This window comes from Amycolatopsis plumensis (assembly GCF_042652605.1).
Lineage (GTDB): Bacteria > Actinomycetota > Actinomycetes > Mycobacteriales > Pseudonocardiaceae > Amycolatopsis > Amycolatopsis plumensis.
In genome coordinates, this window is sequence record NZ_JBHSJY010000001.1 from 7,595,033 (window position 1) to 7,650,521 (window position 55,489).

Annotated in this window: 53 protein-coding genes and 1 pseudogene (1 of these 54 only partly in view); 36 read left to right on the forward strand and 18 right to left on the reverse strand. The window is 71.7% G+C overall.

Features of this window, described 5'->3' with window-relative positions; translation table 11 throughout:
• The first annotated feature begins 75 nt into the window (after positions 1 to 75).
• Both ACFPLC_RS36610 and ACFPLC_RS36615 read left to right on the forward strand, forming a co-directional pair.
• Positions 76 to 1,398: a M20/M25/M40 family metallo-hydrolase gene (locus ACFPLC_RS36610; RefSeq protein WP_378192680.1), complete on the forward strand. Its 1,323-nt coding sequence runs from the start codon at positions 76 to 78 to the stop codon at positions 1,396 to 1,398.
• On the forward strand, positions 1,398 to 2,279 hold the full coding sequence (locus tag ACFPLC_RS36615) for an alpha/beta fold hydrolase (RefSeq protein ID WP_378192682.1): 882 nt from the start codon (positions 1,398 to 1,400) through the stop codon (positions 2,277 to 2,279). The genes ACFPLC_RS36610 and ACFPLC_RS36615 overlap by 1 nt, the downstream gene beginning before the upstream one ends.
• Here ACFPLC_RS36615 and ACFPLC_RS36620 read toward each other — a convergent pair.
• Entirely contained in the window at positions 2,257 to 2,955 is a 699-nt protein-coding gene (locus ACFPLC_RS36620) for a methyltransferase domain-containing protein (RefSeq protein ID WP_378192684.1), read from the reverse strand. The two genes, ACFPLC_RS36615 and ACFPLC_RS36620, sit on opposite strands and share 23 nt — an antisense overlap.
• Before the next feature lie 28 nt (positions 2,956 to 2,983).
• On the opposite strand from ACFPLC_RS36620, the gene ACFPLC_RS36625 reads away from it, so the two are divergent.
• From ACFPLC_RS36625 to ACFPLC_RS36640, 4 genes are read left to right on the forward strand one after another with little or no spacing between them, the layout of a single operon-like run.
• Complete coding sequence (locus ACFPLC_RS36625) at positions 2,984 to 3,361, forward strand: MerR family transcriptional regulator (protein WP_378192686.1); 378 nt, start codon at positions 2,984 to 2,986, stop codon at positions 3,359 to 3,361.
• A gap of 31 nt (positions 3,362 to 3,392) precedes the next feature.
• On the forward strand, positions 3,393 to 3,980 hold the full coding sequence (locus tag ACFPLC_RS36630; protein ID WP_378192688.1) for an ArsR/SmtB family transcription factor: 588 nt from the start codon (positions 3,393 to 3,395) through the stop codon (positions 3,978 to 3,980).
• 1 nt (position 3,981) lies between these two features.
• Complete coding sequence (locus tag ACFPLC_RS36635) at positions 3,982 to 4,710, forward strand: SRPBCC family protein (protein WP_378192690.1); 729 nt, start codon at positions 3,982 to 3,984, stop codon at positions 4,708 to 4,710.
• A gap of 31 nt (positions 4,711 to 4,741) precedes the next feature.
• Positions 4,742 to 5,239: a DUF2975 domain-containing protein gene (locus ACFPLC_RS36640; protein WP_378236058.1), complete on the forward strand. Its 498-nt coding sequence runs from the start codon at positions 4,742 to 4,744 to the stop codon at positions 5,237 to 5,239.
• A gap of 15 nt (positions 5,240 to 5,254) precedes the next feature.
• Here ACFPLC_RS36640 and ACFPLC_RS36645 read toward each other — a convergent pair whose 3' ends face one another.
• The 3 genes from ACFPLC_RS36645 to ACFPLC_RS36655 form a co-directional block, all read right to left on the reverse strand.
• Positions 5,255 to 5,479, reverse strand: coding sequence for a DUF5703 family protein (locus ACFPLC_RS36645; RefSeq protein ID WP_086863416.1), 225 nt, complete (start codon positions 5,477 to 5,479; stop codon positions 5,255 to 5,257).
• Positions 5,476 to 6,489 (reverse strand): YncE family protein, encoded by a 1,014-nt coding sequence (locus ACFPLC_RS36650; protein WP_378192694.1) that lies wholly within the window; start codon positions 6,487 to 6,489, stop codon positions 5,476 to 5,478. The genes ACFPLC_RS36645 and ACFPLC_RS36650 overlap by 4 nt, the downstream gene beginning before the upstream one ends.
• A 98-nt stretch (positions 6,490 to 6,587) precedes the next feature.
• On the reverse strand, positions 6,588 to 7,556 hold the full coding sequence (locus tag ACFPLC_RS36655; RefSeq protein WP_378192696.1) for an aldo/keto reductase: 969 nt from the start codon (positions 7,554 to 7,556) through the stop codon (positions 6,588 to 6,590).
• An 87-nt stretch (positions 7,557 to 7,643) separates the two neighbouring features.
• Here ACFPLC_RS36655 and ACFPLC_RS36660 point away from each other — a divergent pair, with 87 nt between their 5' ends.
• The 4 genes from ACFPLC_RS36660 to ACFPLC_RS36675 all read left to right on the forward strand — a co-directional run bounded on the left by ACFPLC_RS36660 (position 7,644) and on the right by ACFPLC_RS36675 (position 12,492).
• Positions 7,644 to 8,681 carry an LLM class F420-dependent oxidoreductase gene (locus tag ACFPLC_RS36660; RefSeq protein ID WP_378192698.1) on the forward strand — a complete coding sequence of 346 codons (1,038 nt, stop codon included), beginning with the start codon at positions 7,644 to 7,646 and terminating at the stop codon, positions 8,679 to 8,681.
• 1 nt (position 8,682) lies between these two features.
• Complete coding sequence (locus tag ACFPLC_RS36665) at positions 8,683 to 9,525, forward strand: undecaprenyl-diphosphate phosphatase (RefSeq protein WP_378192700.1); 843 nt, start codon at positions 8,683 to 8,685, stop codon at positions 9,523 to 9,525.
• Positions 9,526 to 9,639: 114 nt separating this feature from the next.
• Positions 9,640 to 10,344: a histidine phosphatase family protein gene (locus tag ACFPLC_RS36670; protein WP_378192702.1), complete on the forward strand. Its 705-nt coding sequence runs from the start codon at positions 9,640 to 9,642 to the stop codon at positions 10,342 to 10,344.
• A gap of 93 nt (positions 10,345 to 10,437) precedes the next feature.
• Positions 10,438 to 12,492 carry a M3 family metallopeptidase gene (locus tag ACFPLC_RS36675; RefSeq protein ID WP_378192704.1) on the forward strand — a complete coding sequence of 685 codons (2,055 nt, stop codon included), beginning with the start codon at positions 10,438 to 10,440 and terminating at the stop codon, positions 12,490 to 12,492.
• Between the two features lie 125 nt (positions 12,493 to 12,617).
• Here ACFPLC_RS36675 and ACFPLC_RS36680 read toward each other — a convergent pair whose 3' ends face one another.
• From ACFPLC_RS36680 to ACFPLC_RS36690, 3 genes are all read right to left on the reverse strand, one after another.
• Positions 12,618 to 13,199 (reverse strand): ClpP family protease, encoded by a 582-nt coding sequence (locus ACFPLC_RS36680; RefSeq protein ID WP_378192705.1) that lies wholly within the window; start codon positions 13,197 to 13,199, stop codon positions 12,618 to 12,620.
• 124 nt (positions 13,200 to 13,323) lie between these two features.
• Positions 13,324 to 14,310, reverse strand: a complete 987-nt coding sequence (locus ACFPLC_RS36685) for a malate dehydrogenase (RefSeq protein ID WP_191306007.1) — start codon at positions 14,308 to 14,310, stop codon at positions 13,324 to 13,326.
• A 99-nt stretch (positions 14,311 to 14,409) separates the two neighbouring features.
• Positions 14,410 to 14,841 (reverse strand): MarR family winged helix-turn-helix transcriptional regulator, encoded by a 432-nt coding sequence (locus tag ACFPLC_RS36690; RefSeq protein WP_378192708.1) that lies wholly within the window; start codon positions 14,839 to 14,841, stop codon positions 14,410 to 14,412.
• A 94-nt stretch (positions 14,842 to 14,935) separates the two neighbouring features.
• On the opposite strand from ACFPLC_RS36690, the gene ACFPLC_RS36695 reads away from it, so the two are divergent.
• The 4 genes from ACFPLC_RS36695 (at position 14,936) to ACFPLC_RS36710 (ending at position 17,423) form a co-directional block, all read left to right on the forward strand.
• Positions 14,936 to 15,334 carry a nuclear transport factor 2 family protein gene (locus tag ACFPLC_RS36695; RefSeq protein ID WP_378192710.1) on the forward strand — a complete coding sequence of 133 codons (399 nt, stop codon included), beginning with the start codon at positions 14,936 to 14,938 and terminating at the stop codon, positions 15,332 to 15,334.
• Entirely contained in the window at positions 15,331 to 15,696 is a 366-nt protein-coding gene (locus ACFPLC_RS36700; RefSeq protein WP_378192711.1) for a VOC family protein, read from the forward strand. Before ACFPLC_RS36695 ends, ACFPLC_RS36700 begins: the two co-directional genes overlap by 4 nt.
• Before the next feature lie 2 nt (positions 15,697 to 15,698).
• The gene (locus ACFPLC_RS36705) at positions 15,699 to 16,550 is read left to right on the forward strand and encodes a TIGR03560 family F420-dependent LLM class oxidoreductase (RefSeq protein WP_378192713.1); all 852 of its coding nucleotides are present in this window, start codon (positions 15,699 to 15,701) and stop codon (positions 16,548 to 16,550) included.
• 243 nt (positions 16,551 to 16,793) lie between these two features.
• Complete coding sequence (locus ACFPLC_RS36710; protein ID WP_378192715.1) at positions 16,794 to 17,423, forward strand: DUF4360 domain-containing protein; 630 nt, start codon at positions 16,794 to 16,796, stop codon at positions 17,421 to 17,423.
• 62 nt (positions 17,424 to 17,485) lie between these two features.
• Here the strand turns inward: ACFPLC_RS36710 and ACFPLC_RS36715 are convergent, their stop codons facing one another.
• The 3 genes from ACFPLC_RS36715 to ACFPLC_RS36725 form a co-directional block, all read right to left on the reverse strand.
• Positions 17,486 to 19,573 carry an FUSC family protein gene (locus ACFPLC_RS36715; RefSeq protein WP_378192717.1) on the reverse strand — a complete coding sequence of 696 codons (2,088 nt, stop codon included), beginning with the start codon at positions 19,571 to 19,573 and terminating at the stop codon, positions 17,486 to 17,488.
• Positions 19,570 to 22,692, reverse strand: coding sequence for a GH92 family glycosyl hydrolase (locus ACFPLC_RS36720; protein WP_378192718.1), 3,123 nt, complete (start codon positions 22,690 to 22,692; stop codon positions 19,570 to 19,572). Before ACFPLC_RS36720 ends, ACFPLC_RS36715 begins: the two co-directional genes overlap by 4 nt.
• An 82-nt stretch (positions 22,693 to 22,774) precedes the next feature.
• The gene (locus tag ACFPLC_RS36725; protein ID WP_378192768.1) at positions 22,775 to 23,170 is read right to left on the reverse strand and encodes a RidA family protein; all 396 of its coding nucleotides are present in this window, start codon (positions 23,168 to 23,170) and stop codon (positions 22,775 to 22,777) included.
• Positions 23,171 to 23,264: 94 nt separating this feature from the next.
• On the opposite strand from ACFPLC_RS36725, the gene ACFPLC_RS36730 reads away from it, so the two are divergent.
• Positions 23,265 to 24,209, forward strand: a complete 945-nt coding sequence (locus tag ACFPLC_RS36730; protein WP_378192720.1) for a helix-turn-helix transcriptional regulator — start codon at positions 23,265 to 23,267, stop codon at positions 24,207 to 24,209.
• 129 nt (positions 24,210 to 24,338) lie between these two features.
• Here the strand turns inward: ACFPLC_RS36730 and ACFPLC_RS36735 are convergent, their stop codons facing one another.
• Positions 24,339 to 28,664, reverse strand: coding sequence for a GH92 family glycosyl hydrolase (locus tag ACFPLC_RS36735; RefSeq protein WP_378192722.1), 4,326 nt, complete (start codon positions 28,662 to 28,664; stop codon positions 24,339 to 24,341).
• A gap of 207 nt (positions 28,665 to 28,871) precedes the next feature.
• On the opposite strand from ACFPLC_RS36735, the gene ACFPLC_RS36740 reads away from it, so the two are divergent.
• Complete coding sequence (locus ACFPLC_RS36740) at positions 28,872 to 29,510, forward strand: class I SAM-dependent methyltransferase (RefSeq protein ID WP_378192724.1); 639 nt, start codon at positions 28,872 to 28,874, stop codon at positions 29,508 to 29,510.
• Here the strand turns inward: ACFPLC_RS36740 and ACFPLC_RS36745 are convergent.
• Positions 29,500 to 30,261 carry a helix-turn-helix transcriptional regulator gene (locus ACFPLC_RS36745; protein ID WP_378192726.1) on the reverse strand — a complete coding sequence of 254 codons (762 nt, stop codon included), beginning with the start codon at positions 30,259 to 30,261 and terminating at the stop codon, positions 29,500 to 29,502. The genes ACFPLC_RS36740 and ACFPLC_RS36745 overlap by 11 nt on opposite strands.
• Positions 30,262 to 30,315: 54 nt before the next feature.
• Here ACFPLC_RS36745 and ACFPLC_RS36750 point away from each other — a divergent pair, with 54 nt between their 5' ends.
• Both ACFPLC_RS36750 and ACFPLC_RS36755 read left to right on the forward strand, forming a co-directional pair.
• Positions 30,316 to 31,281: a zinc-binding dehydrogenase gene (locus ACFPLC_RS36750; protein WP_378192728.1), complete on the forward strand. Its 966-nt coding sequence runs from the start codon at positions 30,316 to 30,318 to the stop codon at positions 31,279 to 31,281.
• A gap of 24 nt (positions 31,282 to 31,305) precedes the next feature.
• Positions 31,306 to 32,031, forward strand: coding sequence for a dienelactone hydrolase family protein (locus ACFPLC_RS36755; RefSeq protein WP_378192730.1), 726 nt, complete (start codon positions 31,306 to 31,308; stop codon positions 32,029 to 32,031).
• On the opposite strand, the gene ACFPLC_RS36760 is transcribed toward ACFPLC_RS36755, so the two are convergent.
• Positions 32,028 to 33,326: a M20/M25/M40 family metallo-hydrolase gene (locus tag ACFPLC_RS36760; protein WP_378192732.1), complete on the reverse strand. Its 1,299-nt coding sequence runs from the start codon at positions 33,324 to 33,326 to the stop codon at positions 32,028 to 32,030. The two genes, ACFPLC_RS36755 and ACFPLC_RS36760, sit on opposite strands and share 4 nt — an antisense overlap.
• The gene (locus ACFPLC_RS36765) at positions 33,319 to 34,146 is read right to left on the reverse strand and encodes a M55 family metallopeptidase (RefSeq protein WP_378192734.1); all 828 of its coding nucleotides are present in this window, start codon (positions 34,144 to 34,146) and stop codon (positions 33,319 to 33,321) included. The genes ACFPLC_RS36760 and ACFPLC_RS36765 overlap by 8 nt, the downstream gene beginning before the upstream one ends.
• A gap of 181 nt (positions 34,147 to 34,327) precedes the next feature.
• Between ACFPLC_RS36765 and ACFPLC_RS36770 the strand changes: the two genes are divergently transcribed.
• The 5 genes from ACFPLC_RS36770 to mptB all read left to right on the forward strand — a co-directional run bounded on the left by ACFPLC_RS36770 (position 34,328) and on the right by mptB (position 41,408).
• The gene (locus tag ACFPLC_RS36770) at positions 34,328 to 36,160 is read left to right on the forward strand and encodes an ABC transporter substrate-binding protein (RefSeq protein WP_378192736.1); all 1,833 of its coding nucleotides are present in this window, start codon (positions 34,328 to 34,330) and stop codon (positions 36,158 to 36,160) included.
• A gap of 3 nt (positions 36,161 to 36,163) precedes the next feature.
• Positions 36,164 to 37,189: an ABC transporter permease gene (locus ACFPLC_RS36775; RefSeq protein ID WP_378192738.1), complete on the forward strand. Its 1,026-nt coding sequence runs from the start codon at positions 36,164 to 36,166 to the stop codon at positions 37,187 to 37,189.
• A complete protein-coding gene (locus ACFPLC_RS36780) occupies positions 37,186 to 38,082 on the forward strand; it encodes an ABC transporter permease (protein ID WP_378192740.1) in 897 nt (298 codons plus the stop codon). The genes ACFPLC_RS36775 and ACFPLC_RS36780 overlap by 4 nt, the downstream gene beginning before the upstream one ends.
• Positions 38,079 to 39,731 (forward strand): dipeptide ABC transporter ATP-binding protein, encoded by a 1,653-nt coding sequence (locus tag ACFPLC_RS36785; RefSeq protein ID WP_378192741.1) that lies wholly within the window; start codon positions 38,079 to 38,081, stop codon positions 39,729 to 39,731. Before ACFPLC_RS36780 ends, ACFPLC_RS36785 begins: the two co-directional genes overlap by 4 nt.
• Before the next feature lie 141 nt (positions 39,732 to 39,872).
• On the forward strand, positions 39,873 to 41,408 hold the full coding sequence (gene mptB, locus ACFPLC_RS36790) for a polyprenol phosphomannose-dependent alpha 1,6 mannosyltransferase MptB (protein ID WP_378192743.1): 1,536 nt from the start codon (positions 39,873 to 39,875) through the stop codon (positions 41,406 to 41,408).
• Positions 41,409 to 41,463: 55 nt separating this feature from the next.
• On the opposite strand, the gene ACFPLC_RS36795 is transcribed toward mptB, so the two are convergent.
• Genes ACFPLC_RS36795 through ACFPLC_RS36805 form a run of 3 tightly spaced genes read right to left on the reverse strand, consistent with a single transcriptional unit; the run spans position 41,464 to position 44,677 of the window.
• A complete protein-coding gene (locus ACFPLC_RS36795) occupies positions 41,464 to 41,865 on the reverse strand; it encodes a TIGR03668 family PPOX class F420-dependent oxidoreductase (protein WP_378192745.1) in 402 nt (133 codons plus the stop codon).
• The gene (locus ACFPLC_RS36800; protein WP_378192747.1) at positions 41,862 to 42,761 is read right to left on the reverse strand and encodes a S66 peptidase family protein; all 900 of its coding nucleotides are present in this window, start codon (positions 42,759 to 42,761) and stop codon (positions 41,862 to 41,864) included. The genes ACFPLC_RS36795 and ACFPLC_RS36800 overlap by 4 nt, the downstream gene beginning before the upstream one ends.
• Positions 42,758 to 44,677 (reverse strand): prolyl oligopeptidase family serine peptidase, encoded by a 1,920-nt coding sequence (locus tag ACFPLC_RS36805; RefSeq protein ID WP_378192749.1) that lies wholly within the window; start codon positions 44,675 to 44,677, stop codon positions 42,758 to 42,760. The genes ACFPLC_RS36800 and ACFPLC_RS36805 overlap by 4 nt, the downstream gene beginning before the upstream one ends.
• A 77-nt stretch (positions 44,678 to 44,754) precedes the next feature.
• On the opposite strand from ACFPLC_RS36805, the gene ACFPLC_RS36810 reads away from it, so the two are divergent.
• The 7 genes from ACFPLC_RS36810 (at position 44,755) to ACFPLC_RS36840 (ending at position 50,314) form a co-directional block, all read left to right on the forward strand.
• Positions 44,755 to 45,333 (forward strand): DUF3090 domain-containing protein, encoded by a 579-nt coding sequence (locus ACFPLC_RS36810; protein WP_378192751.1) that lies wholly within the window; start codon positions 44,755 to 44,757, stop codon positions 45,331 to 45,333.
• A gap of 2 nt (positions 45,334 to 45,335) precedes the next feature.
• Positions 45,336 to 46,133, forward strand: coding sequence for an SCO1664 family protein (locus ACFPLC_RS36815; protein ID WP_378192753.1), 798 nt, complete (start codon positions 45,336 to 45,338; stop codon positions 46,131 to 46,133).
• The gene (locus ACFPLC_RS36820; RefSeq protein WP_378192755.1) at positions 46,118 to 47,005 is read left to right on the forward strand and encodes an aminoglycoside phosphotransferase family protein; all 888 of its coding nucleotides are present in this window, start codon (positions 46,118 to 46,120) and stop codon (positions 47,003 to 47,005) included. The genes ACFPLC_RS36815 and ACFPLC_RS36820 overlap by 16 nt, the downstream gene beginning before the upstream one ends.
• Before the next feature lie 51 nt (positions 47,006 to 47,056).
• Positions 47,057 to 47,872 carry a DUF3097 domain-containing protein gene (locus tag ACFPLC_RS36825; RefSeq protein WP_378192757.1) on the forward strand — a complete coding sequence of 272 codons (816 nt, stop codon included), beginning with the start codon at positions 47,057 to 47,059 and terminating at the stop codon, positions 47,870 to 47,872.
• Between the two features lie 84 nt (positions 47,873 to 47,956).
• A complete protein-coding gene (locus tag ACFPLC_RS36830) occupies positions 47,957 to 48,391 on the forward strand; it encodes an NfeD family protein (RefSeq protein ID WP_378192759.1) in 435 nt (144 codons plus the stop codon).
• Positions 48,388 to 48,876, forward strand: a complete 489-nt coding sequence (locus ACFPLC_RS36835; RefSeq protein ID WP_378192761.1) for an SPFH domain-containing protein — start codon at positions 48,388 to 48,390, stop codon at positions 48,874 to 48,876. The genes ACFPLC_RS36830 and ACFPLC_RS36835 overlap by 4 nt, the downstream gene beginning before the upstream one ends.
• A gap of 16 nt (positions 48,877 to 48,892) precedes the next feature.
• Positions 48,893 to 50,314, forward strand: a complete 1,422-nt coding sequence (locus ACFPLC_RS36840) for an SPFH domain-containing protein (protein ID WP_378236059.1) — start codon at positions 48,893 to 48,895, stop codon at positions 50,312 to 50,314.
• A 55-nt stretch (positions 50,315 to 50,369) separates the two neighbouring features.
• Here ACFPLC_RS36840 and ACFPLC_RS36845 read toward each other — a convergent pair whose 3' ends face one another.
• Complete coding sequence (locus tag ACFPLC_RS36845; protein WP_378207448.1) at positions 50,370 to 51,740, reverse strand: MFS transporter; 1,371 nt, start codon at positions 51,738 to 51,740, stop codon at positions 50,370 to 50,372.
• A 164-nt stretch (positions 51,741 to 51,904) separates the two neighbouring features.
• On the opposite strand from ACFPLC_RS36845, the gene ACFPLC_RS36850 reads away from it, so the two are divergent.
• From ACFPLC_RS36850 to ACFPLC_RS36875, 6 genes and pseudogenes are all read left to right on the forward strand, one after another.
• A complete protein-coding gene (locus tag ACFPLC_RS36850; RefSeq protein ID WP_378207451.1) occupies positions 51,905 to 52,528 on the forward strand; it encodes an acyl-CoA-like ligand-binding transcription factor in 624 nt (207 codons plus the stop codon).
• A gap of 76 nt (positions 52,529 to 52,604) precedes the next feature.
• Positions 52,605 to 53,956, forward strand: a pseudogene (locus ACFPLC_RS36855) (FAD-dependent monooxygenase).
• 26 nt (positions 53,957 to 53,982) lie between these two features.
• Complete coding sequence (locus ACFPLC_RS36860; RefSeq protein ID WP_378207454.1) at positions 53,983 to 54,369, forward strand: VOC family protein; 387 nt, start codon at positions 53,983 to 53,985, stop codon at positions 54,367 to 54,369.
• Positions 54,369 to 54,689: a metalloregulator ArsR/SmtB family transcription factor gene (locus tag ACFPLC_RS36865; RefSeq protein WP_378207457.1), complete on the forward strand. Its 321-nt coding sequence runs from the start codon at positions 54,369 to 54,371 to the stop codon at positions 54,687 to 54,689. Before ACFPLC_RS36860 ends, ACFPLC_RS36865 begins: the two co-directional genes overlap by 1 nt.
• Complete coding sequence (locus ACFPLC_RS36870; RefSeq protein ID WP_378207460.1) at positions 54,686 to 55,156, forward strand: SRPBCC family protein; 471 nt, start codon at positions 54,686 to 54,688, stop codon at positions 55,154 to 55,156. The genes ACFPLC_RS36865 and ACFPLC_RS36870 overlap by 4 nt, the downstream gene beginning before the upstream one ends.
• On the forward strand, positions 55,140 to 55,489 hold the 5' portion of the coding sequence (locus ACFPLC_RS36875; protein ID WP_378207463.1) for a TetR/AcrR family transcriptional regulator. 256 nt of this gene lie beyond the right edge of the window; the window shows 350 of its 606 coding nt (coding positions 1-350); it begins with the start codon at positions 55,140 to 55,142; its stop codon lies off the right edge, out of view. Before ACFPLC_RS36870 ends, ACFPLC_RS36875 begins: the two co-directional genes overlap by 17 nt.

A 55,489-nucleotide genomic window follows, 5' to 3' on the forward strand; every position in this document is an offset into this window, starting at 1 on the left:
GACCGCGGCGGCTCCGGTCGGTCCCAGCAGGCGCGCGGCCAGCACACCCGGCCATCCGGGTGATAGGAATGGCCGGTGACCGAACCGAACCTGATCGAAGCCGCCGCGGCCGAGGCCGTCACGCTGACCAGCGAGCTCATCCGCATCGACACGACCAACACCGGCGATCCCGACACGCTGGTCGGCGAGCGGGCGGCGGCGGAGTACGTGGCGGAAAAGCTGACCGACGCCGGGTACGAGATCACCTACGTCGAGTCGGGCGGGAAGAACCGGCACAACGTGATCGTCCGGCTCGAAGGAGCCGACCGCTCCCGGGGCGCCCTGCTCATCCACGGTCACCTCGACGCCGTGCCCGCCGACGCCTCCGAGTGGTCGGTCCACCCCTTCTCCGGCGCGATCCAGGACGACTACGTCTGGGGGCGCGGCGCGGTCGACATGAAGGACATGTGCGCGATGGCGCTCGCGCTGGCCCGGCACTACAAGCTGAACAACGTCGTGCCGCCGCGCGACCTGGTCTTCGCCTTCCTGGCCGACGAGGAAGCCGGCGGCAAGTACGGCGCCCAGTGGCTGGTCGAGAACCGGCCGGAGCTGTTCGAGGGCGTCACCGAGGCGATCAGCGAGGTCGGCGGCTTCTCGATCACGCTCAAGGACGACGTCCGCGCCTACCTGATCGAGACGGCGGAGAAGGGCATCCGCTGGATGAAGCTGCGGGTGCGCGGCACCGCCGGGCACGGCTCGATGATCCACCGCGACAACGCGGTCACGAAGCTGTCCGAGGCCGTGGCGAAGCTCGGCAACCACCGGTTCCCGCTCGTGCTCACCGACTCGGTCAAGGAGTTCCTCGCCGGCGTCACCGAGATCACCGGCTGGGACTTCCCCGAGGACGACCTCGAAGGCTCGGTCGCCAAGCTGGGCAACATCTCCCGGATGATCGGCGCGACCCTGCGCGACACGGCCAACCCGACCATGCTCACCGCCGGGTACAAGTCGAACGTCATCCCGTCGGTCGCCGAGGCCGCGGTCGACTGCCGGATCCTGCCGGGCCGGCTGGAGGCCTTCGACCGCGAGCTCGACGAGCTGCTCGGCCCGGACATCGAAAAGGAGTGGATGGAGCTCCCGCCGGTCGAGACCACGTTCGACGGCGCGCTCGTGGACGCGATGACCGCCGCGGTCCTGGCCGAGGACCCGGGTGCGAAGACGCTGCCGTACATGCTCTCCGGCGGCACCGACGCGAAGTCGTTCCAGGAGCTGGGCATCCGCAACTTCGGCTTCGCGCCGCTGAAGCTGCCCGCGGACCTCGACTTCTCGGCGCTCTTCCACGGCGTCGACGAGCGGGTCCCGGTCGAGGCGCTGAAGTTCGGCACCCGCGTACTCGACCGGTTCCTGCGCACGTCCTGATGACCGGGTTCGCGCTCGCCGACGGCACGCTCCTGCAGGTGATCCGCAGGGGCGACCCGGCCGCGCCGGTGACCGTGGTGTTCGTCCACGGCTACGCGCTCGACCAGCGCAGCTGGGGCCGCATCGCGCCGCTGGTGCCCGACGCCGCCGACGGGCCGGTGGCCGTGCTGACCTACGACCAGCGCGGGCACGGCGGATCGGGGCGGGCGCGACGCGGCACCGCGACCATGGCCCGGCTCGGCGACGACCTCGCCGAGCTCCTCGAACGCGAGGTGCCCGAGGGCCGGGTGGTGCTGGTGGGCCACGACATGGGCGGCCTGGCGATCATGTCGCTGTCGCAGCGGCACCCGGACCTGTTCGCCGCGCGCGTGTCGGGACTGGTGCTGCTGGCGACGTCGTCGGGCACCCTGGCCGCCGAGGTGTCGGCGACCTGGCCGAACGCACTCGGGAAGCTGGCGCGCGACCTCGAGACGGTGCTCGGCTCGAAGCTGTTCGGCGTGGTGCGCGAGCACACCAGCCGGGCGGTCAGCGCGGGCCTGCGCTGGTGGCTGTTCGGCGACGACCCGGACCCGGACCTGGTCGAACTGACCGTGAAGATGATCCGCGGCAACTGGCCCCACACGGTGGCCCTGTTCCGCCCGGCCATGGACGCCTACGCCCGTGACGCGGCGTTGACGCAGGTGGGCGACCTGCCGGTGACGGCGATCGTGGGGGAGCGGGACCGGATCGTCCGCGCGTCCGATGTGGAGCAGTGGGCCCGCGGCCTCGGCAACGGGACGGCGGTGGTGCTGCCCGGGGTGGGGCACGTCGTACCGCTGGAGGCCGCGGCCCAGGTGCTGCCGCGGGTGGTCGCGCTGGTCAACGCGAGCCTGCGGCGGTAGTGCCCGCGGCGACGAACATCGGCACCGCCACGAACAGCCGGTCGTCGCGGGCGCGGGCCTCCTGCTCCTCCAGCCAGGCGCCGTCGCCGCCGAGGTTGGCCAAGACCGGCAGCGCCGCCGCGTCCGTCCACACCACGGTGTGAACCTCCACCGTGACCTCCGTGAACCCGTGGTCCAGCAAGAGGTTGCGGTACCTCCGCGCGATCCGCGGGTGGGGCATGCCGTCCGCGCGCGCGTGGACGATCGACCGGGTGCGCGCGGGATCGTCGGAGTCGATCACGATGGTGTCCCAGTCCTGGCCGGTGAGCACCGCGCGGCCGCCCGGAGCCAGGACGCGGCGGGCCTCGGCGACCGCGCGCGCGGGATCGGGCAGGACGTGCAGGACCTTGTCCGCGCGGTAGCCGGTGATCGAGCCGTCGTCGAGGGGCAGGGCGGTCGCGTCGGCGACGTGGAATTCGCCGTCCGGCCAGCGGGCCGCCGCGACCGAGATCATGGCCGGGTCGGCGTCGACGCCGATGGCCCGGGCCCCGCGTGCGGCCAGCTCGCCGACGGCCCGCCCGCCGCCGCAGCCGACGTCGACCACGACGTCACCGAGTCTGTCGTAAGTGCGTTCCCGCAGGTGGACGGCTTGCGGGCGGTCGTCGAGGGCGTCGAGGAGAGGAAGCAACGTGGACATGCCGCCCATCCTGCGACTTAATGTCGGGATGAAGTCAATCGGCGAGGTGGCGGCCCGCTTCGGGCTCCCGGCGCACGTGCTCCGGTACTGGGAGGCGGAAGGGCTGCTGAGCCCCGCCCGCGTGGGCACCCGGCGCCGCTACACCGACGCGGACCTGCGGCGGGTGGCCGCGATCCTGGTCGCCAAGGAGGCCGGGTGGGAGCTCGCGGACATCCGGTCGATGCTGGCCGACCGATCCGCGTCCGGCCGGGCGGCGATGGCGGCCCGCCAGCGCGAGCGGTTGCGGATCCGGATCGCCCGGGCGCAGGCCGCGCTCGAGCTCCTGGAGGGCGACTGCACACACGACGATCTCATGGCCTGTCCGCACTTCCAGCAGCTGCTGGACCGACAGCTCGAGCATTCTTGACAACTTCTCTGTTCGGCTGGATGCTGGTCGCATGTTTCCCGTGGCGGTGATCGAAGACGCGGCGGCGGCCGAGGTGTCGCTGGACCCGGTCCGGGCCCGGCTGCTGGCCGAACTGGCCGAGCCGGCCTCGGCGACGATGCTGGCCGCGCGGGTCGGCCTGCCCCGGCAGAAGGTGAACTACCACCTGCGGGCCCTGGAGAGCCACGGCCTGGTGGAGCTGGTCGAGGAACGCCGCAAGGGCAACGTCACCGAGCGGATGATGCGGGCGACGGCGGCGTCGTACGTCATCTCGCCGACGGCGCTGGCCGCGGTCCAGCCCGACCCGGCCCGCTCGCCGGACCGGCTCTCGGCGCGCTGGCTGCTCGCCGTCGCCGGACGGCTCGTGCGGGACGTCGGCCTGCTGATCACCGGCGCGGCCAAGGCCAAGCAGCGCCTGGCGACCTTCGCGCTCGACGGCGAGGTGCGGTTCGCCACCGCCGCCGACCGGGCCGCGTTCGCCGAGGAGCTCACGGCCGCCGTCACCACGCTGGTCGGGAAGTACCACGACGAGACGGCCGAGAAGGGCCGCTCGTACCGGGTGGTCGTCGCCGTGCACCCGAGCGTCCCGGAGGAGTCCTGAAGTGGGGTACGAGTTCGAACTGACCGACGTCGCCGACGTCGGGGCGACGCCGGAGCAGGTCTGGGAGGCCATCGCGACCGGGCCGGGCATCGATTCGTGGTTCATGGGCCGCAACGAGGTCGAAGGCGGCACCGGCGGCACGATCCGCGGCGCCTTCGGCGGGTACCGACCCGAATTCCGGATCCGCGAGTGGGACCCGGCGGAGAAGCTCGCCTACGGCAGCGACCCGGCGCCGGACGGACGGCGGATCGCCTACGAGTTCCTCATCGAGGGCCGCGAGGGGGGCAGCACGGTGATCAGGTGCGTTACCAGCGGCTTCCTGCCGGGCGACGACTGGGAAGACGAGTTCGAGGCGATGACCGCGGGCGGCGAGCTGTTCTTCCGCACCCTGGTCGAGTACGTGACGCACTTCGCGGGCCGGACGGCGACGCCGGTGACCGCGTTCGGCCCGCCGGTGGGGGACTGGGACGAGGCCTGGACCCGGCTCGGTGCGGCACTGGGCCTGCCGGCGCGCCCGGCCGAAGGCGACCGGGTCCGGATCGGCCGAGAGGGCGTGGTCTACGCGGTGAACGACCAGACGGTGGGCGTGCGGACGGCGGACGCGATGTTCCGGTTCGTGCGCGGCATCCAGGGTGTGATGGTCGCCTGCCACCACCTGTTCACCCCCGGGGCCGACGCGGACGTCGAGGAGAAGACCTGGGGTGACTGGCTGAACCGCGTGTTCGGTTGACAGTCGAGCGGAATACATCGATTCTCGATACATGCCTCGCTTTCTCGCGGTCCCCCTCCAGGCGTTCGTGGTTTTCGCGTCCCTCGCCGGCCTGTACGCGCAGATCGTGGTCATCCCGACGACCGCGGCCGACCAGGTCGAGCTCTTCCCGCCGTACGCGCCGTTCCGGGTTCCGCTCGTGACGGCGGCGATCGCGTTCGTCGCCTGCGGGCAGGCCGCCCTGCTCGGGCTGGGCATGCTGCTGCGGCGCGCGAGCCGTGGCTCCGTCTTCGAGCCGTCCACGCTGACCTGGGCGAACGTCGTCGTGGGGGCCGCCGCCGCGGCGACCGCGCTCGCCGCGGCGGTGTTCGGCTACGTCACGCTGTCGGACATCCCGTCGCCGGCCGACGGCATGGACGTGCTCGGCCTGTGGCTCGGCACGGCCGCCGCGGCCGGCGCGGGCACGGCCGTGGTCCTGCTGTTCCTCGCCGGGCGGCACCTGCTGGTGAAGGCCATCGGCCTGCGCACCGAACTCGACGCCGTCGTCTGACTTCCGCGAGAGGGGTCAGGTCGGCAGGGCGCCGGGGAGGCTCTGCGCCGTCTTCTTGCGGCGCAGCCAGACCCGGCGCGTGCCGTCGGCGTAGAGCCGCACGGTGCGCAGTTCCCAGCCCGCGAACTCCGCGTGGATGGAGAGCTGGATCGCCGCCGCACGCCGGGACACGCCCGGGGGGAGGTGCAGGCGGCGATACTCCCAATCCCCTTCGACCACCGCCTCGCTGACCGTCGTCATGGCTGGATCACCTGGGTCCCTTCTCCGGCGGCCGAACCGACGATCACCCGGCCGCTCTTCTCGTCCACCCCCACCGAGTCCGGCTGGCGCACGGTGGGGAACCGGTACTTCTCGACGGGCTCGCCGCCGCGGACGTCGAACCCGACCACCTCGTTGCGTTCGGTGAGCGTCACCCACGCCAGGCTGCGCGTGGCGTCGTAGGCGATCCCGTACGCCCCGCCGGGCACCGGGTAGCGCTGCTTCAGGATCAGCGGACCCGCCGAGAACGCCAGCAGGGCGCCCGCCCGCGCGTCGGTCACCAGCACCCGCCCGTAGGAGTCCGCCACCGCGTTCGCGGCGCCGTCGCCCGCCCGCAGGCCCTCGTTGACCTTCCCGCCGGCGACGTCGACCGAGAACACCGCCGTCCGCAGCCGGTCCAGCACCACCACACCGTTCCCGGTGTCGACGACGTCGTCGGCGCTGTAGAGCTGCCCGCCGATCGTCCGCGCCGGGCCCGCCGCCGGCAGCACCCGGATGTCCTTGCCCGCCCCCATCGCGACCAGCCGGTCGGCGCCGTAGGCGATGCTCGACGCCGGCTGCCCGCCCGTCTTCGTCTCCGTGAGCTTCCGGTCCGGCAACGTCAGCTGCTGCACCACACCCTGATCGGGTTCGGCGATCTCGATCCGCCCCGGCGCCGCCGTCAGCCGTGAGACCTTGCCGTATAACGGCATATTCACCGGGGGTGACGCGAGCGCAGCCAGGTCGTACAGCTGCAGAGCCGGGGGCGAAGAAACGGCCACGACGAGGGTCGCCGTCTTCGCGTCGACGGCGACGGCCGCCACCGGACCCGTCCCGAGCACCTGACCGGCGGGTTTCACGGTCACGGCGGGGGAGACGGCCGGGCGGGCGGCGGTCGGGTTCGCCACGATCTGCAGGTCGTCGGAGGTCGACTTGGCCGACGAGCAGCCCGAGAGCACCAGGGCACCGGCGAGCGGGAGCGCGATCCACGACACGGCGGCGAACCGACGCACGTTGCGGCCTCCAGGTGTCCCTCGGCGGGCGGTCTTCACCAGCATGCTCCTTGATCCCCGTGCCGTCACGTGCGTGTCACCGAACAGACACCTGGCGCTCATCGCGGCCAGCGTTCGGGGTAGCCGACCTCGATCGCGCTGACGTCGTCGAGCGCGGCCCGGATGGCCGGCGGGAGGGTGATGTCCTCCGCCGCCAGTGACCCGGTGAGCTGGCCGGTGTCCCGCGCCCCGACGACCGGCGCGACGACGCCGGGCCGGTCGCGGACCCAGGCCAGTGCCACCGCCAGCGGGGACGTGCCGAGCCCGTCGGCGGCGGTCGCGACGGCCTGCACGATCCGGGCGGCGCGGTCGGTGCGGTGGTGTTCGACGTACCCGGCGTAGGCGCTGTTGGCGCCGCGCGAATCGGCGGGCGTGCCGGTGCGGTACTTGCCGGTCAGGACGCCCCGGCCGAGGGGCGCCCAGGGGAGCAGCCCGATGCCGTGGTGCTCGGCCGCGGGCACGACCTCGCGGTCCACCCCGCGTTCCAGCAGCGAGTACTCGACCTGGGTGGAGACGATCGGCGCGAGGGCCGGGGCACCCGCGGCGGCGGTGGCCAGCTGCCAGCCCGCGTAGTTCGAGACGCCGACGTAGCGGACCTTTCCGCTGGTCACGGCGTACTCGAGGGCGGACAGGGTCTCGGCGAGCGGCACGCAGTCGTCCCAGGCGTGCAGCTGCCACAGGTCGATGTGGTCGGTGCCGAGCCGCTTGAGCGAGCCGTCGAGCGCGGTGAGCAGCGCGCCGCGCGAGGCGCCGCCGCCGAACGGCCCGTCGGTGCGCTTGGCGACCGCCTTCGTCGCGAGGACGACGTCGTCGCGGGGCACGAGGTCGCCGAGCAGCGAGCCGAGCACCCGCTCGCTTTCGCCCTCGCCGTAGATGTCGGCCGTGTCCACCAGGGTGCCGCCGGCGTCGACGAAGGCGACCAGCTGGCTGGCGGCCTCCTCCGCGTCGGTGTCGCCACCCCAGGTCATGGTGCCGAGCGCCATACGGGAGACGCGCAGTCCCGAGCGGCCGAGCAGTCGCTTTTCCACGACCGCCGAGCCTAGTGGGCTGCCCCCGTCCGGAGGAGACCAAGGTGAGTCGTGTCGCGATCATGGCCCCCGTTAGGGTCTGGCCCCGTGCGACTCGGACTGAATCTCGGCTACTGGGGAGCGGGGAACGACCCCGCGAACCTGGCCCTGGCGAAACACGCGGAGGACCTCGGGTACGCGGTGGTGTGGGCCGCGGAGGCCTACGGTTCGGACGCGGTGACGGTGCTCACGTGGATCGCGGCGCGGACGTCGCGGATCGACGTCGGTGCCGCCGTGCTGCAGATCCCGGCGCGCACCCCGGCGATGACGGCGATGACCGCCGCGACGCTCGACACGCTGTCGGGCGGCCGGTTCCGGCTCGGCCTCGGCGTGTCCGGCCCGCAGGTGTCCGAGGGCTGGCACGGCGTCCGCTTCGCCTCGCCGGTGAGCCGCACGCGGGAGTACGCGCAGATCGTGCGGACGGCGTTGCGCCGTGAGCGGCTGAAGTTCGAGGGCGAGCACTTCACGCTGCCGCTGCCGGACGGCCCGGGCAAGGCGCTGCGGCTGACCGTCCGCCCGGCTCGCAAGCACCTCCCGCTGTACCTGGCCGCGATCGGCCCTAAGAACCTGGAGCTGGCCGGGGAGATCGCCGACGGCTGGCTGCCGGTGTTCTTCTCGCCGTCGCACGCGGGGGAGCAGCTGGCTCACGTCCGGGCCGGTGCCGAGCGGGCCGGACGCGCCCTCGACGGCTTCGACGTCGTCCCGTCGGTGCCGCTGGTGCCCGGCGAGGACTGGCGGACCTGCGCGGACGCCGTCCGCGGCTACGCGGCGCTCTACCTCGGGGGGATGGGGAGCAAGGAGAAGAACTTCTACAACCGGCTGGCGTGCCGGATGGGATTCGCGGCCGAGGCCGCCGAAGTGCAGGAGAAGTACCTGGCGGGCGACCGGGTGGGGGCGATGGCGGCGGTGCCGGCCGAGTTCCTCGACGCGACGTCGCTGCTGGGCCCGAAGGAACGGATCGCGGAGAAGATGACGGAATACGCCGAAGCCGGCGTGACGACCCTGTCGGTGTCGCCCTACACGCCGGAACCGGCCGAGGCGCTGCGCACGGCCGTCGAGGCCCTCGAGCTGGCGGGGGTGGCCTGACGTGGGCTGGTTCGAAGCACTCGTCCTGGGCCTGGTCCAGGGCCTGACGGAGTTCCTGCCGATCTCCTCGAGCGCGCACCTGCGGATCGTGGCGGCGCTGGCGGGCTGGGACGACCCGGGCGCGGCGTTCACCGCGGTCACCCAGATCGGCACCGAGCTGGCGGTGATCATCTACTTCGGGCCGAAGATCGGGAAGATCCTGCGGGCCTGGTTCTTCTCGCTGTACAAGGCGGAGTGGCGCCGCGACCCGGACGCCCGGCTGGGCTGGCTGATCATCGTCGGCTCGCTGCCGATCGTGGTGCTCGGGCTGCTGCTGCAGGACCAGATCGACAGCGCGTTCCGCGACCTGCGGATCACCGCGACCGTGCTCATCGTGTTCGGCGTGATCCTGCTGGTCGCCGACCGGATCGGCCGGCAGGACCGCACCCTGGACGACCTGACCGTGCCGCACGGGCTCGGCTTCGGCTTCGCGCAGGCGCTGGCGCTGATCCCGGGCGTGTCCCGTTCCGGCGGCACGACCAGCGCGGGCCTGCTGCTCGGCTACACCCGCGCCGAGGCGGCGGAGTACTCGTTCCTGCTGGCGCTGCCGGCGGTGTTCGGGTCGGGCGTGTACAAGCTCAAGGACATCGGCTCGGGTGACGTGCCGGCGCAGTGGGGCCCGACGATCCTGGCGACGCTGGTCGCCTTCGGTGTCGGGTACGCGGTGATCGCCTGGCTGATGGCCTACATCAAGAAGCGCAGCTTCGTGCCGTTCGTGGTGTACCGGCTGATCCTCGGCGTGCTGCTGTTCGTGCTGATCTTCAGCGGGGTGCTGGACCCGAACGCGGGCCCGGTCGGCCACTGACCCACCGGAGTGCAGTGAATGACTCATTCCTGGCGTCGGACGCCAGGAATGAGTCATTCCTGCGTTGGGCCCACCGCGACGAGCCTTGATCGGTCCCCACGTAGGGTGGGGCCCGTGAGTACGGTCATTCTGCTGAGGCACGGCAAGTCGACGGCCAACGGCTCGGGCATCCTCGCCGGGCGGTCCCCGAAGGTCAGCCTCGACGACACCGGCCGCGCCCAGGCGGAGAAGCTCGTCGAACGCCTCGACGGCGTCCCGCTGTCCGGGCTCGTCGTCTCGCCCATGCTGCGGTGCAAGCAGACCGTCGGCCCGCTGGCCACCGCGCGCGGCCTCGAGAAGGTCGTCGAGCCCGGGCTGTCCGAAGTGGACTACGGCGACTGGACCGGCAAGGAGCTCAAGCACCTGGCCAAGGAGCCGCTCTGGCGGGTCGTGCAGGCGCACGCCTCGGCCGCGGTGTTCCCCGGCGGCGAAGGGCTCGCGGCGATGCAGGCCCGCTCGGTCGCCGCCGTGCGCGCCCACGACCGGCGGATCTCGGCCGAGCACGGCGACCACGCCGTCTGGCTGCTGTGCAGCCACGGCGACGTCATCAAGTCCATCCTCGCCGACGCGCTCGGCCAGCACCTCGACGCCTTCCAGCGGATCGTCGTCGACCCGGCGTCCGTCTCGGTCGTGCGCTACACCGAGACGCGGCCGTTCGTGCTGCGAGTCAACGACCACGGCGGCGACCTGCGCGGCATCGTGCCCCCGGAGCCCAAGCCCAAGCGCGGGAAGAAGGCGGCGAGCAGCGACGCCGTCGTGGGCGGTACCACGGGACGGTGACCCCGGCCACCTCCGGAAAGCGCTGACACGCGCACAGGTGGACCACGTAGGGTGGCGGGACCGAGTGTTTGTCCCCGACCAGGAGCCTGCCCGATGATTTCGCCGGACAACCCGTTCGCCGCACCCAGCGAGCTGCCCTACGCCCTGCCGCCCTTCGACCGGATCTCCGACGAGCACTACCGGCCCGCGTTCGAGGCCGGGCTGGCCGAGCACGCGGCGGAGATCGAGCAGATCGCGGCGCAGGAGGCCGAGCCGACGTTCGAGAACACCATCGTGGCCCTCGAGCGCGCCGGCGAGCTGCTGGGCCGCGTGGCGAGCGTGTTCTACAACCTGTCCGGCTCCAACAGCACCGACGAGATCCAGGCCATCCAGGCCGAGTTCGCGCCGAAGCTCGCCGCCCACCACGACGCGATCCACCTGAACCCGCAGTTGTTCGCCCGGATCGACACCCTCCACCGGCGGCGCGACGAGCTGGGCCTGGACGAGGAATCGCGGCGACTGCTCGAACGGCGGCACACCGACTTCAGCCGGGCGGGAGCCGGCCTCGGCGAGGCCGAGCAGGCCCGCCTGCGCGAACTGAACGGCCAGCTCTCCACACTGCAGACGAAGTTCCAGCAGAACCTGCTCAAGGACACCAACGAGCTGGCCGTCGTCATCACCGACCGCGCCGAACTCGACGGCTTCGGCGAGGGCGCGATCGCCACCGCGGCCGAAGCGGCGTCCGCGCGCGGCGAGGACGGCAAGTACGTGCTCACGCTGAGCCTGCCGACCAGCCAGGCGTCACCGCTGGAGACACTGCGCAACCGCGAAGTCCGCGAGCGCATCCACACCGCGTCGATGGCGCGGGGCAACCGCGGCAACGCCTGCGACAACAACGCCGTCGTCGCGGAAATCGTGCGCCTGCGCGCCGAGCGGGCGGTGCTGCTGGGCTACCCCAACCACGCCGCGTACGTCATCGCGGACGAGACGGCGAAGACGGCCGAGGCCGCCGCCGGGCTGCTCGAACGGCTGGCGCCCGCGGCGGTCGCGAACGCGCGTGCCGAAGCCGCCGAACTCCAGCAGCTGCTGGAGGCGGACGTGCCGGGCGCGAAGCTGCGGCCGTCGGACTGGCCGTTCTACGCGGCCCAGGTCCGCCGCGAGCGCTTCGACGTCGACACCGAGGCGCTGCGCCCGTACTTCGAGGCCGACCGCGTGTACCTCGACGGCGTCTTCTTCGCCGCGACGAAGCTGTACGGCCTGACCTTCACCGAGCGGGACGACCTGCCCAAGTACCACCCGGAGGTCCGGACCTTCGAGGTCTTCGACGCCGACGGCACCCCGCTGGGCCTGTACCTGCTGGACCTCTACACCCGCGACGCCAAGCGCGGCGGGGCCTGGATGAACACCTTCGTCGACCAGTCCGAGCTGCTCGGCCGCAAGACCGTCGTGGTCAACGTCCTCAACGTGAACAAGCCGCCGGCCGGCGAGCCGACGCTGCTCACCTTCGACGAGGTCGTCACCGCGTTCCACGAGTTCGGCCACGCCCTCCACGCGCTGCTCTCCTCGGTCCGCTACCCGACCTTCTCCGGCACCAACGTGCCCCGCGACTTCGTCGAATACCCCTCGCAGGTCAACGAGATGTGGATGCTGTGGCCGGAAGTCCTGGCGCACTACGCGAAGCACCACGAGACCGGCGAGCCGCTGCCGCAGGCGCAGGTGGACAAGCTCCTCGCCGCCCAGCAGTACGGCGAAGGGTTCTCCACCACCGAGTACCTCGCCGCGTCCCTGCTCGACCAGGCCTGGCACGGCCTCGGCGTCGACGACGCCGTGGGGGAGGTGCAGGCGTTCGAGGCGGAAGCACTCGTGAAGGCCGGAGTGGCTGTCGACGCGATCCCGCCGCGCTACTGCACGACCTACTTCGCCCACATCTTCAGCGGTGGCTACAGCGCCGGGTACTACTCCTACATCTGGAGCGAAGTCCTCGACGCCGACACCGTCCAGTGGTTCCGCGAAAACGGGGGACTGACCCGCGAGAACGGCGACCACTTCCGCCGCACCCTCCTGGGCCGGGGAGGCAGCGTCGACCCCATGGACGCCTTCCGAGCCTTCCGCGGCCGTGACCCGGAGATCGAGCCGCTGCTGGCCCGCCGCGGCCTCGACGGAGTCTGAGCGATCCGCAGGACCAGGTCACTCAGGTGATCTCAATAAGTGTATAACGAACTATACGTCGGGGTGATTTTCTTGAAAATCACCCCGACACCTTTCTCCTCAAAACAAGGCACAGACGGGGAAGGTCAGCCTCCTGAGACGATGCGGTCCACGAAACCGTAGGAGAGCGCCTCGTCGGCATCGAACCAGCGGTCCCGGTCGGCGTCGGCGGTGATGCGCTCGACGCTCTGGCCGGTCTGGCGCGCGGTGATCTCGGCGATGCGGCGCTTCATGCGGCCGAAGACCTCGGCCTGGATGGCGATGTCGGTGGCGGCGCCGCCGATGCCGGCCGAGGGCTGGTGCATCACGATGCGGGTGTTGGGCAGCAGGTAGCGCTTGCCGGGGGTGCCGGAGGAGAGCAGGAACTGACCCATGGAGGCGACGAAGCCGAGGCCGTAGGTGGCGACGTCCGGCTGGACGAGCTGCATGGTGTCGTAGATGGCCATGCCCGCGGTGACCGAGCCGCCGGGTGAGTTGATGTAGAAGGTGATGTCCTTGGCCGGGTCGTCGGCGGCGAGCAGGAGCAGCTGGGCGACGATCCGGTTGGCGACTTCGTCGGTCACCTCGGAGCCGAGGAAGACGATCCGGTCGCGCAGGAGCTGGTGGTACACCGATTCGTCGGGGGACTGGGCGGGGGCGTGCATGTCGGGCACGGCGAGAAGGGTCATGGGCCGACGGTAGGGCGCATGATCGGGTTCGCGGGGGTGGTTTCGCTGTGGGCGTGAGGTGTTCGCCGGGCGCGAAAGGGGCCGCCGTCCATTGCGGACGGCGGCCCCGGTTCGGTGGGTGGGCTCAGATGAGGCCGAGCTTCTGCACGGTGTCGCGTTCCTCGACGAGTTCGGCGACGGAGGCGTCGATGCGGGCGCGGGAGAAGTCGTCGATCTCCAGACCCTGGACGATCTTGTACTGGCCGTTCTCGGCGGTGACCGGGAAGGACGAGATGAGGCCTTCGGGGACGCCGTAGGAGCCGTCGGAGGCGACGGCGGCGGAGGTCCAGTCACCGGCCGGGGTGCCGTTGACCCAGGTGTAGACGTGGTCGATGGCGGCGGAGGCGGCCGAGGCGGCGGAGGAGAGGCCGCGGGCTTCGATGATGGCGGCGCCGCGCTTGGCGACGGTGGGGATGAAGTCGTTTTCGAGCCAGGCCTGGTCGACGGCGTCGGCGATGGCCTTGCCGCCGAATTCGGCGTGCTGGACCGAGGGGTACTGGGTGGCGGAGTGGTTGCCCCAGATGGCGACCTTCTTGAGTTCGGTCACCGGGACGCCGAGCTTCTTGGCGAGCTGGGCGAGGGCGCGGTTGTGGTCGAGGCGGGTCATCGCGGTGAAGCGGTCGGCAGGCACGTCGGGGGCGTGCGAGCGGGCGATGAGGGCGTTGGTGTTGGCCGGGTTGCCGACAACGAGGACCTTGATGTCGTCGGCGGCGCCGGCGTTGATGGCTTCGCCCTGGGGCTTGAAGATGCCGCCGTTGGCTTCGAGGAGGTCGCCGCGCTCCATGCCCTTGCTGCGGGGGCGGGCGCCGACGAGGAGGGCGATGTTGGTGCCTTCGAAGGCCTGCTTGGGGTCGTCGAAGATGTCGGTGCCGGCGAGGAGGGGGAACGCGCCGTCTTCGAGCTCCATCGCGGTGCCCTCGGCCGCCTTGACCGCCTGCGGGATTTCGAGCAGCCGCAGCTTCACCGGGACGTCCTGGCCGAGGAGCTGACCGGACGCGATGCGGAAGAGCAGCGCGTAGCCGATCTGGCCGGCGGCGCCGGTGACGGTCACGTTGACGGGGGCTTGGGTCATTGCGGTTCTCCAGCTTGAGACGACTTTGGCTTCTGCCTGTGAGCCTATCCCTCCCGGGCGTTGCCGTTCGGGTGCGTCCAGTCACTCCTGCTGGATCGATCAGGTGTCGGTCACGTTGGCGGCGAGCCGGGTGAGGAGGTCGGCGAGCTGGGCGATTTCGGTGTCGGTGAGGCCTCGGCGCATGCGCTGGTCGTGGGCGATGGCGGCGGTGGCGAGGCGGTGGAAGAGCTGTTCGCCGTCGTCGGTGAGTTCGACGAGGTGGACGCGGCGGTTGGCGGGGTCGCGGCGGCGGGTGACGAGGCCGGCGTCTTCCATGCCGTTGAGGTGGTGGGTGAGGGTGGCGCCCTGGATGCCGACGGCGTCGGCGAGTTCGCGCTGGTTGGCGACGGCTCTGGTTTTGAGCGAGATGAGGATCTGCCAGACGGGCTGGGAGCCGCCGGCGGCGGCGAGGGCCTGGTCGAAGGCGCGGGCGGCGGTTTTGGCGGTGCGGGCGAGGACGACGCCGATGGGGGCGGTGGCGGGTTGGGGCACGGGGTGACCTTAGCGCAGATGCCGAGAAGTCTAAGCGTTTGACATCTAATGGTTAGACTTCTAACGTTAAGGCATCGACCGGAAGGGGAACGCGATGAGCGTCGAAGAGCAGGTCCGCGAGTTCGGCCGGGTGTGGGCCGCGGCGGAGGAACGCGGCGACACCGAGGTGCTGGCCGGGCTGGCCACCGAGGGGTTCCGCCTGGTCGGGCCGCTGGGGTTCGTGCTGGACCGCGAGCAGTGGCTGGCGCGCTACCGCGACGGCGGGCTGGTCACCGAGAAGCTGGCCTGGTCCGGCGTCGAGGTCCGCGGCTTCGGCGGCACGGCGATCGCGATCGGCGTGCACGAACAGGTCGCCACGCACCGGGGGAACCCGGTGAACGGCCGCTTCCGCGCGACGCACGTGCTGGTCCGTGAGGACGATCGGTGGCGGCTGGCGGGGATCCACCTGAGCCCGATCGGTGCGCCGTTCGTCCCGGGTGGTGGCGCGCGATGAGCGTCGAACTGAATCACACGATCGTGTGCGCGACGGACCGGGAGAGGTCGGCGGAGTTCCTGGCCGGGATCCTGGGTCTGCGGACCGGTCCGGTGGCCGGGCCGTTCGTGCCGGTGCGGCTCGCGAACGGCGTCACGCTCGACTTCCTGCAGGTGGACCGCGTGACCAGTCAGCACTACGCGTTCCTGGTCGGCGACGCGGAGTTCGACGCGGCGATGGCGCGGATCGAGGCGGCCGGTGTCCCGTTCTGGGCGGACCCGTTCCACGAGCGGCCCGGCGAGATCAACGGCCTCAACGGCGGACGCGGGGTGTACTTCGCCGACCCCGACGGCCACAACCTCGAGCTGCTGACGAGGGAGTAGTCGTGCGGGTGAGCATCGGGGTCACGGACTTCTCGTGGCCGGACGACCTGACCGGGGAGCTCGCCGCCGTCGCGGTGGCGGCCGAGGACGCCGGGCTGGACACGCTGTGGGTGCCCGACCACCTGCTGCAGGCCGATCCGAACAGCACGCCGGACTCGGCGATGCCGGAGTCCGGCACGACGCTGGGTTTCCTGGCCGGGCGGACGAGCCGGATCGGGCTGGGCACGATGGTGTCGGCGGTGACGTTCCGGCCGCCGGCGGTGCTGGTCAAGGCGGTCACCACGCTGGATGTCCTGTCGGGCGGGCGGGCGGGGTTCGGGATCGGTGCCGGGCACCACGACGGTGAGGCGCGGGCGATGGGGCTGCCGTTCCCGCCGGTGGGCGAGCGGTTCGCGCGGGTGGAGGAGACCGTGCGGCTGGCGTTGCGGATGTGGGCGGGTGACGAGTCGCCGTTCGAGGGCGAGCACTACCGGCTCGAGCGTCCGGTCGGGAACCCGCGGCCGGTGCGGCGGCCGCCGATCCTCGTCGGCGGGGCGGGTGAGCGGCGGACGCTGCGGCTGGTGGCGCGGTACGCCGACGCGTGCAACGTGTTCGACATCCCGGACGGCGGGCGGACGGTGCGGCACAAGCTCGCGGTTCTGCGGCGGCACTGCGAGGAGGTGGGCCGGCCGTACGGGGAGATCGAGAAGACGATCAGCACGCGGCTGGCGCCCGGTGAGCCGGCGGAGTCGCTGGCGCGGCGGTGCGCGGAGTTCGCCGGGTGGGGCATCGACCACGCGGTGGTGATCACGGCCGGGCCGTGGCCGGTGGCGGGGGTGCGGACGCTGGGCCGGGCGGCCGCGCTGATCGCCTGAGCCGGACGTCACGCGGGTGATCGCGGGCGGGCGCCGGGGGAGCGGGGGTGCGAAATCGTTTTCTCCGCGCATTTATTCGCGACCGCCGGAATGGCGTTTACGAAAATTGTCGAACTGTGAGCAATGCCGCTTGGTGGGACGAGTGACCAGCGTTGCTCCGTTCAGCGGGGTTTGCTTCCATGATCCTTCCGCTACCATGGTCCGGCCCCCGTCCCCAATTTGAATGTATTGGGAAGGATTCCGATGCTGTCTGCGGTCGTTGCTGCCGTAATGGCGCTGTCCTCTGTGGTCGCTCCTCATGCGTGGAGCACTCCTCCGCCGCCCGACAAAATCGTGATCGACGTCGCGACCGTCAACGGCACCGGCTGTCCGCCCAACTCGGCCGCGGTCTCGGTGTCGCAGGACAACACGGCGTTCACGGTAACTTACAGCACTTACACGGCGCTGGTCGGTGTCGGCGCCGGTCCGCTGGATGCCCGGAAGAACTGCCAGATCGGCCTGCGGGTGCACGTGCCGCAGGGCTTCACCTACGGAATCGCGTCGGCCGACTACCGGGGATTCGCGCACCTGGAGCGTGGCGCGACCGGCCTGGAAAGAGCGAACTACTATTTCCAGGGTAATTCGCCGACGGCCTATCTCCAGCATTCGCTGGCGGGTCCGTTCGAGAACGACTGGCAATTCACTGATTCCACGGAAGTCGGTGCGATCGCATTCAAGCCGTGTGGCGAGGAACGCAACCTGAACATCAACACGGAATTGCGGGCCGCGGCCGGGACGTCGGATCCGAAGAAGACGACCAGCTACGTCACGATGGACTCGACCGACGGCAGCATCACGACCACCTACCACTTCGCGTGGCTCACCTGCCCGTGATCGGCTCCGGGTGACCGGAGGTCCAGAGGGGCGGCGCGGCCCGAGAAGCCGCGCCGCCCCGGTCAGGCCTTCGCCGGGGCCCGGGGATCGGTGGCTTCGACGCCGAAGACGCGGCCGAGGGAGACGAGGGCCTCGTCGAGGTGGCTGAGGCTGGACAGCACGGCCCGGGTTTCGGCCGCTTCGACGCGGTCGGAGACGGGAGTGCCGTCGTCGCGCACGAGCGTGCCGGGTGTGGGGCCACCCGGGGCGTTCAGCGCTTTGCGGAGCACGTCGATGTTGGCCAGCAGCCGTCCGGTGAACTGCCCGAGCCGGTCGGCGTCGGCGCCGGTGAGCTGGCCGGGCTGGGCGCGCGCGGCGACGTGGCGGGCGCGGAAGGCGATGGTTTCGAGGGTGGTGAGCACGTGCCAGCCGTAGTCGCGGCGGGCGCTGCGCAGGTTCACCGGGTGGGTCAGCGGTTCGATGGTGGTGCGGACCTGCTCGACGCTGCGGTCGAGGTCGCGGGAGAGTTCGATGATGTTGACGTTCTCCTCGCCGGCGAGCAGGCCGCGGGTGTGCTGCAAGAACTCTTCGAGGTCGTCGAGCACTTCGCCGACGTCGTCGAGCATGACCGAGCGGGTGCGCACCGGGACGATGACGACGGCGGCGAGGATCCCGGCCGCGGCGCCGACGGCGGTCTCGGCGACGCGGATCCAGAGCACTTCGAGGCTGAACGTGCCGAGCAGGCTGTAGAGCAGGCCGAGCATGCTGGTGACGAAGAAGGCCATCACCACCTGGGACACCCGCGCGGTGTAGACCATCCCGAACACGCACACGAGGATGAGGCCGAGGGTGGCGGCGGTGTTGCCGCCGACCAGGAGTGCGAGCAGGACGCCGCCGACGATGCCGATCAGGGTGCCGCCGAGGCGGCGGACGCCCTTGACGAAGGTGGCGCCGGCGCTGGAGGCGCCGATGAACACCACGAACACGGTGAGCACGGCCCAGTACCAGCGCTGGTGGGAGACGAGTTCGCCGCCGAGCACGGCGAGCCCGCCGCCGACGACGGCCTGGATCGCGCTGCGGGTCCGGTTGTCGTAGGCGAACTTCGGGGCCGGTTCGTCGTCTTCGTCGTCGGTGAGCGGGTCCGCGGTGGCTTCGGGGGCGGCGGCGCGCTGGGCACGGTCGTCGGCCAGCGCGAGTTCGGCCAGTGCCTTGCGGACGCCGTCGCCGGGGGCGGCGTGCTCGTCGATCCGGCTGCCCTCGACGAGCATCCGGCTGTACTCGCCGGTCTCGCTGATCAGCGGGAGTTCCCGCGGGTCGCGTTCCATGAGGGCCCGGAAGCGGGCGAGCCGGGCGATGAGGTCGTCGCGGACCTCGGCGGTCAGTTCGTCGGAGCAGGTGCGCTGGACGGTGCTGGCCAGCCAGCCGACGGCGAGTTCGACTTCGATGGCGCGGCGGCGCAGCACGTCGGCGGCGCGGGCGTCGACGACGTCGGGGGCGGCGTCCTCGATGAGCAGCACGCATTCGTGCAGCCGGGCCAGTGCCGACCGCAGCTGCTTGCGGGTGCGCTCGCTCCCGTTGACCGCGAGGTAGGCCTCGGTGGCGCGGACGACGGCGCCGAGGCGGGCGCGGAACGCGCGGCGCACGCGCAGGAACTCGGCTTCGGCGTTGTGCCGCAGCAGGACGAACCGGACGACGGCGTTGGCCAGGACGCCGACGCCGAGGGCCGTCAGCAGCTGCGGGACCTGCTTGACGTGGGCCTGCAGGAACATCGGGAAGAAGAACAGGAAGAAGGCGATCGAGCCGAGCGCGGTGCCGCGGGCGCCGAAGCGCTGGGCGTAGACGGCGACGAAGATCAGCAGGACGAACACGACGCTGTCCAGCGGCGGCAGCGTCGAGCCGAGGCTGGCCACGGTGATCGACGCGGCCCCGGTGAGGAAGGCCAGGACGAGGGTGACGCCCTGGCCGCCGGGGGTGGGGTCGTTGACGGTGAACGCCGTCATCATCGCGGCGATGGCGCCGACCAGGGTGACGGTGAGCGGGACGTGCGCGGGCAGCAGCGCGGCGACGGCGAGCACGATGCCGAGCACGGCGGAGCCGGCCAGGCGCAACCGGACCAGGCCGGGGTCGGCCGCGACGAGCCGGTCGAGAGCGGCGGTGCGGAACCGGTTCATCGGGCGAGGAGCTCCCACTGGGCGAGGGTGGCGCGGCGGCCGCGGGTGGCGGTGATCCGCAGCCGGTAGCGGGCGTGCGCGGCCGGGGTGGCGAGGACGAACGGGCGGGTCTGGCACCGCCAGCGGAACAGCTCGCCGTCGCGTTCGTCCAGCGTGGTCCATTCGACGCCGTCGTCGGAGCCTTCCAGCACCCACGCGCTCGCGTCGCCGCGGCGGGCGCCGGACGTCAGCGTGTACATGGTGACTTCGCGGGGTTCGCCGGTGACGGTGAATTCGATCTCCGGGGTGGCGCTGCGGAAGGTGACCTGGGTGCGGGTGGTGTCGTCGAACAGCGCGGCCACCTTGGTGCCGTCGGAGCTGGTCGCGGTGCCGGTGAGGTCGGTGACCGGTGCCGGGTGCTCGGCCGGGGGCGGCGGGGCACCCCAGCCGGCCGGTTCGGTGCCCAGGTCGAACACGAGCTCGGCGCCGTCGGCCAGGGTGGCGTGCGCGATGGACGTGCTTTCGTGCGGTTCGCCGTTGACCGTGAGCCCGCGGACGTACACCGTGTCCTCGGTGTGGCCGGGCGCGTGGACGACCAGCTTCTTGCCCCCGCCCAGGTGCACGGTCGCCTTCTCGAACAGCGGCGAGCCGAGTGCGTAGCGCGGGCTGCCGACGGCGAGGGGGTAGAAGCCGAGGGCGCTGAAGACGTACCAGGCGGACATTTCGCCGTTGTCCTCGTCGCCGGGGTAGCCCTGGCCGATCTCGCTGCCGAGGTAGAGCCGCCGCAGCACCTCCCGCACGACGGCCTGGGTCTTCGCGGGTGCGCCGGCGAGGTTGTAGACGTAGGGGATGTGGTGGGAGGGCTGGTTGGAGTGGCCGTACTGGCCCATCCGGACGTCGCGGGCCTCGGTCATCTCGTGGATCAGGCCGCCGTACGCGCCGGGACGGCGGCCGGTCTCCGGTGTGGCGAAGAAGGTGTCGAGCTTGGCTTCCAGTCCCGCGGTGCCGCCGTGGAGGGCGGCCAGGCCGGGGCCGTCGTGCGGGGCGGTGAAGGCGGTGTTCCAGGCGTTGGTCTCGACGAAGTCGCCGCCCCAGGCGGCCGGGTCGTAGCCCTCGGGGGCGAACTTGCGGCGGCCGTCGCGGTGGCGGCCCTGGAAGAAGCCGATCTCCGGGTCGAAGTGGTGGACGTAGTGCTTCGCGCGCTCGCGGAAGTAGGCGGCGTAGTCGGCGTACATCCCCGCTCGCGCTCCGGCACTTTCCCGTGAAAGTGCCTCCGCGAGGTTGGCCAGGCCGAAGTCGTTGATGCAGCCTTCCAGGGCCCAGGACAGTCCTTCGTGGACCGACACCGGCGTGTAGTGCAGGAAGATCGACTCTTCGAGTCCCTTGCGGCCGACCGCCCGGCGCGGCGGGGTGACGGTGGCGTTCTTCAGCCCGGCGTCGAAGGCGGCCTCGACGTCGAAGCCGCGCACGCCCTTGAGGTAGGCGTCGGCGAAGGCGACGTCGGAGCTGGTGCCGGTCATCAGGTCCGCGTACCCGGGGGAGGACCAGCGGGCGATCCAGCCGCCTTCGCGGTACTGCTGGACGAAGCCGTCGATCATCCGGCCGCAGCGTTCCGGGGTGAGCAGGGCGTACGCGGGCCAGGTGGTGCGGTAGGTGTCCCAGAAGCCGTTGTTGACGTACAGCTCGCCGTCGACGACCTTCGCCCCGGTCCGACGCCGGGTGCTGGGCCACCACCGGCGCACGACCGGGCTGGCGTGCCGGATGCCCTTCGGCGTGTTCTCGTGCGCCTCGTTCGGGTACAGGAACAGCCGGTAGAGGTTGGAGTACAGCGTGGTCCGCTGGTCCTCGGTGGCGCCTTCGACCTCGACCCGGCCCAGCTCCTCCTGCCACCGCCGCCTGGCCTGCGCGGCCACCTGCTCGACCGTCGACCCGGCCGGGATTTCCAGCTCGAGGTTGCGCTTGGCCTGGGCCAGGCTGATCAGCGACGTGGCGATCCGCAGCGTGACGTCGGGGCCGTCGAACTCGAAGTACCCCGAGACCCGCCGCCACGGCGGGAAGCGGAGCTTGGCGCCGCGGGTGGCGGGGGCGTCGGTCACGGCGTAGACGAACATCCGGCGGGCCCCGGCCGACAGCCGGCTGCGGACTCGCGTGTAGCCGGTGATCACGCCGGTGTCGGCGTTGATGCGCAGCCGGCCGCGGTTGCGGACGTTGTCGAACAGCAGCCAGCCGTGCTTGGTGGGGAAGGTGAACCGCATGATCGCCGCGTGCGAGGTGGGCGCGAGGTCGGCGGTCATCCCGTTGGCGAACCGGACGCCGTAGTGGTGCGGCGAGTCGGTCTCGTCGTCGTGGGAGAAGGCCAGGGCGCGCTTGCGGCGGTCGCGTTCGACCGGGCCGGTGCCGGGCATGAGGTGGAAGGTGTGCCGGTCGCCCATCCACGGGCTCGGCTGGTGCGACAACGCGAAGGCCTGCAGCGCGGGCCGGTTCTGCTCGTCGTTGTGGCGGTGGTAGGAGTACAGCCAGTTGGTGACGCCGGCGTCGGTGACCGGGGTCCAGAAGTTGAACCCGTGCGGCACCGCCGTCGCCGGGATGTTGTTGCCGCGGGAGAACTGGTCGCTGGAGTGCGTGCCGCGGGTGGTGCGGACACAGTCGACCGGGTCTCGCGGCGGCTCGGGGCGTTCGGCGATCCGGACGTCGTCGAGCCAGCCGGTGATGTCCCCCGGCGCGTCGGTGCGCAGCACGATCCGGGCGATCCGGCGTCCGGCGAACGTCCCCAGCGGACGGCGGACGGGGTTCCACTGGTCCACCCACAGCGTCTTGTCGTCCACCGGGTCGAACCCGGCGCTGGTGCCGTCGGCGAACTCGACGTCGAGGCTGACGCGGGTGGCGTGGTAGGCGGGGATGTCGCCGTCGGCCACCGGGAAGACCACATAGGACAGCTCGGTGCGGCCGGTGACGGGCACGTCGAGTTCGAACAGGACGGCCCGGGGCCGGGCGGTGTAGCGCAGGGCGCGCGTGCCGGTGAAGCCGGCGCCGGTCCTGGCCGTGGGGGAGCGGTCCGGGCCGCTGCCGACCTGCAGGCCGGTATCCGCCGGCTGCGGGTCACCGGTTTCGAAGGACGAGAAGAACACGGCGTCGGACATGCGCCCACCGTAACCGCCGCCGAACGGCCCAGCGTGCTGAAACACTGCTGCCCGCGCCGGGGTGCGGGCAGCAGTGTCCTCATCAGGCGACGGCGGTGCCCTCCAGCTCGACCAGCTGGCCCGGGATCGCCAGCCTGCTCACCCCGAGCATCGTGGTGGCCGGGGCCACCCCGGCCGCGCCCAGCCGCGCCGCCAGCACGCCGTAGTGCGGGAACAGCCCGTCGACGTCGGTGGTGTAGACGGTGAGCCGGACCAGGTTCGCCAGGGACATGCCTGCCTCGGCGAGCACGGCTTCCAGGTTGTCCACGCTCAACGCGAGCTGGGCGGCGATGTCCCCCTCGTGCCGGGGCTTGCCCTCGGCGTCCATCGACGTCTGCCCCGAGCAGTACAGGGTGCGGGTCTGCCCGGAGACGACCTCCCCCTGGTTGAAGCCCAGCTCCAGCGACCACGTCACCGGGTTGACCGCCGTTCGTTCCAGTGCCACATCAGCTCCGTTCGTTGCGAGTACTGCGCCGGGGAGCTTTCCGGGCAATCACGACATCTTGTGTCGTGTATTCGCTACGGTTCTGCGGGTGCGTGCCGATCGCCTGGTGTCCCTGGTGCTCTTGCTGCGCCGGCGCGGGCGGCTGACCGCGGACGCGCTGGCCCGCGAGCTGGAGGTGTCCACCCGCACGGTGCTGCGCGACATCGACGCGCTGTCGGCGGCGGGCGTCCCGGTCTACGCCGAACGCGGCCGGCACGGCGGGTTCGCCCTGCTGCCCGGGTTCCGGACCGAGCTCACCGGGCTGAACCACGACGAGGCACTGGCCCTGCTGACCACCGGGCGAGCGTTCGGCCTCGGCCCGGCGCTGGCCTCGGCGATGCGGAAGGTGGCCGACGCCCTGCCCGAAACCCAGGTGGCCACGGCCGAGCGGTTCCTCGTCGAACCCGAGACGGACCTGCTCTCCCGCCGTCCCGTCGTCGACGAGGCCGACCCGGCGACCATGGCCGGGGTCCGCCGCGCGGTCCTGAGTGGTCGCCGGCTGCGGATCCACTACGCGGCCACGGGCCAGGACCCGCAGTGGCGCACGGTGGACCCGATCGGCCTGGTCACCGTTCGCGACCGCGGCTACCTGCTGGCCACCAGGGCGGGCGCGGACCGGACCTACCGGCTGTCCCGCATCCTGGCCGCCGAGCCGCTGGACGAACCCGCCGAACGGCCGGCCGAGGTCGACCTGGCCCGCATCTGGCACCAACGCTGCGCCGCCTTCCTGGCCGACGGCCACCTCACGGCGCGGGTCCGGGTCCGCCCGGCCCGCAGGGAAGACCTGCTGGGCACGGCGGTGGCGGTCCGCGCCGAGGAACCCGAGGACGACGGCTGGCTGCGGTTCGAGGTCACCTACCAGGACGCCTGGCACGCGGAGTGGGCGCTGTGGCAGCTGGGCACGGACGCCGAAGCCCTCGCACCCCCGTCCCTGCGCACCGCCCTGCGGGACCGCGCCACGGCGATCGCCACCCGCTACGCCGACCCGGCCTAGCGTTGCAGTGAATGACTCATTCCTGGCGTCGGACGCCAGGAATGAGTCATTCACTGCAACGGTTCCGGACGAAAAGAGTGAAGGCCACCCCGAGTGACCGGAGTGGCCTTCACCGCACTACCGCAAGGGCTACATCTTGGCGCACTGCCCGGCGACCGGGCCGCGCACCGTGTTCGGCAGGTCGTGATCCGTCGGCGCCGGGTTGTTCACCGCGCACGCCAGCGGGCCGCCCACCGTGCTCGACGTCAGCACCGGCCCGTGGTTGCCCGTCAGCGCCACCGGCCCGCCGATGTCGGTCAGCTCGATCGACACCGTCCCGGTCGCCCCGGTGATCGCCACCGGACCGGCCACCTTCGTGCGGTTCAGCACCACCTGAGCCGCACCCGTCGCCGCCAGCGGGCCCTTGATCTGGCCGCCGCGGACGATCAGCGAAGCGCCGCCGGTCACCGTGACCGGGCCCGACACCGTCGCGTTCTCCAGGCACACCGTCCCGCTCGAAACCGACAGCGGACCGGACGAAGCACCCGTGATCGTCTTCGTGCAGGCCGCGTCCGGCTTGCCCAGCAGCTCGAACTCGGCCAGCTGCGCCGGGGCGCCGGTGCTGGTCGCGGTCACCTCGAGCCGGTAGTAGGCGTAGTGCGCCGGGTCGGCCACCTTGAACGCGCGGGTCTGCTGCCGCCAGCTGAACGCCTGGTTCTCCTGCCGGTCGGCCACCGCCCACGTCTTGCCGTCGTAGGAGCCCTTCAGCACCCAGCTCTTCGGGTCACCCGCACCGGTCTGGGACGTCAGCGTGTAGTGCGTGACGGCCTCGTCGGTCGAGTTCAGCTGGTACTGCACGGCCCCGGTGACCGCGGCCTGGGTGCGCGAGGTGTTGTCCACCAGCGCGGCCGCGTTCGAGCCGTCCGAAGTGGACAGCGTCCCCCGGCCCGGGCCGGTCTCGTCGTGCAGCGGCGCCGGAGCGGCGTCACCGGTCGTGATCGACTTCGGCGCGTCGTCCGGGCCGGTGCCCCACGCCGAGGGGTTCGGGCCCATGTCGAAGTCGATGACCCCGCCGCGGGCGATCAGGTCGTGCGGCAGCGACGTCGAGGAGTACGCCTTGCCGTTGACCTTCACGCCCTGGACGTAGACGTTCTTCGCGCTGTTCTTCGGCGCGTTGATCACCAGGTCCTTGCCGCCGGCCAGGTGGATCGTCGCCTTCTTGAACAGCGGCGACCCGATCGCGTAGTTCGGGCTGCCCATCTGCAGCGGGTAGAAGCCCAGCGCGCTGAACGTCCACCACGCCGACTGCTCGCCGTTGTCCTCGTCACCCGCGTAGCCCTGGCCGATCTCGCTGCCGGTGTAGAGCCGCGAGAGCGCCTCGCGGACCTTCGCCTGCGTCTTGGCCGGCTGGCCCGCGTAGTCGTACATGTAGAGCGTGTGGTGCGAGGCCTGGTTGGAGTGCCCGAGCTGGCCCATCCGCACGTCGCGGGCCTCCCGCATCTCGTGGATCACCCCGCCGTAGGAGCCCGGGAAGTTCGCGGTCTCCTGGTCGGCGAAGAACGCGTCCAGCTTCTTCGCCAGGCCGGCCTTGCCGCCGTAGAGGTTCGCCAGGCCCTGACCGTCCTGCGGCACGGAGAACGCCATGCCCCAGCCGTTGGTCTCGGTGTAGTCGATGCCCCACACCCGCGGGTCGTAGTCCTGCGGCGACCGGCTGAACTTGCCCGCCGCGTCCCGGCCCTGGAAGAACCCGACACTCGGGTCGAACAGGTTCACGTACTGCTGCGCGCGGCTGGTGAAGTACTCGTAGTTGGCCAGGTACTCCTGCTTGCGCGGGTCGCTCGCCGGAGCTTCGTCGTAGAGCTTCTTCGACAGGTTCGCGATGCCGAAGTCGTTGACGTACCCCTCGATCGACCACGAGAACCCGTGGTCGGCCGTGTTGGGCGAGTAGCCGAGGAAGATGCCCTCGTCGATGCCCTTGCGGCCGACCGCGTTGTTCGGCGGGGTCACCGTCGCGTTCTTCAGCGCCGCGTCGTAGGACGCCTTGACGTCGAAGTTGCGCACGCCCTTGAGGTAGGCGTCGGCGAACGCCACGTCCGAGCTGGTGCCGGTCATCAGGTCGGCGTAGCCGGGGGAGGACCACCGCGAGATCCAGCCGCCGTCGCGGTACTGCTGCACGAACCCGTCGACCATCTTCCCGGCCATGTCCGGCGTGAGCAGCGAGTACGCCGGCCAGGTCGTGCGGTAGGTGTCCCAGAACCCGTTGTTGACGTAGGTCTGGCCGTCGACGATCTTCGCGCCGGTCTGCGTCGGGGTGTCCGCGCCGGCCTTCGGGGAGACGAAGCTCGCGTACTGGTACTTGGGCTTCTCCGGGGTGCCGGTGTTCTCGAACCCGGAGTTCGGGTAGAGGAACAGCCGGTAGAGGTTGGAGTACAGCGTCGTGAGCTGGTCCTTAGACGCGCCCTCGACCTCGATCACCTTCAGCTGGTCGTCCCACAGCCGCTGGGCGGCGTCGCGGACGGTGTCGAAGGTCGCGTTCGGCGCGATCTCCTGGGCCAGGTTCTTCTTGGCCTGGTCCACGCTGATCAGCGACGTCGCGATCCGCATGGTCACCGTCTTGTCGGCGCCCGCGGCGAACCGCAGGTAGCCGGTGACGTTGTCGCGGCCCTGGCCGGTGATCTTCCCGCCCGCGGTGACCGGCTTGTCGAAGGTGGCGTAGACGAACATCCGCCCCGCCCCGGCCGACAGGCCGCTCTTGACGTCGGTGTAGCCCGACAGCGTGCCGCTCGCGGTGTCGAGCGTCAGCCCGCCCTGGTTCTTGTAGTTGTCGAAGATCAGGCTCGAGTCACCGCCCGGGAAGGAGAACCGGAACACCGCCGCGTGGTCGGTCGGGGCGATCTCGGTCTTGATCCCGTTCTCGAACTGCACGCCGTAGTAGTGCGCGCGAGCGGTCTCGTTGTCGTGCTTGAACGCCAGCGCCCGGGCGTCGCGGTTGGCGTCCGGCACCCCGGTGGCCGCCGACGGCATCACCTGGAAGGTCTGCCGGTCGCCCATCCACGGGCTCGGTTCGTGGCTGACGCTGAACGCCTGCAGCTCCGGCAGGTTCTGCTCGTTGTTCTGGGAGTGGTAGTTGTACATCCACCGCACGTCGCCGTTGTCGGCGTTCGCGTCGGTCACCGGGGTCCAGAAGTTGAACCCGTGCGGCACCGCGGTGGCGGGGAAGTTGTTGCCGCGGGAGAAGGTGCCGTTGGCCATCGTGCCGCGCGTGGTGAGCACGTTGTCGGTCGGGCGGGTGCTGGCCGGCGGCGTCGGCGTCGCCGAGATCTTCACGTCGTCCAGCCAGCCCTGCAGCGAGCCGGGACCGTCGGGGTTGTCGAAGCCGACCAGGATCCGGTCGATCGTCTTGCCCTTGGCCACCGTGCCGATCGCCGAGCGCACCAGGTTCCACTGATTGGTGTAGAGGACCTTGCTCTTGCCCTGGCCCTCCGGCGTCAGCGGGAACCCGTACTGGTCGGTCGCGCCGAGGTCGCGCAGCCGGGTGCCGTCGGTGAAGACCAGGTCGATCGCCACGTTCGTGCTCTGGTACTTCAGGTCACCGGTGATGAACTGCGGCTGGACCTTGTACGACAGCTCGGTCGAGGCCACGACGGGGAGGTTCACGTCGAAGACCTTGTTGTAGGAGAAGCCGTGCGGCTGGGTCTGGCTGCCGGAGTAGCGGAACGCCTTCAGGCCGGTGAAGCCGACGCGGTTCTTGTTCGTGTAGCCGGTGGTCGGCCCGGAGTCGGTGAAGGTGCGCATGTTCGGCAACGGCGGCGGCGCGGGCTCGTCGTTGGCCAGCAGCAGCTCCGAAAGCTGCAGGATCGGGCCGCCGTTGTTGCGCGTGATGACCAGCCGGAAGTACCGGTAAGCCGCGGTCGGCGCGGCCAGCTTGTAGTCCTTCTGCTGGAACCGCTCGGTGAACGCCTGATCGGCCTGCTTGTCCAGGTCGGTCCACGAGCTCGCGTCGTCGGAGCCCTGCAGCGTCCAGTCACGGGGGTCGCGCTCGGCGAAGTCGTTGGCCGAGGAGATCGCGTAGTGCGTGATCGACGTCGGCTCCGACAGCGTGATCTGCGCCGAGGCCGTCGGGTCCCAGGACAGCCACTTCGTGTCGGTGGTGCCGTCGACGAGGTTGGCGACGACCTCGCCGCCGCCGGTGTTCTCGCTGGTGGCGCTGGTTTCGGTCACCTTGCCCCGGATGTCGCCGGGGATCGCGGTGCCGTTCGCGCCGTTGATCCCGGACGCGCGGGGCTTGCCCGCCGCGTCGGTGTCGACCGTGTCGGTCCACGTCGGCTGGACGTCACCGGGCTCGAAGGAGGACGAGAAGTCGGGCGGAAGGGCGTCTTCGGCGGCGGACGAGGCCGCGGGGAGGGCGACCAGGCCGGCGGCGACCACAGCGGCGGTCACCAGGAAAGCGACCGGCGGTCTGGCGCTTCGGGGCATCGTTGCTCCAAGCTCGGAGGGCGGATTTCAGCAGCGCCGCGCAGGCGGGGACCGGCGGCGCCACCGAAGGGAAACGCGCGGGTGACATCGATGTCAAGACCGCTCGCCAAACCTGACCGGAATCAGACAACGCGGAAAACACGGCGGCTTTTCCACCCGCGCGAAATCCCCTCTCCACGGCCCGGCGGCCTCGCTATCGTCACGATCATGACGACACCCGAACCCGCCGACCGCGTCCTCGCCCGCGCTTCCCTCGCCGAAGGCGACCCGACCGCCTGGTTCGACCGGCTCTACACCGCCGCCGCCCGCGGCGAGGCCGAGGTCCCGTGGACCCGCGGCAAGCCGAACCCCGACCTGGCCGCCTGGGTCCGCCCCGGCGACGGCCGCCGGGCCCTGGTGGTGGGCAGCGCGCTGGGCGACGACGCGGAGCTGCTGGCCGCCCACGGCTGGGCCGTCACGGCCTTCGACGTCGCCCCGACCGCGGTCGAGGCCGCCCGCGCCCGGTTCCCCGAATCCGCCGTGGACTACGTCGTGGCCGACCTGCTGCACCCGCCGGCCGACTGGGCCCGCGCGTTCGACCTGGTCGTGGAGATCATCAACATCCAGGCCATGCCGCGGGAGTTCCGGCCCGCCGCCGTGGCGTCACTGGCCTCGTTCCTCGCCCCGGGCGGTACAGCCCTCGTCAGCGAGGTGGCGGAGGAAAATCAGGACATGGCGAACTGGCAGGGCCCGCCGTGGCCGTTCAGCCGCGCGGAGGTCGAATCCGTGGCCCAGGACGGCGTCCGGCTGGTCAGCCTGGAAACCATCCACGACGGCGCCCGCTACTGGGCCACCTTCACCCGCTAGCCCGGTGCCGGCCGGGTGTCGTCCCCACCACGGCCGTGAACGCCGCGATGAAGTGGCTCGGGTTCGCCCAGCCGCACGCCCGGGCCGTGGACGCGGTGTCGTGGCCGTCGGCGAGCAGGATCAGCGCGTGGCCGATGCGCACCTGCGTGCGCCACGCGGGGAACGTCATCCCCAGCTCGTCCCGGAACAACCGGCTGAGCGTGCGCGCGCTCGCGCCGACCCGCTGCCCCAGCTCCGCCAGCGAGGCGGTGTCCCCGGGGTCGGCGTACAGCCGCCGCGCGATCGCCCGCAACCGGTCGTCGCGGGGCTCGGGCAGGTGCAGGGGCTGCTCGGGCGCTTCACGCAGCTCGTCCACCAGGACCCGGCGCAGGCGCGCACTGGCGGCCCGGTCGTACTCGCGCGGGCCGGTGAGGGCCAGCAGCACCTCCCGGGCGAGGGGCGAAGCGGTGAACACGGCGGGACGGCCGGAGACGAGCCGGGCCGACGCCGCCGAGAGGAACACGATCCGCATGTCGGTGTGGCCGTGCGCGCGGTGCCGGTGGACGAACCCGGCCGGCGTCCAGGCCACCCGGTTGGCCGGCACGATCGACGTCCCCCGCTCGGTGTGCACCGACAGCACGCCCCGGGCCGCGTAGACCAGGTGACCGCGGTCGTGGGCGGCCGCCTCGCTGGTGCCGCCCGGCGGCCACAGGTGCACCCCGCCGGACGGCCAGATCCGCGACGTCGGCTCGGCTTGGCGGGTTTCGGGCATGATTTGGCATTCTACCGGTGGTCGGCCACCCGGTCCGGCGGTGACAGTGGACGCATGAACACGATGCGAGCGGCGGTGTGTGCCCGGGCCGGCGGGCCGGAAGTGCTGGAGATCCGGGAGCTGCCGATTCCGGCGGTCCGGGACGGCTGGAGCCTGGTGCGGGTCGAGGGCGCCGGCCTGAACCGGTCGGAGCTGCGGACCCGACAGGGGCACTCCCCGGACGTGGTCTTCCCGCGGGTGCTCGGGATCGAATGCGTCGGGACCGTCGCCGCCTCGACCGACCCGCGGATCCCCGAGGGCACCACGGTCGCGGCGGTGATGGGGGAGATGGGCCGCGCCTTCGACGGCGGCTACGCGGAATACGCCCTGCTGCCCAACCCGCTGCTGATGCCGGTCACCACCACCCTGGCCTGGGACGTGCTGGCCGCGCTCCCCGAGACCTACCTGACCGCGCAGGGCGCGCTGGACGCGCTCGGGATCGGCCCGGGCAGCGCCGGACGGCTGCTGATCCGCGGCGGCACGTCCTCGGTCGGGCTGGCCGCCGCCGCCATCGCGACCGCCCACGGCCTCGACGTCGCCGCGACCACGCGCCGTCCGGGCAAAGCGGCCGCCTTGACCGGCCACGTGCTCATCGACGACGGCGGCCCGCTGACCGGCCTGCCGCGGCTGTGGCCCGAGGGCCCGGACTGGGTCCTCGACCTCGTCGGCGCCCGCACGGCGGTGGACTCCCTGCGCCTGGTCCGCCGCGGCGGCACGGTCTGCGTGGCCGGCTCGCTCAGCGGCTGGATCGTCCCGGACTTCGAGCCCATCGCGAAGATCCCCTCCGGCACCAAGCTGACCGCCTTCCACAGCAACGACCGCCGAGGCAGCACGCACCTGCTGCGGCGGATCATCGGCGAAGTCGAAGCCGGCACCTACCACCCGCACGTCGACCGGGTCTTCCGCCTCGGCGACATCGCCGCCGCCCACCGGTACATGGAGGAGGACCGCGCCGCCGGAAAACTCGTCGTCGTGCCCTGACCCGGTGGCCTAGGCTCGGTGATCATGCCCACCCAGTCACTGCAGATCCCCACCGCCGACGGCCAGGCCGACGCCTTCGCCGCGTTCCCCGCCGACGGCGGACCGCACCCCGGGGTGCTGATGTACCCGGACGGCTTCGGCATCCGGCCCGTGCTGCGGGAGATGGCCGCCGAGCTGGCCGAGCACGGCTACTACGTGCTCGTCCCGAACACCTTCTACCGCCACGGCCCGGCGCCGGTGCTCGAACTCCCCGAGCACATCGGCGAAGAGGCCCGGCCCGCGATCTTCGCCCGGCTGATGCCCATGATCGAGGCGCACACCACCGAACGGATCCTGCGCGACGCCGAGGCCTACGTCGAGTTCCTCACCGCCCGGCCGGAGGTCGGTCCCGGCCCGGTCGCGACGACCGGTTACTGCATCGGCGGCCTCCTGGCCACCCACACCGCCGCGGCTCATCCCGACCGGGTGGCCGCGCTCGCCGCGTTCCACGCTCCGGTGGCCGCCGCCGGACCCGACCGCCTGCACCGGATCACCGCGCGGGCCCACTTCGGCCACGCCGCAACCGACCTGACGCCCGAGGCCCTCGGCGAGCTCAACCGGACCCTGGACGCCGCGGGCCTCGAGTACACCTCCGAGATCTACCCCGGCACGGTCCACGGCTTCACCATGGCCGACACCGACGCCTTCGACCCCGCCGCCCTGAAGCGGCACTGGGAAAGCCTGCTGGCTCTCCTCGACCGCGCCCTCTAGCAGTTCTCGAGGAACCGGGTCAGGACGCGGGTGCCGAAGTGCAGGCCGTCCACCGGCACCCGCTCGTCCACCCCGTGCGCCATCGCCCGGTACGGGAACCCCTTCGGCAGCCACAGCGGCGCGAAGCCGTAGCAGTCGATTCCCAGCTGTGCGAACGCCTTCGCGTCCGTCCCGCCGCCCAGGCAGTACGGCACCACCACCGCCTCGGGATCCTCCGCCTGCAACGCGCTCGCCATCGCGGTGAACCATGGCGAGTCGACCGGCGCCTGCACCGGCGGCTGGTGCGCGACGAACTCGCGCGTCACGCCCTCGCCGAGCAGCTCGTCCAGCACGGCGAACAACTCCTCCTCGGTGCCCGGCAGCACCCGCACGTCGACCTGCGCGGTCGCCGTCGAGGGAATCACGTTCACTTTGTAGCCCGCGTCCAGCATCGTCGGGGTCGTGCTGTTGCGGACGGTCGGCAGCACCAGTGAGCCCGCCGGCCCGAGCGCGGCGACGGCCGCGGCCACGGAGTCCGAAGAGGACAGATCGACCGGGACGCCCAGCGCCGCGCCGGTCCGCTCCAGGAACGCCCGCACCGCCGGGGTCAGCGACACCGGCCAGCGGTGCGCGGCGATCCGGTGCAGCGCACCCACCAGCCGGGTGACGGCGTTCTCGTCGTTCGGGCGCGAGCCGTGCCCGGCCCGGCCGCGTGCGGTCAGCCGCAGGTGCGCCGTCCCGCGCTCGGCCGTCCCGACCGGGTACAGGTGCACGTCCCGGCCGTCGGCCGCGGGCACGTGGTAGGTGTAGCCACCCGACTCGCTGATCGCCGCCGCACACCCCTCGAACAGCTCGGGGTGGGAAGAGACCAGCCAGTGCGCGCCCCACTCGCCGCGGTCCTCCTCGTCGGCGACGAACGCCAGCACCAGCTCCCGCCGCGGCCGCGCCCCGCCGGCCAGCGCCGCGAGCACCATCGCCACGAAGTCCTTCATGTCGGTCGCGCCGCGGCCCCACAGGTACCCGTCGCGCACCTCGCCGGCGAACGGCGGCACCGACCAGTCCGCCGCGTCCGCCGGGACGACGTCCAGGTGCCCCTGCACCAGCAGCGCCGGCAGCGCCGGGTCGGTGCCCGGTACCCGCGCGACCACGCTCGCCCGGCCCGGTGCGGCCTCCAGGATCCGCGACGGGATGCCCAGGCCGTCCAGGAACGCGGCCACGTACTCCGCCGCCGGCCGCTCCGGGTTCGCGTCGTTGTTCCCGCGGTTGGTCGTGTCGAACCGGATCAGGTCCGCGCACAGCTCGACGACGTCAGCCATAGATACCCTGCACCGCCCCCGCCGCGATCGCCGTGACCACCTTGAAGCACTTCATCGCCTCGGTCATGGTCGGCGCGTCGAACCCGACCCGCCGCGTCCCGATCTGCTCCACCGTCGGGATCACCGCCGTCGCCTGGGCCAGGTGGCTGGCGTCGAACTCCACCTCGATCCGGTGCGGGCCGACCTGGCGTTCTTCCCGGCCGGCCCGGCCCACCGCGTCGGCCGCGGCGCCGGTCAGCAGCTCCGCCGTGCGCGCGGGCGGCAGGCAGATCGCCGCGTACCGGCTCACGCATTCCTTCACCTGGACCAGCTCCGCCTCCGGAGCGTAATCACGGGCGTCGTCACACGTTTTGTCGTCACCCGAAACGAGCAGGACAGGGACCCCGTACTCCGCGGCCATGCCCGCGTTCAGCCGGCCCTCGCTCGCCGGGACGTCGTCCAGCCACACCCCGGTGATCTGGTTCTCCAGGTAGGTGTGGGAAAGCACGCCGTCGAAGCCCGCGCCGGCGTGGTAGCCGAGGAACACCACACCGTCCACACCGGAATCGACGCCCTGCATCATCGACAGCGGCTTGTGCCGCCCGGTGAGCATCCGCGCCCGCGGGTCGAGGTCCTCCAGCAGCAGGTTCCGTTGCGAGGAATGGGCTTCGTTGACCAGCACGTCACTCGCCCCGGCCTCGTACAGCCCGGCCAGCACCGCGTTGACGTCGCCGGTGAACAGCCGCCGGAAGCGGTCCCACTGCGGCGAACCGGGCACGACGTCGTCGGTCCAGGTCACGCCGGTGGCGCCCTCCATGTCCGCCGAGATCAGGATGCGCATGCCGCGCACTCTAGCCAGCACGCCCGGGCCCCGGACGCGGAACGCCGCCATTGCCGAATATCACCCAGCGTGACGATCAGGACGTCGATAACGATCGGGCACCTGCCGAGGTGGCAACATATTGCGCGGTTGTCCCGATATGTGGTTACTTCTCGTCCTTGGGGAGGCTCACAAGCGAACGATGGGGTGGTTTTCGGTGCAGGTGCAACACAGAACCGGGCGGCTCGCCCGCGTGGGCGCGGTCGTCGCGGCCGCGACGCTGGCGGCGATCCCGCTCGCCGTTCCCGCCCAGGCCCAGCAGGGCAAGGTGCTGCGGGTCGCGCTCACCACCGGCATCGACCACCTCAACCCGTTCACCGCCGTGCTCTCGGCGTCCACCCAGATCGGCCGGTTCACCTTCGAGTTCCTGACCGTCCCGGACGCGGCGAAGGCCGAAGCCTCGCCCGCGCTGGCCGAGTCGTGGACCCCGTCGCCGGACAAGCTGACCTGGACGTTCAAGATCCGCAGCGGCGTCAAGTGGAGCGACGGGCAGCCGGTCACCGCGAAGGACGCGGCGTTCACGTTCAACCGGATGCTCACCGACGAGAACGCCCGCACCGCCAACGGCAACTACGTGGCCAACTTCGACACGGTCACCGCCCCCGACGACACCACGCTCGTCATCAAGACCAAGACCGTGCAGGTCAACATGAACCTGCTCGACGTCCCGATCGTGCCCCAGCACATCTGGGAACCGGTCAAGGACCTCAAGGACCCCTCGACCGACACCCTCGCCGTCGCCGGCGTCTCCGACGGCCCCTACCAGCTCACCGAGTACAAGCCCAACGAGTACGTCAAGTTCAAGGCCAACAAGGACTACTGGCGCGGCGCCCCCAAGGTCGACGAACTGCAGCTGCTGCAGTTCAAGGACACCGAAGCCGCGGTCAACGCGCTCAAGCAGGGCGAAGTCGACGTCATCAACCGGCTCAACCCCAACCAGTTCACCGCGCTGCAGGGCCAGCAGGGCATCACCACCAACGCCGCCCCCGGCCGCCGCTACGACGAGCTGTCGATCAACTTCGGCGTCACCGACAACGCCAACAACCCGATCGGTGACGGCAACCCGGTCCTCAAGGACCTCAACGTCCGCAAGGCCATCGCGCAGGCCGTCGACACCAAGGCCATCGTCGACAAGGTCCTCAAGGGCCTCGGCCAGGTCGGCGGCGGTGTCGTGCCCGCCGTCTACTCCGCCTACCACTGGGACCCCAGCGACGCCGAGCGCATCAAGTTCGACCTCGCCGCCGCCAACGCCACCCTGGAGCAGGCCGGCTACCAGAAGGGCCCCGACGGCGTCCGCACCGCCCCCGGCGGCGCCAAGCTGGAACTGCGCCTGACCGGCCACGCCAACCGCAGCTACGACCAGGGCGTCGCCCAGTACGTCACCGGCTGGCTCAAGGACATCGGCATCACCGTCAAGCAGGACCTGGTCTCCGACGACGAACTGTCCGACCGCACCCAGGTCGGCAAGTACGACCTCGCCATCGGCGGCTACGGCACCAACCCCGACCCGGACTACGCGCTGTCGCTGCACACCTGCGCCGCCCGCCCCACCGCCGACGGCAAGGGCGGCAGCACCGACACGTTCTTCTGCGACGCCGCCTACGACGAGCTGTACAAGAAGCAGCTCACCGAAACCGACGACGCCAAGCGCGCCGACTACGTCAAGCAGGCCCAGGCCCGGCTCTACAGCCAGGTCCCGACCATCGTCCTGGACTACCAGAACGCCCTCGAGGCCTACCGCTCCGACAAGTTCTCCGGCTTCACCACCCAGCCGCAGCCCAAGGGCGCCATCCTCGAGCAGACCGGCTACTGGGGCGTCTACGGCGCCACCCCCGCCGGCACCACCGACGCCGCCGGCTCCGGCAGCGGCAACACCGTGCTGTGGATCGTCATCGGCGCGGTCGTCGTGGTGGTCCTCGTCGGCGGCGGCATCGCACTGAGCCGCCGCACCAAGACCTCGGAAGACCGCGAGTAGGACATGACTGCCCCCGAACAAGCCGCGGTGCTCGCCGACCCCGACGAGCACCGCGGCGGGACCGGCACGGCCCGGTTCGTCCTCACCAAGATCGCCGAAGCGCTGATCAGCATCGTGCTGGTGATCGTGCTGTTCTTCTTCCTCTTCCGGATGCTGCCCGGCGACCCGGTCGCGGCGATGACCCGCGACCGGGTCACCAGCCCCCAGCAGATCGCCGAACTGCGCGAGAAGATGGGCCTCGACAAGCCCGTCTTCGTCCAGTTCGGCACCTACTTCTGGAACCTGCTGCACGGCGACCTCGGCGAATCCCGGCTGCTCAACAACGGCCGCCCGGTCGCCGACATGATCGGCGAACGGCTCTGGCCGACCATCCTGCTCGTCGGCAGCGCCACCCTGCTCGCCGTCCTCCTCGGCCTCTGGCTCGGCATCCGCGCCGCCTGGCGCCGCGACAGCTTCTTCGACCGCTCCCAGACCGGGATCGCCCTGACGCTGTGGTCGGTCCCGCAGTTCTGGCTCGGCCTGATGCTGCTCGTGGTGACCGGCGGCCTGTTCCCCAGCCGCGGCATGCACTCACCCGACGCCGCCCCCGACGTGCTGTCCCAGACCCTCGACGTCCTGCACCACCTGGTGCTGCCGTGCGTGACGCTGCTGGCGGTGTTCTACGCCCAGTACATGCTGATCATGCGGTCGTCGCTGCTGGGGGAGATGAACGCCGACTACCTCACCACCGCCCGCGCCAAGGGCCTGCGCGACGACCTCGTCCGCCGCCGCCACGCCGTCCCCAACGCCCTGCTGCCCACCACCACGCTGGTGTTCATGCAGTTCGGCCACGTCCTCGCCGGCGCCGTCACCGTCGAAGCCGTGTTCAGCTGGCCCGGCCTCGGCCAGCTCACCTACGAGGCCCTCCACGGCCCCGACCTGCCGGTGCTCCAAGGCGTCTTCACCGTGCTGGCGAGCGCGGTGGTGCTGATGAACCTGCTCGCGGAACTGCTCTACCGCGTGCTCGACCCCAGGGTGCGTACCTCATGACCACCGCCGAGACACCGCGGCAGATCGCCTGGGCCCGCCGCCGCGCGTCGCTGACCAGGACCTGGCACGAGTTCGCCGGCCAGCGGGCCGCCCTCGCCGGGCTCGTCCTGCTCGGCGCCACCGTGCTCGTCGCCCTGCTCCTGCCGCTGATCAGCGACGAGACCGGCCTCGACGTCACGAAGGCCACCGGAGCACCGCTGTCCCCGCCGAACGCCGACTTCTGGCTCGGCACCGACAACTTCGGCCGCTCGGTGCTGCTGATGACCGTCTGGGGCACCCGGATCTCCCTGCTCGTCGGGTTCTCCGCCGCCCTGCTGTCGGTCGTCATCGGCACCCTGATCGGCATCACCGCCGCCCACTTCGGCGGCTGGGTGTCGGCCACCCTGCTGCGGTTCACCGACTTCTTCCTGGTCCTGCCCTCGCTGATCCTCGCGATCGCCCTCTCCGCGGTGCTGCCCAGGGGCGTCGGCACGATCATCCTCGCCATCGGCCTCACCGCCTGGCCCAGCACCGCCCGGCTCGTCCGCGCGCAGACGCTGACCATCGAGAGCCGCCCCTACATCGAGCGCGCCCACGCCCTCGGCGGCGGCCACCTGCACATCATCGGACGGCACGTGCTGCCCGGCGTGATGCCGCTCGTGCTGGCCAACACGACCCTCGTCGTCGGCAACGCCGTCATCGCCGACGCGACCCTGTCCTTCCTCGGCGTCGGCGACGCCAACTCCGTCAGCTGGGGCAAGGTGCTGGAAGACGCGCTCAACAATGGCGCCATCAGCCGCGGCGCCTGGTGGAACGTGCTCCCGCCCGGCATCGCCATCGTCCTCGTCGTCCTCTTCTTCACCCTGGTCGGCCGGGGCCTGGAGACCGTGTTCAACCCGAGGTTGAAGAAGTGACCACCCCGCTGCTGCAGCTCACCGGCCTCACCGTCACCTACGCGGTGGGGGAGAAGGACGTGCCCGCCGTCCGCGGCGTCGACCTCACCCTCGACCCCGGCGGCACCCTCGGCGTGGCCGGCGAATCCGGCTCCGGCAAGTCCACCGTCGCGATGAGCGTGCTGCGGCTCCTGCCGCGCACGGCGAAGATCACCGGCGAGATCCTCCTCGACGGCGAAGACGTCACCGCCATGAAGTGGGGACGGCTGCGCGCGGTCCGCTGGGCCGAGGCGTCGGTGGTGTTCCAGGGCGCCATGCACGCGCTCAACCCCGTCCGCAAGATCGGCGAGCAGATCGCCGAACCGCTGCGGCTGCACCCGCCCTCGGGTGGGGCCCTCACCGACGACCAGGTCGACGCCCGCGTCGCCGAGCTGCTCACCCAGGTCGACCTGCCCCCGAGCCGGGCCGGCGCCTACCCCCACGAACTGTCCGGCGGGCAGAAGCAGCGCGTCATGATCGCCATGGCCCTGGCCTGCTCGCCCCGGCTGATCATCGCCGACGAGCCGACCACGGCCCTGGACGTCATCGTCCAGGCCCAGGTCCTCGCGCTGCTGTCCAAACTGGTCGCCGAACAGGGCATCGGACTGATCATGATCAGCCACGACCTGTCCGTGCTCGCCGCCACCTGCGAGCGCATCGCGGTGATGTACGACGGGCAGATCGTCGAAGAAGGCCCCAGCGCCGAAGTGATGGGCTCGCCCCGGCACGAGCACACGCGCGCGCTCGCCGCGGCGTTCCCGACGGTCGGCGACCCGGCGTCCCGCTTCGCCCCGGCCACCAGCAACCCGCTGCCGCCCGAACCCGCCGATCGGGTAGTGGGCGCAGAGCCGCTGCTGGCCGCGGAGAACCTGCGCGTGTCCTTCCGCGACCGCACCGGCAAGCGGATCGACGCCGTCGCCGGGGTCGACCTCACCGTGTCCCGCGACGAGATCGTCGCCCTGGTCGGGCAGTCCGGCTCCGGCAAGACCACGCTCGCCCGCACCCTGCTCGGCCTGCAGAAACCCGACTCCGGCGTGGTCCGCTACGCCGGGAAACCCGTCCCGGCCTCCGGCGCGGGGCTCAAGGCCTACCGCCGTCAGGTCCAGCTCGTCCTGCAGGACCCGACGAGTGCGCTGAACCCGGCCCACACGGTGTACGAGGCCGTCGCCGAAGGGCCGCGGATCCACCGGCTCGCCGACGAACGGGACGTCGTCCACCGGGCCCTCGAAGCCGCCGAACTGCGGCCCGCGGAGAAGTACGCCGACCGGCTCCCGCACCAGCTCTCCGGCGGCCAGCGCCAGCGCGTCGTCATCGCCGGGGCGCTGGCGCTCGAACCGTCGGTGGTGGTGGCCGACGAACCGGTGGCGTCCCTGGACGCCTCCGTCCGCGGCGAGATCCTCGCCCTGCTGATGCGGCTGCGCCGCGAACTCGGCCTCGCGGCGCTGGTGATCACCCACGACCTGGGCCTGGCCTGGAACATCGCCGACCGGGTCGCCGTGATGTACCGCGGGGAGCTCGTCGAAACCGGAACCGTGGAGCAGGTCCTGCTCGACCCGCAGCACGAGTACACGAAGTCCCTGCTGGCCGCCCTCCCGGGCGGCACCGCCCAGCACCGCGCCGTCGGAACCTGAGCCCCAACGCAGTGAATGACTCATTCCTGGCGTCGGATGCCAGGAATGAGTCATTCACTGCATCCGGCACTGGCTGGGGCACCCGGGAAACCGGCACTGCGGGAAGGCCACTCAGGCGCAGTGTGTAATCTCCGAACGGAAATGGCGACCACCACCGACCCCGCACAGACCCCCTCGACCGGCGTGGCCGAGCGGCTCCGCGTGCCCTCGCGATTCCCCTACCGCACGATCGCGATGGGCACCGTCGGCAGCACCCTGCTGATGATCGCCGCCCTCGGCGCCGGCGGCATCCTGATCTCCGACCCCGTGCTCGGCCACGGCCCGCTTTCCTGGGTCCGCTACGGCCACGGGCGCATGCTCGCCAACGCCGTCCTCTACACCGGCTTCGGCATGGTCGTGTGGGCGTGGGTCCGGCTCGGCCGCTACGTGCTCGCCGGCCGCATCGGCAGCCGCCCGATCCTGGTCGCCGCCGGCTGCTGGATGGCGCCGCTGCTGGTGTCGCCGCCGCTGTTCACCCGCGACGTCTTCTCCTACCTCGGCCAGGGCGCCCAGCTGCTCTACGGGCTCGACCCGTACGCCAACGGGCCCGCCGAGCTCGACGTGCTGCCGAACGTGGTGCAGAACGTCCACCCGCTCTGGCAGACCACCCCGGCCCCGTACGGGCCGCTGTTCCTGCTGATCTCCAAGGGCGTGGTCGCCACCACCGGCGACAACATGATCCTCGGCGTCATCCTCATGCGCGTCGTGCTGCTGGTGGGCCTCGCGGGGACGCTGTGGGCGCTGCCGCGGCTGGTCAAGCACCTCGGCGGCAGGCTCCCGGTCGCGCTGTGGCTCGCGGTGGCCAGCCCGATGATGGTGATCCACCTCTTCGGCGGCCCGCACAACGACCTGATGATGCTCGCGTTCCTCACCATCGGCGTCCTCGCCGCCCTGGAGCGCAAGCACGTCGTCGCGGTCGTCCTGGTCACCATCGGCATGCTGATCAAGCCCACCGCGGCGATCGCGCTGCCGTTCATCGTCTGGATGTGGGCCAACCACCTCACCGGCGAGTCGAAGGTCCGCAACTTCCTGCGGGCCGGCGCCGCGTCGGTGGGCCTGTTCCTGCCGGTGTTCGTCGCGGGCACCTGGATCTCGCTGGGATCGCTCAACCTCGGCTGGTGGTCCGGGCTCAAGGCCCCGCAGCTGATCGCGAACTGGCTCAACATCCCCACCGGCATCGGCGAGGTGTTCTACAACCTGGTCCACCTGATCGTGGACGTCCAGGTCTCGCCGTTCGTGACGGTCGCCCGCGCGGCCGGCATGCTGCTGCTGATCGGTTTCGGCGTCCGCCAGTGGTGGCTCGCCCGCGGCGGCGGCACCGAGGCGGTCTACCGGGCCGGCATCTCGCTGCTGGCGGTGGCGATCCTCATGCCGCCGACCCTCCCGTGGTACCTGACCTGGGGCTTCGTGCTCCTGTCGGCGTTCAAGTGGCAACCGCGGCACCTGGCGCTGGTGGTGGCCGTGTCGGTGTTCGTGACGCTGGTGTACTACCCGACCGGTGAGCAGGCCCTGTACGACTGGTGGTTCATCGCCGGGGTCGTGCTGGCCAGCCTGTACTCGGCGGCTTCGCTGCTGCGCCCGGACCCGCTCGGCATCATCGACGCCTGGCGCCGCCCGGAAAAGTTCCTCCGCGACTGACCCATCTCCCGCGGCCCTCGTGAGTGGTAAGGCGGGTTCTAACCCGCCTTACCACTCACGAGCCGGACCAGCCTCGCCAGGTGTGGACGTCCGTCAGCACCACCGCGTGCTCCGGCGGCCGCTCCGCGTACTGCTCGTACTTCGCCACCAGCCACGAAACCGGCTCGGCCCCCGGCGGCAGCACCCGTGCGGTGCCGTCCGCGCGGGCCCACCACAGCCGCGACCAGTCCTCGTCGTAGCCGTCGGCCAGGAAGCACACCGCCGGGTTCTCCTCGATGTTGCGCAGGCGTCGCAACGCCACCGAAGACTTCGGCTTGTGGTCCACCGCGAACACGACCCGGTCGCCCCGGACCGCGAACGTCACCGGCACCAGGTGCGGCACGCCCGCCGCCGACACCGTGGCCAGCCGGGCCACCCGCGACTGCGCGAACCGGGAACGGGCCTCGTCCGGGGTCACGTCAGCGCGGGGGTGTCGAACGTGAGCGTCCCCCGGTCCGCGTCCAGCGTCACCGGCACCCCCAGCGGCAGCGTCGGCGACGAGGGCACGTGCCCGAACCCGAACTCCTCGACCAGCGGCACCCCCAGCGGCCCCAGCCGCTCCACCACCAGTGCCCGCACGTCGGCCGGATCCCCGCACGCCGCCCACGAGCCCAGCACGATCCCGCGGACGCCGTCGAACCAGCCGCTGCGCAGCAGCTGCGTCAGCATCCGGTCCAGCCGGTACACGCTCTCGGTCACGTCCTCCAGCAGCACGATCGCGTCCCGCGCCGACCCGTGCTCCGGCGTCCCGATCCCCGCTGCCAGCAGCGACAGGTTCCCGCCCGTCAGCACCCCCGACGCCCGGCCCGGCACCAGCGCCGAGCCGCCGCGCACCACCAGGGTCCCCTCCGGCTCGAACAGCGAACGCCGCAGGTGCTCCTGCGCGAAGTCGTCGAACAGCACGCTCGCCGGCATCGGGGAGAACAAAGTGGACAGTCCGAGGTGGACGTCCACCGCGCGGTGCAGCGCCGTGATGTCCGACGACCCGGCCAGCACCTTCGGACCCGCCGCCCGCAGCGTCGCCCAGTCCACCAGGTCCAGCATCCGCTGCACGCCGTAGCCGCCGCGCGCGGCCAGCACGCACCGCACCCCCGGATCCAGCCACGCCTCGGTGAACTCCGCCGCCCGCGCGGCGTCCGGCGCGGACAGGTACGGCGGCGACCCGGGCGAAGCCCGCACGCACGGCCCGACCCGCACCTCCACGCCCCAGCCGCGCAGCACCGGCAGCGCCTTCTCCAGCAGGTCCGCCGGCACCGGCCCGGCCGGCGCCACCAGGGCGAGGGTGTCCCCGGCCCGCAGCCGCGGCGGCCTCACCGGGACAGCTCCAGCCGCGCCACGCCCGGCGTCTCGAACCCGAACACCTGGCCGTAGAACGACAATTCGGCCTCCAGCGCCGCCACGATCGTCGCCGCCTGCCGGAAACCGTGCTGCTCCCCGGCGAACCGCTGGTAGGCGTACGGGATCCCGCGCCCGGCCAGCTTCGCCACGAACCGGTCGGCCTGCTCCGGCGGGCAGATCCGGTCCTCCAGGCCCTGCTGGAACAGCACCGGCCCGGCCAGCCCGCCCACGTTCGCCAGCGGCGAACGCTCCAGGTACCGCGGCCGCGTTTCGGGCAGCGGCCCGACCAGCCCGTCGAGGTACCGCGACTCGAAGTCGTGGGTCTCGCCCTCGGTGCCGGTCCACCCCGCCAGGTCCAGCACCGGGTACATCACCGTGCCCGCCCGGTAGGTCTTCGTCGTCGTCAGCGACGCCGCCGCGGTGAACCCGCCCGCGCTGCCGCCGCGGATGCCCAGCCGGTCACCGTCGGCCAGCCCGGCCGCCACCAGCGCCTCGGCCACCGCCACGCAGTCGGCGACGTCCACCACGCCCCACTGCTCCCGCAGCCGCTCCCGGTAGGCGCGCCCGAACCCGGTCGACCCGCCGTAGTTGACCGCCGCGACGCCGATGCCGCGGCTGGTGAAGTACGCGATCTCCAGGTCCAGCTCGGCGAAGTGCTGCCCGGTGGGGCCACCGTGGACGTGCACCAGCAGCGGCGGCCGCTCGCCATCGGGGGCCGCGAAATCCGGGTTCCGCGGCGGGTACAGCACCACCGGCACGGTCTCGCCGCCGGCGGTGGTGAACACCCGCTCCTGCGGCACCGGCAGGAACGCCGAGGGCAGCTCCGGCTGCGGGGTCAGGTCCGTCACCGTGCCGTCGAGGGCCACGCGCACGACGGCGGACTCCCGCGCGGGGCCGCCCGCGACACCCACCACTGCGTCATCGAGAACGGCGAAGCCCGTCGACGACCAGGCCGTCAGCTCGCCGTCCACCGGCGTCACCGAGCCGTCGGCCGGGTCGAGCACCGCCAGCCGCCCGCCGGCGAGCACCGCGTGCCTGCCGCCGCCCAGCGGCGCGAACCACCGCGACCCCGCCTTCCACAGCGGGCCACCGAGCTCCTGGTCAACCGGCGCCAGGTTCACCACCGAGCCGTCCAGGCCGATCCGGTGCAAGTTCCACCAGCCGTCCGGGTCCGCCAGCGCCAGCAGCGCCTCCGGCGTCTCCCACTCGACCTGGCACACCGAGACGTCCACGCCGCCGGCCACCACCCGGTGCGGCCCGAACGCGCCCGCCCCGTCGACCGGCGCCACGCACAGCTCGGTGCCGTCCCACGGCATCCGCGGGTGGTCCCAGCCGAACCACGCCGCGTGCCGCCCGTCCGGCGACAGCTTCGGCACCGTCAGGAACCGGTGGCTCGCGGCCAGCACCCGCTCACCGCCGCCGTCGACGGCGATCGCGACGAGTTCGCGCTCGATGTCGGTGGGACGCGGCCCGGTGCTGCGCTCGCGGACCGCCCACACCTCGCCCGGCCGCCCGGCCCGCAGATCCCCGTAGCGGACGCTCTGCGGCTGCGCGGGGGACGGCGTGAGCGGCACCACGCCGATTTCGCTCTGCGCGTACACGCGCTGATCGGCCCAGTGCGTGAACACCACGACCCCGTCGGCCACCGCCCACGGCCGGCCGCCGTACTCGTGCAGCCGGTTGCGGACGTTCCACGGGGCCGGCAGCACGTCCTCGGTACCGCCCGGCACCGCCCGGACCAGCGCGACCCGGCCCTGCTCACCGGGTCGCCCCTCGGCCCACCACACCTCGCCGGAGACGACGTCGAGCCACTGCGGGCCCCCACCGGCGGCGGCCACCTCGGCGGCGGTGATGGGCGAAGACCACGTTCCGTACGGAGAGATCCGAGACACCCCCCGAGGCTAGCGGCCCGCGAAGAGTGGGGCGGCGGATGCCGATCATGCGCCGGTGGCCTAGGGTCGACAGTGCTATGTCTCGCGAAATCCACGTCTTCCGCCAGCCGGATCGGTTCGTCGCCGGCACCGTCGGCGAGCCCGGCGATCGCACGTTCTACCTCCAGGCGTCGGAGGACGTGCGCACGATCAGCGTCACCATCGAAAAACAGCAGGTCGTCGTCCTCGCGGAACGGCTGAGCTCGCTGCTGGAGGAGGTCGCCAGCCGGTTCGGCGCCGACGTCCCCGACGACGCGCCCGAGGACCTCGTCGACCTCGACCCCCTCACCGTCCCGGTGGAGGAGGAGTTCCGGGTCGGCACCATGGGCCTGGGCTGGGACGCCGACAGCAGCGCGGTCGTCATCGAGCTGCTCGCCATCACCGAGGGCGAGGTCGACGAAACGGTCGTGCTCGACGACACCGAGGAGGGCCCGGACGCCGTCCGCGTCTTCCTCTCCCCGGCCGCCGCCCGGGCCTTCGCCGAGCGCGCCGACCGCGTCGTCAACGCCGGCCGCAAGCCGTGCCCGCTGTGCGCCGAACCGCTCGACCCGAGCGGGCACATCTGCCCCCGGCAGAACGGCTACCGGCGCGAAACCGACGCGGGCGAAGAAGACTGACCATGGCGAGCACCCCGGCCGACCCCGCCTCCCGCGAACTCGTCACCCACGGCCGCATCGACGTCGAAGGCCGGCTGGTCGACGCCTCCAACGTCACGCTCTTCTGCGCGATCGAACTCGACGGCGTCACCGGCCGGGTCGTCTACAAGCCGGTGTCGGGGGAGCGGCCGCTGTGGGACTTCCCCGACGGCACCCTGGCCGGGCGCGAGGTCGCCACCGCGATCATCGCCGACGCCGCCGGCATCGGCGCGATCCCGCCGACCGTGCTGCGCGACGGGCCGTTCGGCCCCGGCATGGTCCAGCTCTGGGTGGAGACCACCGAAGACGACCTGGTGGAGGTCCTGCCGCCCGACGACGTCCCCGACGGCTGGCGCCCGGTGCTGCACGCCCACGACCGGCTCGGCGAACCCGCGGTGCTGGCCCACGCCGACCACCCCGGCCTGCGCGACCTGGCCGTGCTCGACATCATCGCCAACAACACCGACCGCAAGGGCGGGCACCTGCTGCCCGGTGTCGACGGCCGCGTCTACGGCGTGGACCACGGCATCTGCCTGCACACCGACCCCAAGCTGCGGACGGTCTTGTGGGGCTGGATCGGCGAGCCGGTGCCGCCGGACACCGTCGAGAAGCTGCGCAAGCTGCGCTCGGAGATCGACGGGAGCCTCGGCAAGACCCTCGCCGAGCACATCACCAAGTTCGAGATCCGGGCGCTGGCCAACCGCACCGACGTCCTGCTGGCCGAGGGCATCTTCCCCGCACCCGGCGACGACTGGCGCGCCATCCCGTGGCCGCTGTTCTGATCGACGACGCGGCCCGGGCCCGGCTCGCCGACCGCTTCGGCGCGGAGCTGGCCGAGCCGTGGTGCGACACGCTCCCGGACCTGGTCGCCCGCCTCACCGCGAAGTGGGGGCTGACCGTCCGCGAGGCCCGGCCCGGCAACACCGGCCGCACCCTGCTGTGCACCGGTCCCGGCGGCGACCGGCAGGTCCTCAAGCTCACCCCGGACCCGGAGGTCGCCCGGCTGGAGTTCGCCGGGCTGAGCGCCTGGGCCGGGTGCTCCCGCGTCGTCCAGATCCTCGACGCCGACCTCGAGGCGAACGCCATCCTCCTCGAAGGCCTGGTCCCCGGGACCGAGCTGACCGGCCGCGAAGTGCCCTGGGCCGAGATCGGCGAACTGCTCACCCAACTGCGCTCCGTCGAGCCTCCCGGGGAGTTCCGGCGGCTCGCCGAGGGCATCGAGTTCATCTTCGACCTCTCCGAACGCCGCCGCCGTGAGTCCCCGGCCGCCGCGCACCTGAGCGCCGAGGTGCTGGCGCTGGGGCGTCAGCGCGCGTTGGAGCTGGCCGCCGGCGGGCCGGTCACGCTCGTCCACGGCGACCTGCACCCCGCCAACGTCCTCGACGCCGGCCCCGGACGCGGGGCGGTGGCCATCGACCCGCGGCCCGCACTCGGCGACCCGTCCCTCGACGCCATCGACTTCGTCTACGTCCCGATGACCGCCGGTGGCACCCTCGACGAGGGCATCGCCGCCCTCGCCCCGCACGTCGCGGACTTCGACGCCGAGCGCGTCCGCGCCTGGTGCGTGGCGATGGCGCCGCTGGTCGCACTGGCGCCGCTGCGCCGCGGCGAGCGGACACCGTTCACCGACGCGGTCCTGGAACTGGCCCGCTGACCGGCGTGGCATGACCCCGCCGCGCGGCCGTGGCCACTAGGTTCCCAGGTCGTGCGCTCCCACTCCTATGACGACGTGCTCGCCGGCAAGCGCCGCAAGAAGGTGCCGGAGGTCCCCGCCGAACCCGGCCTGGTCGTCGAGGACCCGGCCAGCGGCTACTGCGGCGCGGTGGTGAAGATCGAGTACGGGAACGTCGTGCTCGAGGACGCCAAGGGCCGCCACCGCGTTTTCCCGCTCGCCCCCGCCGGCTTCCTCCTGGAAGGGAAGCCGGTCACGCTGGTGCCGTTCACAGCGCCGGCGAAGGCGCCGGCCCGGCAGATCTCGGCTTCCGGGTCCGTGCGCGTCGAAGGCCTCAAAGCCCGCGTCGCCCGCGACTCGCGGATCTGGGTCGAAGGCAAGCACGACGCCGAGCTCGTCGAACGCGTCTGGGGCCACGACCTGCGCGTCGAAGGCGTCGTCGTCGAACCGCTCGACGGCGTCGACGTGCTCGCCGACCGGATCGCCGAGTTCGGCACCGGCCCCGGCCGCCGCCTCGGCGTCCTGGTCGACCACCTGGTGCCCGGCAGCAAGGAATCCCGGCTCGTCGAAGCCGTCCGCGACGAGAACGTGCTGGTCACCGGCCACCCCTACATCGACGTCTGGGAAGCCGTCCGGCCCGCAGCCGTCGGCATCGAAGCCTGGCCGAAGATCCCGCGCGGGACCGAATGGAAGCAGGGGATCTGCGACGCGCTCGGCTGGGGGCAACCTTTCGAAGGCTGGCAGCGTGTGCTGAGCGGGGTGAGCAGTTTCCGCGACCTCGAGACCCCGCTCATCGGGGCCGTGGAGCGGCTCATCGACTTCGTCACCGAACCGGGGGAAGAGGGCTGAATGTCCGGATTGTCCAAGGTCACGCAAAGGTCACGTCCAGTCACCGCGCCGGTGCGAACCGGCACGATCTGAGAGCATGAAGCCATGGCTTGGGCACTGGTCTGGTTGATCGTCGGGATCGCCTTGGTGATCGCCGAAGTCGTCTCCGGCGACTTCGTGCTGGTCATGCTGGGCGTCGCCGCGCTGTTCGGCGCGGGAGCCGAAGTGCTCACCGGAAACCTGGTCATCGACGTCGCCGTGTTCGCCGTCGCCTCCGTCGGCATGCTCATGCTGGTCCGCCCCGCGCTCAAGCGGCGCTTCCTCTCCGGGCCCACCCACCACACCGGCATCGACGCGCTGATCGGCGCCCGCGCCGTCGTCGTGTCCACAGTGGATGCCGAGGCCGGCCGGGTGAAGCTGGCCGGCGACGTCTGGTCGGCCCGCAGCCTCGGTGAGCACCTCCCGCCCATCGCCCCCGGTACCCAGGTCACGGTCGTCGAGATCTCCGGCGCCACCGCCGTCGTGTCGGCCGAACCGTGAGCCTGGGACTCGTCGTCGTCGGCGAGGGCCACGCCGCGGTGCTCGAACGCGGCGGGCGGTTCCGCGCCGTCCTCGGCCCCGGCCGCCACCTCGTGCTCCCGTTCGCCGACCGCGTCCGCGCCCGCTTCGACCTCGGCGACCAGCTCCTCAGCGCCCCGCCCCGCCCGGTCGAGGCCGGCGACGGGCAGGAGGTCCACATCGGGTTCGAGGTCGTGTTCGCGATCACCGACCCGCGCCAAGCCATGTACGAAATCGCCGACCCGGCGCTCGCGATCGAGCAGCTGACCCGCACCGCACTGCGGCAGGAGGCCGGCCTGACCACGGCCGAGCGCGCCGTCACCGCGCCGGAGGACCTGCACCGTACAGTGTGGACGGTCCTGCACGACACCACCGGCCGCTGGGGCATCACCACGAAGGAACTGCAGCTCGCGGTGAGCCCGCCGGCTGCACCCGGAACGCCGTCAACCGCGCAAGAATGGTATTAGGTAAGGGGAAAGTCTCTTGACGGGATTCGCGATCGGCTTGGTCATCGCCTTGGTCTTGCTCGTGATCATCACGATAGCCAAGGCGGTCATGGTGGTGCCGCAGGCGCAGTCGGCCGTGATCGAGCGGCTCGGCCGGTTCCGCACGGTCGCCTCGCCCGGCCTCAACATCCTCGTGCCGTTCCTGGACAAGGTGCGCGCCCGGATCGACCTGCGCGAGCAGGTCGTCTCGTTCCCGCCGCAGCCGGTGATCACCGAGGACAACCTGACGGTGTCGATCGACACGGTCGTGTACTTCCAGGTCACCGACTCGCGCGCCGCGGTGTACGAGATCTCCAACTACATCGTCGGTGTCGAGCAGCTGACCACCACCACGCTGCGCAACGTGGTCGGTGGCATGAGCCTCGAGCAGACACTGACCTCCCGCGACTCGATCAACACCCAGCTGCGCGGGGTGCTCGACGAGGCGACCGGCCGGTGGGGCATCCGCGTGAGCCGGGTCGAGCTGAAGGCGATCGACCCGCCGCCCTCCATCCAGGATTCGATGGAGAAGCAGATGCGCGCGGACCGCGAGAAGCGCGCCATGATCCTCACCGCGGAAGGCCAGCGGGAGTCCGCGATCAAGACCGCGGAAGGCCAGAAGCAGAGCCAGATCCTCTCCGCCGAGGGAGCCCGCCAGGCGACCATCCTCGCCGCCGAGGCCGAGCGGCAGTCCCGGATCCTGCGCGCCCAGGGTGAGCGCGCCGCGCGGTACCTGCAGGCGCAGGGCCAGGCGAAGGCGATCGAGAAGGTGTTCGCCGCGATCAAGGCCGGCCGCCCGACGCCGGAGGTGCTGGCCTACCAGTACCTGCAGACCCTGCCGCAGATGGCCCAGGGCGACGCGAACAAGGTCTGGATGATCCCCAGCGACTACGGCAAGGCCCTCGAGGGCTTCGCCCGCGCGCTCGGCGCCCCGGGCGACGACGGCGTGTTCCGGTACGAGCCGCCGAAGGAGGACGACGTCCCCGACAAGCCCGACCTCGAGGACGACGAGGTCTCCAGCTGGTTCGAGACCAAGAGCGACCCGAAGGTCGCCGAGGCCGTCGCGGCCGCGGAAGCGGTGGCGCGCAAGGAGGTCCCGGCGATCGGGGCGCCTTCGTCGCCGTCCGCGCGGCCGTCGATCCCGCGTCCGGCCCAGCAGCAGCTTGAGCCGGAGGCCGACGAGGACCGCGGCACCGAGGTCACGCCCGCGCCCCAGCAGCCCGCGACGCCGAAGGGCGGGCAGCCCGCGCTGCCGCAGCCGCAGGCTCCCGCGGGCCCGCCGCCGGGCCAGTTCCAGGGCCAGCCGCCGCAGGCTCCGCCGCCGGGCCAGTACGGCGGCCCGCAGCAGCAGAACCCGGGCAGCGGTCCGTTCCCGCAGCAGCCCCCGTTCGGCGGCCCCCAGGGTGGCCCGCGCCGCTGACCCGTCTCCCGCGGACGCCGGTCGTGAGTGAAAAAGCGGGTTCTAACCCGCTTTTTCACTCACGACCGGCCGCGGCGGACCTGGGTCGTGCGGTGCGCTGGTAGACGGTGACGTCGTCGATGTCCGCTTTGGACCGGTCGCGCAGGAAGACCACGCACAGCACCGTGACCACCGCCGACAGGATGATGTAGCCGGAGATCGCGTACGGCGTCCCGGTCGTGTGCAGCAGCCACGTCGCCAGCAGCGGCGCCGGCCCGCCCGCGAACACCGACGCCAGCTGGTAGCCCAGCCCCGCGCCGCCGTAGCGCAGGTGCGTCGGGAAGCTCTCGCCGATCAACGCCGCCTGCGGCCCGTACTGCAGGGCGTGCGGGACGAAGGACACGACGACCGCGACGAACACGAGCGCGTGGCTGCCGTGCGCCAGGATGGTGAAGTACGGGAACGCGATCACCCCGGTCAGCACCGCCCCGCACAGGTAGACCCGTTTGCGGCCGAAGGTGTCCGACAGCGCCGAGAACAGCGGGATCAGCGCCAGTTCGCACGCCGCCCCGACGAGGACCGCGTTGAGCACGAAGGTCTTGCTGAAGTCGTGCCGGGACACGACGTAGATCAGCACGTAGCTGGTGAACAGGTAGAACGGCATCTGCTCGCTGAACCGGACGCCGGCCGAGAGCAGGATCTCCCGCCAGTGGTGCCGGATCGCGTCGAGCACCGGCGTGCGGGCGGTCTGCCGGTTCTCGACGAGCTTGGCGAACATCGGCGTCTCGAGGATCTTCAACCGGATCACCAGGCCGACCCCGACCAGCACCAGGCTGAGCAGGAACGGGATCCGCCAGCCCCAGGAGTCGAACGCACCGGGGGAGAGCGTCGCCGACAGCAGCGTCATCCCACCGGTGCCGAGCACCAGCCCGACCGGGACGCCGATCTGCGCGAAACTGCCCAGCAGCCCGCGTTTGCGCTGGTCACCCCACTCCATGGCGAGCAGCACCGAGCCGCTCCACTCGCCGCCGATGGCGATGCCCTGCACCAGCCGCAGCAGCACCAGGATCAGCGGCGCGGCGATGCCGATCGCCGAGGTCCCGGGCAGTATCCCGACCACGCCGGAGGAGATGCCCATCAGCAGCAGCGTGACGATCAGCGTCGCCTTCCGGCCGATCCGGTCGCCCCAGTGCCCGAAGATCGCGGCCCCCACCGGCCGCGCGGCGAACCCGACCGCGTAGGTCGCGAACGACTGCATGGCCCCGGCGTAGGCGCTCGAGGCGGGGAAGAACAGGTGCGGGAAGACCAAGGCCGCCGCGGTGTTGTAGAGGAAGAAGTCGTACCACTCGATGGTGGTGCCGATCGAGCTGGCGAGCGCGGCCCGCCGGACCTGCACTTTGCTGTCGGTTGTCACCTTGTGCGTGACGCCGTTGTCTCCCAGAACCATTTCGCAACACCTCCGGTGACCGATGTCACACGACAGTGTGACGCTTGTGGACGCTTTCGGCGATCGATGACGCACTTCTCGCCCGGTCGGTGGTCCCCTGCCCAACAGCGAACTTGCCGACTAGGCAACTTTGCAGATTCTGCAAAGTTCGGTACGGTGAAGCCATGGACACCGACCACACCGGCCTGCGTGAGCGCAAGAAGCAGCAGACGCGCATCGCGCTGAGCTGGGCGGCGATCCGGCTGACCGTCGAACGCGGCTTCGACAACGTCCGGATCGAAGACATCGCCGCCGAAGCCGGGGTGTCCACCCGGACCTTCAGCAACTACTTCGGCAGCAAGGGCGAAGCCATCGTCGCCCGGCACCACGACCGGGCGCGCGCCATCGCCGCGGAGCTGCGTGCCCGGCCGGCCGGGGAACCGATCTGGGACGCCATCACCCACGCTGCGCTCGAGGGGTTCGCCCTGGGGGAACCGGTGCCCGACGGGCAGGCGGCCACCCAGGACTGGATCGAAGGACTGCGGCTGATGGTCGCCGAACCCACCCTGCAGGGCGAGTTCCAGAAGGCCGGCGCCGCGGCCGAAGCCGAGTTCGCGCTCGCCGTCGCCGAACGCACCGGCACCGACGCCGCCCGGGACGTCTACCCGCGGCTCGTCGCGGGTGTCGTCGGTGCCGCGATCAACGTCGTCACCCAGCAGTGGCTCGTCGCCGACCCGCGGCCGTCTCTCGAAGACGTGCTGCGGGACGTGTTCGGCCGGCTCGCCGCCGGGCTGCCCGAACCCCGCTAGTCCGTCCCGCCGAAGCGCGCCCGCACGCCGGGCTGCTTCGCCGTGCCCGAAAAACCCGAACCCGAGGAGTTCCGCCATGGAAGACGTCGTCATCGCCGGAGCCGGCCCGAACGGCCTCATGCTCGCCTGCGAACTGGCCCTCGCCGGTATCCGGCCGCTGGTCCTGGAACGGCTGCCCGAACCCACCGCCGAGAACCGTGCCAACGGGCTCGTCGGCCAGGTCGTCCGCCTCCTCGACCGCCGCGGCCTGCACGAGCGGCTCGCCGGCCCGATCGGCCCGCCCGCACCGGCGTTCGTCTTCGGCGCGATGCGGCTGGACCTCAGCCTCGCCGAGCACAACTCGCTGCACCTCCTCGGTGTGCCGCAACGGCGCGTCGCAGCGATGCTCGACGAACGCGCCGCCGAACTGGGCGTCGAGATCCGGCGCGGCCACGAGCTCACCGGCCTGACCCAGGACGCCGACGCGGTCACCCTTGAGGTCACCGGACCCGATGGCCCGTACCGGATCGGCACCCGGTACCTCGTCGGCGCCGACGGGGGCCGCAGCGTCACCCGCAAGCTCGCCGGCATCGGCTTCCCCGGCGTCACCGAGGACCGCACCCTGTCCTTCACCGCGAACGCCACCGTGCCCGCGGAGTTCGCCGACCGGGAATCGGGCGGCCTGCGCGTCCCAGGCCACGGCGTCATCCCGCCCTTTTTCCACTGCCGCACCGAAACCGGCCTGTTCGTCTACGCGCCGTTCCCCGCCGGTGCGCTGATCAGCACCATGGAGTGGACCGACGACGAAGAACCCAGGGACGAGCCGCCGATGACCCTCGGCGACCTGCGCGCGAGCATCCGGCGCGTGCTCGGCTTCGAGCTGCCACTCGGCGAACCCGAGGGCGACGGCCCGCACCTGCTGCGGCGGCTGCGCGGGCGCAACACGCGGCTGGCGGAGAAGTTCCGCGAAGGGCGGGTCCTGCTGGTCGGCGACGCCGCCCACGTCCACTCCGCGATCGGTGGTCCGGGGCTGAACCTCGGCCTGCAGGACGCGGTCGGCCTGGGCTCCGGTTGCCCGCGACCGTGCAGCACCTCGCCGACCTGATGTCCGGCGCGGACGTCCGGTACGAGCCGGGCACCGACCACCCGCTCGACGGCCGCTGGGCCCCGGATCTCGTGCTGGCCGACGGGACCCGGCTCGCCGAACTGACCACGACGGCCCGGCCGCTGCTGCTGGACTTCACCGGCTCGCTCGGCGAAGAGCTGCGCGGCTGGACCGACCGCGTCGACCTCGTCTCGGGCCGGGCCGACGGTGACGCGACCGCGCTGCTCGTCCGGCCCGACGGGTACGTCGCCTGGGCCACCAGCGCCGCCGAACCCGACGACACGGAACGCAAGGCCCTGCGCGCGGCCCTCGAACGGTGGTTCGGGCTCCCGCTTGACGCGTAGGAAATCTCCTACGTATTGTCGGCGGCATGACGATCACCCACGTGCAGTTCCTGACCCTGCCGGTCGCCGACCACGCCCGTGCGCGGGACTTCTACGTCGGCAAGCTCGGCTTCGAAGCCCTCGTCGACCGCCGCACACCCGGAGGCGGCCGGTTCGTGCTGGTCGCGCCGAAGGGGGCGAAGACCGGCGTGGTGCTGACCGACCAGCCGGTCACCGGGATCGAACCGGGTCCGCGGCACTTCCAGCTGCAGACCACCGACGTCGACGCCGAGGTCGCCGCGCTGCGGGCGGCCGGCGTTGACGTCGCCGAGCCACAGCGGCAGCCGTGGGGCCGGGCGACCTCGTTCAAGGACGTCGACGGCCACACGATCGGCCTGCTCGAGCCGTCGGACTTCGGCGCCGTGCCGCGCTGATGCCGGTCAACGACGACGTGTTCGCCGCGCTCGCCAGCCCGGCGCGGCGCGAGGTCCTGCGGCTGCTGCTCGACGGCCCGATGGCCGCCGGTTCGATCGCCGAGCGGTTCGAGATGGCCCGGCCCAGCCTTTCGGAACACCTGCGGGTGCTTCGCGAGGCCGGGCTGGTCACCGAACAGCGTCAGGGCCGCAACCGGGTGTACCGCCTCGACGCGGCTCCGCTGAAGCAGGTCGCGGACTGGCTCACCCCGTACGAACGCTTCTGGCGGACCAAACTCGCCAACCTGCGCGACCTGCTGGACGAAGAGGAAGACCTGTGACCGACGACGACCCGACGGCGATCCACGTCGACCAGTTCCTCGCCCACCCGGCCCGCAAGGTGTGGCGCGCGCTGACCGAGCCGGACCTGCTGGAACGCTGGATCAACATGCCCAACGACATCAAGCCCGTGGTGGGGCACCGGTTCCACCTGCTGGCCGAGCCGGTGCCCGCGGCCGGGTTCGCCGGCGGCCCGGTGGCGTGCGAGGTCCTCGAAGTCGAGGTCGAGCGCAAGCTCAGCATCCGCTGGGGTCCGCAGTGGACGGTGACCTGGCGCCTGGAGCCGGAAGGCACCGGCACCCGGCTGCTGCTCAGCCACGAGGGATTCGACCCGGACGACGAGTTCCAGCGCGTCTCCCGCCGGATCATGGGCGGCGGCTGGCGCTCCCACGTGCCGCGGGCACTGGCCCGGTTGCTGGACACGTTGCCCGAGCCCGGCCCGTTACGATCAGGTGGTGACGTCCGCTGAGCCCGCCGAGCCGAAGCCGCTGCGCGCCGACGCCCGCCGCAACCGGACGCGCGTGCTGGAGGCGGCCGAGAGCGTGTTCGCGGCCAAGGGAACCGGGGCGCCCACCGAGGAGGTCGCCCGCGTCGCCGGCGTCGGCATCGGCACGGTGTTCCGGCACTTCCCGACCAAGGAGGCGCTGCTCGAAGCGGTCCTGTACGCGCGGCTGAGCCGGTTCGTCGACGAGGCCGAAACGGCCGTGGCCGCGGAGTCCGCCGACCCGGGCACCGCGTTCTTCAGCTTCCTCACCAGCTGGATCGAGATGTCGAGCGCGAAGAACGCCTACTTCGAGGCACT

Bases quoted from the DNA above. Each gene is read 5' to 3' on its own strand.
- ACFPLC_RS36615 (WP_378192682.1), top strand. From the start codon at position 1,398: ATGACCGGGTTCGCGCTCGCCGACGGCACGCTCCTGCAGGTGATCCGC.
- ACFPLC_RS36620 (WP_378192684.1), bottom strand. From the start codon at position 2,955: ATGTCCACGTTGCTTCCTCTCCTCGACGCCCTCGACGACCGCCCGCAA.
- ACFPLC_RS36625 (WP_378192686.1), top strand. From the start codon at position 2,984: ATGAAGTCAATCGGCGAGGTGGCGGCCCGCTTCGGGCTCCCGGCGCAC.
- ACFPLC_RS36630 (WP_378192688.1), top strand. From the start codon at position 3,393: ATGTTTCCCGTGGCGGTGATCGAAGACGCGGCGGCGGCCGAGGTGTCG.
- ACFPLC_RS36640 (WP_378236058.1), top strand. From the start codon at position 4,742: ATGCCTCGCTTTCTCGCGGTCCCCCTCCAGGCGTTCGTGGTTTTCGCG.
- ACFPLC_RS36645 (WP_086863416.1), bottom strand. From the start codon at position 5,479: ATGACGACGGTCAGCGAGGCGGTGGTCGAAGGGGATTGGGAGTATCGC.
- ACFPLC_RS36675 (WP_378192704.1), top strand. From the start codon at position 10,438: ATGATTTCGCCGGACAACCCGTTCGCCGCACCCAGCGAGCTGCCCTAC.
- ACFPLC_RS36680 (WP_378192705.1), bottom strand. From the start codon at position 13,199: ATGACCCTTCTCGCCGTGCCCGACATGCACGCCCCCGCCCAGTCCCCC.
- ACFPLC_RS36685 (WP_191306007.1), bottom strand. From the start codon at position 14,310: ATGACCCAAGCCCCCGTCAACGTGACCGTCACCGGCGCCGCCGGCCAG.
- ACFPLC_RS36695 (WP_378192710.1), top strand. From the start codon at position 14,936: ATGAGCGTCGAAGAGCAGGTCCGCGAGTTCGGCCGGGTGTGGGCCGCG.
- ACFPLC_RS36700 (WP_378192711.1), top strand. From the start codon at position 15,331: ATGAGCGTCGAACTGAATCACACGATCGTGTGCGCGACGGACCGGGAG.
- ACFPLC_RS36710 (WP_378192715.1), top strand. From the start codon at position 16,794: ATGCTGTCTGCGGTCGTTGCTGCCGTAATGGCGCTGTCCTCTGTGGTC.
- ACFPLC_RS36715 (WP_378192717.1), bottom strand. From the start codon at position 19,573: ATGAACCGGTTCCGCACCGCCGCTCTCGACCGGCTCGTCGCGGCCGAC.
- ACFPLC_RS36720 (WP_378192718.1), bottom strand. From the start codon at position 22,692: ATGTCCGACGCCGTGTTCTTCTCGTCCTTCGAAACCGGTGACCCGCAG.
- ACFPLC_RS36735 (WP_378192722.1), bottom strand. From the start codon at position 28,664: ATGCCCCGAAGCGCCAGACCGCCGGTCGCTTTCCTGGTGACCGCCGCT.
- ACFPLC_RS36740 (WP_378192724.1), top strand. From the start codon at position 28,872: ATGACGACACCCGAACCCGCCGACCGCGTCCTCGCCCGCGCTTCCCTC.
- ACFPLC_RS36745 (WP_378192726.1), bottom strand. From the start codon at position 30,261: ATGCCCGAAACCCGCCAAGCCGAGCCGACGTCGCGGATCTGGCCGTCC.
- ACFPLC_RS36750 (WP_378192728.1), top strand. From the start codon at position 30,316: ATGAACACGATGCGAGCGGCGGTGTGTGCCCGGGCCGGCGGGCCGGAA.
- ACFPLC_RS36755 (WP_378192730.1), top strand. From the start codon at position 31,306: ATGCCCACCCAGTCACTGCAGATCCCCACCGCCGACGGCCAGGCCGAC.
- ACFPLC_RS36760 (WP_378192732.1), bottom strand. From the start codon at position 33,326: ATGGCTGACGTCGTCGAGCTGTGCGCGGACCTGATCCGGTTCGACACG.
- ACFPLC_RS36765 (WP_378192734.1), bottom strand. From the start codon at position 34,146: ATGCGCATCCTGATCTCGGCGGACATGGAGGGCGCCACCGGCGTGACC.
- ACFPLC_RS36770 (WP_378192736.1), top strand. From the start codon at position 34,328: ATGGGGTGGTTTTCGGTGCAGGTGCAACACAGAACCGGGCGGCTCGCC.
- ACFPLC_RS36775 (WP_378192738.1), top strand. From the start codon at position 36,164: ATGACTGCCCCCGAACAAGCCGCGGTGCTCGCCGACCCCGACGAGCAC.
- ACFPLC_RS36780 (WP_378192740.1), top strand. From the start codon at position 37,186: ATGACCACCGCCGAGACACCGCGGCAGATCGCCTGGGCCCGCCGCCGC.
- mptB (WP_378192743.1), top strand. From the start codon at position 39,873: ATGGCGACCACCACCGACCCCGCACAGACCCCCTCGACCGGCGTGGCC.
- ACFPLC_RS36810 (WP_378192751.1), top strand. From the start codon at position 44,755: ATGTCTCGCGAAATCCACGTCTTCCGCCAGCCGGATCGGTTCGTCGCC.
- ACFPLC_RS36815 (WP_378192753.1), top strand. From the start codon at position 45,336: ATGGCGAGCACCCCGGCCGACCCCGCCTCCCGCGAACTCGTCACCCAC.
- ACFPLC_RS36830 (WP_378192759.1), top strand. From the start codon at position 47,957: ATGGCTTGGGCACTGGTCTGGTTGATCGTCGGGATCGCCTTGGTGATC.
- ACFPLC_RS36845 (WP_378207448.1), bottom strand. From the start codon at position 51,740: ATGGTTCTGGGAGACAACGGCGTCACGCACAAGGTGACAACCGACAGC.
- ACFPLC_RS36850 (WP_378207451.1), top strand. From the start codon at position 51,905: ATGGACACCGACCACACCGGCCTGCGTGAGCGCAAGAAGCAGCAGACG.
- ACFPLC_RS36860 (WP_378207454.1), top strand. From the start codon at position 53,983: ATGACGATCACCCACGTGCAGTTCCTGACCCTGCCGGTCGCCGACCAC.
- ACFPLC_RS36865 (WP_378207457.1), top strand. From the start codon at position 54,369: ATGCCGGTCAACGACGACGTGTTCGCCGCGCTCGCCAGCCCGGCGCGG.